This window comes from Paenibacillus tarimensis (genome assembly GCF_021532315.1).
Classification (GTDB): Bacteria; Bacillota; Bacilli; order Paenibacillales; family Paenibacillaceae; genus Paenibacillus_I; species Paenibacillus_I tarimensis.
The window spans coordinates 57672-115342 of record NZ_JAKGAO010000009.1 but is presented as its reverse complement, the minus strand read 5'-3'; the positions used below and the strand labels follow the sequence as shown (position 1 = coordinate 115342).

The 57671-nt window shown below is 52.7% G+C and carries 58 protein-coding genes and 2 riboswitches (2 of these 60 cut by a window edge); of the genes, 16 read left to right on the top strand and 42 right to left on the bottom strand.

The genetic code is table 11. The features are described 5' to 3' along the window. From L1N82_RS09380 to metA, 11 genes are all read right to left on the bottom strand, one after another. Positions 1-424, bottom strand: the 5' portion of a protein-coding gene (locus tag L1N82_RS09380; RefSeq protein WP_235287119.1) for a response regulator. 242 nt of this gene lie to the left of the window's left edge; the window shows 424 of its 666 coding nt (coding positions 1-424); it begins with the start codon at positions 422-424; its stop codon lies beyond the left edge, outside the window. Further along, positions 408-1457 carry a HAMP domain-containing sensor histidine kinase gene (locus tag L1N82_RS09375; RefSeq protein ID WP_235287118.1) on the bottom strand — a complete coding sequence of 350 codons (1050 nt, stop codon included), beginning with the start codon at positions 1455-1457 and terminating at the stop codon, positions 408-410. Before L1N82_RS09375 ends, L1N82_RS09380 begins: the two co-directional genes overlap by 17 nt. 7 nt (positions 1458-1464) lie before the next feature. Next, positions 1465-2487 (bottom strand): cell wall-active antibiotics response protein LiaF, encoded by a 1023-nt coding sequence (gene liaF / locus L1N82_RS09370; protein ID WP_235287117.1) that lies wholly within the window; start codon positions 2485-2487, stop codon positions 1465-1467. A gap of 270 nt (positions 2488-2757) precedes the next feature. Further along, on the bottom strand, positions 2758-3285 hold the full coding sequence (locus L1N82_RS09365; RefSeq protein ID WP_235287116.1) for an RNA polymerase sigma factor: 528 nt from the start codon (positions 3283-3285) through the stop codon (positions 2758-2760). Between the two features lie 122 nt (positions 3286-3407). Further along, positions 3408-3920: a 3D domain-containing protein gene (locus tag L1N82_RS09360; RefSeq protein WP_235287356.1), complete on the bottom strand. Its 513-nt coding sequence runs from the start codon at positions 3918-3920 to the stop codon at positions 3408-3410. 379 nt (positions 3921-4299) lie between these two features. Then, positions 4300-6240, bottom strand: coding sequence for a threonine--tRNA ligase (thrS, locus tag L1N82_RS09355; protein WP_235287115.1), 1941 nt, complete (start codon positions 6238-6240; stop codon positions 4300-4302). A 355-nt stretch (positions 6241-6595) separates the two neighbouring features. Further along, positions 6596-7540, bottom strand: a complete 945-nt coding sequence (gene ytxC / locus L1N82_RS09350) for a putative sporulation protein YtxC (RefSeq protein WP_235287114.1) — start codon at positions 7538-7540, stop codon at positions 6596-6598. Between the two features lie 275 nt (positions 7541-7815). After that, positions 7816-8952, bottom strand: a complete 1137-nt coding sequence (gene mqnC, locus L1N82_RS09345; protein WP_235287113.1) for a cyclic dehypoxanthinyl futalosine synthase — start codon at positions 8950-8952, stop codon at positions 7816-7818. A gap of 166 nt (positions 8953-9118) precedes the next feature. Continuing rightward, complete coding sequence (locus L1N82_RS09340; RefSeq protein ID WP_235287112.1) at positions 9119-10309, bottom strand: trans-sulfuration enzyme family protein; 1191 nt, start codon at positions 10307-10309, stop codon at positions 9119-9121. 7 nt (positions 10310-10316) lie between these two features. Beyond that, positions 10317-11474 carry a PLP-dependent transferase gene (locus L1N82_RS09335; RefSeq protein ID WP_235287111.1) on the bottom strand — a complete coding sequence of 386 codons (1158 nt, stop codon included), beginning with the start codon at positions 11472-11474 and terminating at the stop codon, positions 10317-10319. Positions 11475-11514: 40 nt separating this feature from the next. Beyond that, entirely contained in the window at positions 11515-12432 is a 918-nt protein-coding gene (gene metA, locus L1N82_RS09330) for a homoserine O-acetyltransferase MetA (RefSeq protein ID WP_235287110.1), read from the bottom strand. Between the two features lie 116 nt (positions 12433-12548). After that, positions 12549-12652: riboswitch (SAM riboswitch) on the bottom strand. 457 nt (positions 12653-13109) lie between these two features. On the opposite strand from metA, the gene corA reads away from it, so the two are divergent. After that, the gene (gene corA / locus L1N82_RS09325) at positions 13110-14045 is read left to right on the top strand and encodes a magnesium/cobalt transporter CorA (protein ID WP_235287109.1); all 936 of its coding nucleotides are present in this window, start codon (positions 13110-13112) and stop codon (positions 14043-14045) included. 105 nt (positions 14046-14150) lie between these two features. Here the strand turns inward: corA and L1N82_RS09320 are convergent, their stop codons facing one another. Continuing rightward, positions 14151-15422: an MFS transporter gene (locus tag L1N82_RS09320; protein ID WP_235287108.1), complete on the bottom strand. Its 1272-nt coding sequence runs from the start codon at positions 15420-15422 to the stop codon at positions 14151-14153. Positions 15423-15708: 286 nt separating this feature from the next. On the opposite strand from L1N82_RS09320, the gene L1N82_RS09315 reads away from it, so the two are divergent. The 4 genes from L1N82_RS09315 to L1N82_RS09300 all read left to right on the top strand — a co-directional run bounded on the left by L1N82_RS09315 (position 15709) and on the right by L1N82_RS09300 (position 19946). Then, complete coding sequence (locus tag L1N82_RS09315; RefSeq protein WP_235287107.1) at positions 15709-16824, top strand: sugar-transfer associated ATP-grasp domain-containing protein; 1116 nt, start codon at positions 15709-15711, stop codon at positions 16822-16824. 167 nt (positions 16825-16991) lie between these two features. Beyond that, the gene (locus L1N82_RS09310) at positions 16992-17894 is read left to right on the top strand and encodes a LysR family transcriptional regulator (RefSeq protein WP_235287106.1); all 903 of its coding nucleotides are present in this window, start codon (positions 16992-16994) and stop codon (positions 17892-17894) included. Between the two features lie 76 nt (positions 17895-17970). Beyond that, positions 17971-18780: a histidinol-phosphatase gene (locus L1N82_RS09305; RefSeq protein ID WP_235287105.1), complete on the top strand. Its 810-nt coding sequence runs from the start codon at positions 17971-17973 to the stop codon at positions 18778-18780. A 275-nt stretch (positions 18781-19055) separates the two neighbouring features. Further along, positions 19056-19946: a DMT family transporter gene (locus tag L1N82_RS09300; protein WP_235287104.1), complete on the top strand. Its 891-nt coding sequence runs from the start codon at positions 19056-19058 to the stop codon at positions 19944-19946. 103 nt (positions 19947-20049) lie between these two features. Here the strand turns inward: L1N82_RS09300 and L1N82_RS09295 are convergent, their stop codons facing one another. Continuing rightward, a complete protein-coding gene (locus L1N82_RS09295) occupies positions 20050-20448 on the bottom strand; it encodes a DoxX family protein (protein ID WP_235287103.1) in 399 nt (132 codons plus the stop codon). 179 nt (positions 20449-20627) lie between these two features. Here L1N82_RS09295 and L1N82_RS09290 point away from each other — a divergent pair, with 179 nt between their 5' ends. Further along, complete coding sequence (locus L1N82_RS09290) at positions 20628-20936, top strand: winged helix-turn-helix transcriptional regulator (RefSeq protein ID WP_111148105.1); 309 nt, start codon at positions 20628-20630, stop codon at positions 20934-20936. A 183-nt stretch (positions 20937-21119) separates the two neighbouring features. Here the strand turns inward: L1N82_RS09290 and sdhB are convergent, their stop codons facing one another. From sdhB to L1N82_RS09275, 3 genes are read right to left on the bottom strand one after another with little or no spacing between them, the layout of a single operon-like run. Next, the gene (sdhB, locus tag L1N82_RS09285; RefSeq protein ID WP_235287102.1) at positions 21120-21884 is read right to left on the bottom strand and encodes a succinate dehydrogenase iron-sulfur subunit; all 765 of its coding nucleotides are present in this window, start codon (positions 21882-21884) and stop codon (positions 21120-21122) included. A 2-nt stretch (positions 21885-21886) separates the two neighbouring features. Beyond that, positions 21887-23644, bottom strand: coding sequence for a succinate dehydrogenase flavoprotein subunit (gene sdhA / locus L1N82_RS09280; protein ID WP_235287101.1), 1758 nt, complete (start codon positions 23642-23644; stop codon positions 21887-21889). Between the two features lie 24 nt (positions 23645-23668). After that, complete coding sequence (locus L1N82_RS09275) at positions 23669-24349, bottom strand: succinate dehydrogenase cytochrome b558 subunit (RefSeq protein WP_111148108.1); 681 nt, start codon at positions 24347-24349, stop codon at positions 23669-23671. Positions 24350-24544: 195 nt separating this feature from the next. On the opposite strand from L1N82_RS09275, the gene L1N82_RS09270 reads away from it, so the two are divergent. Continuing rightward, on the top strand, positions 24545-25462 hold the full coding sequence (locus tag L1N82_RS09270; protein WP_235287100.1) for a LysR family transcriptional regulator: 918 nt from the start codon (positions 24545-24547) through the stop codon (positions 25460-25462). An 85-nt stretch (positions 25463-25547) separates the two neighbouring features. On the opposite strand, the gene L1N82_RS09265 is transcribed toward L1N82_RS09270, so the two are convergent. Then, positions 25548-26210 (bottom strand): potassium channel family protein, encoded by a 663-nt coding sequence (locus tag L1N82_RS09265; RefSeq protein WP_235287099.1) that lies wholly within the window; start codon positions 26208-26210, stop codon positions 25548-25550. Between the two features lie 135 nt (positions 26211-26345). Continuing rightward, a riboswitch (cyclic di-AMP (ydaO/yuaA leader) is annotated at positions 26346-26533 on the bottom strand. Between the two features lie 240 nt (positions 26534-26773). Between L1N82_RS09265 and L1N82_RS09260 the strand changes: the two genes are divergently transcribed. Beyond that, a complete protein-coding gene (locus tag L1N82_RS09260) occupies positions 26774-28465 on the top strand; it encodes a CPBP family intramembrane glutamic endopeptidase (protein WP_235287098.1) in 1692 nt (563 codons plus the stop codon). Here L1N82_RS09260 and uvrC read toward each other — a convergent pair. After that, positions 28437-30473 (bottom strand): excinuclease ABC subunit UvrC, encoded by a 2037-nt coding sequence (uvrC, locus tag L1N82_RS09255; protein ID WP_407946739.1) that lies wholly within the window; start codon positions 30471-30473, stop codon positions 28437-28439. The genes L1N82_RS09260 and uvrC overlap by 29 nt on opposite strands. Before the next feature lie 191 nt (positions 30474-30664). Between uvrC and L1N82_RS09250 the strand changes: the two genes are divergently transcribed. Continuing rightward, complete coding sequence (locus L1N82_RS09250) at positions 30665-30811, top strand: YqzM family protein (RefSeq protein ID WP_235287097.1); 147 nt, start codon at positions 30665-30667, stop codon at positions 30809-30811. A gap of 125 nt (positions 30812-30936) precedes the next feature. Here L1N82_RS09250 and dnaI read toward each other — a convergent pair whose 3' ends face one another. The 4 genes from dnaI to L1N82_RS09230 form a co-directional block, all read right to left on the bottom strand. Continuing rightward, positions 30937-31893 (bottom strand): primosomal protein DnaI, encoded by a 957-nt coding sequence (gene dnaI, locus L1N82_RS09245; RefSeq protein ID WP_235287096.1) that lies wholly within the window; start codon positions 31891-31893, stop codon positions 30937-30939. Positions 31894-31904: 11 nt separating this feature from the next. Then, a complete protein-coding gene (locus L1N82_RS09240) occupies positions 31905-33434 on the bottom strand; it encodes a replication initiation and membrane attachment family protein (RefSeq protein WP_235287095.1) in 1530 nt (509 codons plus the stop codon). A gap of 240 nt (positions 33435-33674) precedes the next feature. Next, positions 33675-34544: an alpha/beta fold hydrolase gene (locus L1N82_RS09235; RefSeq protein ID WP_235287094.1), complete on the bottom strand. Its 870-nt coding sequence runs from the start codon at positions 34542-34544 to the stop codon at positions 33675-33677. Positions 34545-34609: 65 nt separating this feature from the next. Further along, a complete protein-coding gene (locus L1N82_RS09230) occupies positions 34610-34897 on the bottom strand; it encodes a YuiB family protein (protein ID WP_111148115.1) in 288 nt (95 codons plus the stop codon). A 202-nt stretch (positions 34898-35099) separates the two neighbouring features. Here L1N82_RS09230 and hemQ point away from each other — a divergent pair, with 202 nt between their 5' ends. Next, positions 35100-35846, top strand: coding sequence for a hydrogen peroxide-dependent heme synthase (gene hemQ, locus L1N82_RS09225; protein WP_235287093.1), 747 nt, complete (start codon positions 35100-35102; stop codon positions 35844-35846). 71 nt (positions 35847-35917) lie between these two features. Here hemQ and L1N82_RS09220 read toward each other — a convergent pair whose 3' ends face one another. Beyond that, on the bottom strand, positions 35918-36187 hold the full coding sequence (locus L1N82_RS09220) for a hypothetical protein (RefSeq protein ID WP_235287092.1): 270 nt from the start codon (positions 36185-36187) through the stop codon (positions 35918-35920). Beyond that, the gene (locus L1N82_RS09215; protein WP_235287091.1) at positions 36187-37380 is read right to left on the bottom strand and encodes an NAD(P)/FAD-dependent oxidoreductase; all 1194 of its coding nucleotides are present in this window, start codon (positions 37378-37380) and stop codon (positions 36187-36189) included. The genes L1N82_RS09220 and L1N82_RS09215 overlap by 1 nt, the downstream gene beginning before the upstream one ends. A 301-nt stretch (positions 37381-37681) precedes the next feature. On the opposite strand from L1N82_RS09215, the gene L1N82_RS09210 reads away from it, so the two are divergent. Continuing rightward, positions 37682-38680, top strand: coding sequence for an NAD(P)/FAD-dependent oxidoreductase (locus L1N82_RS09210; protein ID WP_235287090.1), 999 nt, complete (start codon positions 37682-37684; stop codon positions 38678-38680). A 408-nt stretch (positions 38681-39088) separates the two neighbouring features. On the opposite strand, the gene sda is transcribed toward L1N82_RS09210, so the two are convergent. Together sda and L1N82_RS09200 are read right to left on the bottom strand one after the other, a co-directional pair. After that, the gene (gene sda, locus L1N82_RS09205; protein WP_111148120.1) at positions 39089-39232 is read right to left on the bottom strand and encodes a sporulation histidine kinase inhibitor Sda; all 144 of its coding nucleotides are present in this window, start codon (positions 39230-39232) and stop codon (positions 39089-39091) included. Positions 39233-39465: 233 nt separating this feature from the next. Then, the gene (locus L1N82_RS09200; protein WP_235287089.1) at positions 39466-40137 is read right to left on the bottom strand and encodes a YheC/YheD family protein; all 672 of its coding nucleotides are present in this window, start codon (positions 40135-40137) and stop codon (positions 39466-39468) included. Positions 40138-40369: 232 nt separating this feature from the next. On the opposite strand from L1N82_RS09200, the gene L1N82_RS09195 reads away from it, so the two are divergent. Beyond that, positions 40370-40630: a hypothetical protein gene (locus L1N82_RS09195; protein WP_235287088.1), complete on the top strand. Its 261-nt coding sequence runs from the start codon at positions 40370-40372 to the stop codon at positions 40628-40630. A 59-nt stretch (positions 40631-40689) separates the two neighbouring features. Here L1N82_RS09195 and L1N82_RS09190 read toward each other — a convergent pair whose 3' ends face one another. Further along, positions 40690-40833, bottom strand: a complete 144-nt coding sequence (locus L1N82_RS09190) for a hypothetical protein (protein WP_235287087.1) — start codon at positions 40831-40833, stop codon at positions 40690-40692. Between the two features lie 184 nt (positions 40834-41017). Here L1N82_RS09190 and L1N82_RS09185 point away from each other — a divergent pair, with 184 nt between their 5' ends. Then, a complete protein-coding gene (locus L1N82_RS09185; RefSeq protein WP_235287086.1) occupies positions 41018-41452 on the top strand; it encodes a hypothetical protein in 435 nt (144 codons plus the stop codon). 89 nt (positions 41453-41541) lie between these two features. Here the strand turns inward: L1N82_RS09185 and erpA are convergent, their stop codons facing one another. Beyond that, positions 41542-41901, bottom strand: coding sequence for an iron-sulfur cluster insertion protein ErpA (gene erpA / locus L1N82_RS09180; RefSeq protein ID WP_235287085.1), 360 nt, complete (start codon positions 41899-41901; stop codon positions 41542-41544). 339 nt (positions 41902-42240) lie between these two features. Between erpA and mqnE the strand changes: the two genes are divergently transcribed. Beyond that, on the top strand, positions 42241-43344 hold the full coding sequence (mqnE, locus tag L1N82_RS09175) for an aminofutalosine synthase MqnE (RefSeq protein ID WP_235287084.1): 1104 nt from the start codon (positions 42241-42243) through the stop codon (positions 43342-43344). Positions 43345-43545: 201 nt separating this feature from the next. Then, entirely contained in the window at positions 43546-44607 is a 1062-nt protein-coding gene (locus L1N82_RS09170; protein ID WP_235287083.1) for an NAD(P)/FAD-dependent oxidoreductase, read from the top strand. A 36-nt stretch (positions 44608-44643) separates the two neighbouring features. Here the strand turns inward: L1N82_RS09170 and L1N82_RS09165 are convergent, their stop codons facing one another. Continuing rightward, entirely contained in the window at positions 44644-44913 is a 270-nt protein-coding gene (locus tag L1N82_RS09165; protein WP_235287082.1) for a YuzB family protein, read from the bottom strand. A gap of 89 nt (positions 44914-45002) precedes the next feature. Here L1N82_RS09165 and L1N82_RS09160 point away from each other — a divergent pair, with 89 nt between their 5' ends. Then, complete coding sequence (locus L1N82_RS09160; RefSeq protein ID WP_111148128.1) at positions 45003-45248, top strand: NifU family protein; 246 nt, start codon at positions 45003-45005, stop codon at positions 45246-45248. A gap of 178 nt (positions 45249-45426) precedes the next feature. Here L1N82_RS09160 and L1N82_RS09155 read toward each other — a convergent pair whose 3' ends face one another. The 13 genes from L1N82_RS09155 to L1N82_RS09095 form a co-directional block, all read right to left on the bottom strand. Continuing rightward, positions 45427-46194 carry an SDR family oxidoreductase gene (locus L1N82_RS09155; protein ID WP_235287354.1) on the bottom strand — a complete coding sequence of 256 codons (768 nt, stop codon included), beginning with the start codon at positions 46192-46194 and terminating at the stop codon, positions 45427-45429. A 113-nt stretch (positions 46195-46307) separates the two neighbouring features. After that, positions 46308-47009, bottom strand: a complete 702-nt coding sequence (locus L1N82_RS09150) for a Cthe_2314 family HEPN domain-containing protein (protein WP_235287081.1) — start codon at positions 47007-47009, stop codon at positions 46308-46310. A 177-nt stretch (positions 47010-47186) separates the two neighbouring features. Then, the gene (locus L1N82_RS09145) at positions 47187-48104 is read right to left on the bottom strand and encodes a COX15/CtaA family protein (RefSeq protein WP_235287353.1); all 918 of its coding nucleotides are present in this window, start codon (positions 48102-48104) and stop codon (positions 47187-47189) included. A 151-nt stretch (positions 48105-48255) separates the two neighbouring features. Further along, the gene (locus L1N82_RS09140; RefSeq protein WP_235287080.1) at positions 48256-48600 is read right to left on the bottom strand and encodes a thioredoxin family protein; all 345 of its coding nucleotides are present in this window, start codon (positions 48598-48600) and stop codon (positions 48256-48258) included. Positions 48601-48740: 140 nt separating this feature from the next. Further along, positions 48741-50465 carry a copper amine oxidase N-terminal domain-containing protein gene (locus L1N82_RS09135; protein WP_235287079.1) on the bottom strand — a complete coding sequence of 575 codons (1725 nt, stop codon included), beginning with the start codon at positions 50463-50465 and terminating at the stop codon, positions 48741-48743. A gap of 91 nt (positions 50466-50556) precedes the next feature. Then, the gene (locus tag L1N82_RS09130; RefSeq protein WP_235287078.1) at positions 50557-52239 is read right to left on the bottom strand and encodes a putative polysaccharide biosynthesis protein; all 1683 of its coding nucleotides are present in this window, start codon (positions 52237-52239) and stop codon (positions 50557-50559) included. Between the two features lie 23 nt (positions 52240-52262). Then, positions 52263-52988 carry a ThuA domain-containing protein gene (locus L1N82_RS09125; RefSeq protein WP_235287077.1) on the bottom strand — a complete coding sequence of 242 codons (726 nt, stop codon included), beginning with the start codon at positions 52986-52988 and terminating at the stop codon, positions 52263-52265. Between the two features lie 49 nt (positions 52989-53037). Next, complete coding sequence (locus tag L1N82_RS09120) at positions 53038-53520, bottom strand: DUF456 domain-containing protein (RefSeq protein WP_235287076.1); 483 nt, start codon at positions 53518-53520, stop codon at positions 53038-53040. 6 nt (positions 53521-53526) lie between these two features. Next, positions 53527-54276 carry a Cof-type HAD-IIB family hydrolase gene (locus L1N82_RS09115; RefSeq protein ID WP_235287352.1) on the bottom strand — a complete coding sequence of 250 codons (750 nt, stop codon included), beginning with the start codon at positions 54274-54276 and terminating at the stop codon, positions 53527-53529. Between the two features lie 224 nt (positions 54277-54500). Further along, positions 54501-55388 carry a metal ABC transporter permease gene (locus L1N82_RS09110; protein ID WP_235287075.1) on the bottom strand — a complete coding sequence of 296 codons (888 nt, stop codon included), beginning with the start codon at positions 55386-55388 and terminating at the stop codon, positions 54501-54503. Next, a complete protein-coding gene (locus tag L1N82_RS09105; protein ID WP_235287074.1) occupies positions 55385-56323 on the bottom strand; it encodes a metal ABC transporter permease in 939 nt (312 codons plus the stop codon). Before L1N82_RS09105 ends, L1N82_RS09110 begins: the two co-directional genes overlap by 4 nt. A gap of 5 nt (positions 56324-56328) precedes the next feature. Next, the gene (locus tag L1N82_RS09100; RefSeq protein WP_235287073.1) at positions 56329-57093 is read right to left on the bottom strand and encodes a metal ABC transporter ATP-binding protein; all 765 of its coding nucleotides are present in this window, start codon (positions 57091-57093) and stop codon (positions 56329-56331) included. Positions 57094-57126: 33 nt separating this feature from the next. Then, positions 57127-57671: the 3' portion of a metal ABC transporter solute-binding protein, Zn/Mn family gene (locus L1N82_RS09095; RefSeq protein ID WP_407946737.1), read on the bottom strand. It continues 409 nt past the right edge of the window; only the last 545 of its 954 coding nucleotides appear in the window; its start codon lies off the right edge, out of view; it ends in the stop codon at positions 57127-57129.

Here is a 57671-nt window from a genome sequence, read left to right as displayed (position 1 = left end):
ACGCCTGCGACACATCACCGGTCATGACCGGCATCCCCCTAACCGCACCGTTTAGGGCGTAGATAAGCTCCTCTGCAGACACCGTCTTCAGACAATAGCTGACCGCACCGGCTTCAATTGCAGCCACCACCTTCTCATCCTCCAGGAAGGAGGTCAGCAGAACGATCTTAATACCAGGGTAAATTTCGAGTACCTTACGTGTTGTCTCCACGCCATCCATTCCCGGCATCATTAAATCCATCAGAATAATATCCGGTTTGTCTCCGTCAGCCAAGCCCGCCAGGACCTTGACGGCATCCTCGCCGCTTCCCGCCTCGGCGACCACCTCAAATTTAGGCTCTAGCATCAGATAAGTCCGGAGACCAGCCCTTACCATATCATGGTCATCTACAATCATCAGCTTCCACTTAACCGCTTCGCTCATCGCCGTCCTGCTCCTCTTGTTCATATTTCGGGATGGTCACCTTGATCCGCGTGCCCGCACCGGGCTTGCTGAGAATCTCGGTATCGCCGCCGAGCTTCTGTGAACGCTCTCTCATCGTAGAGAGCCCGTAAGAACCCGTCTTCACTTGGTCTGCTCGAAAGCCGGCTCCATCATCCTGCAGCGTCATCACATAGTTCCGCTCATACTCAACCAGGTTGAGGGTTACCTTACGGGCATCGGCATGCTTCACTACGTTGGCCATCGCCTCTTGAATGATCAGGAACAGCTGATGCTCCTTAGCCTCCGATAGCTCCCCTGTAACCCGGCATCCCAGCTCCCCCTGCAGCCTGTTCTGACGGCAGTAATCCGGAAACCACTTATCAAGCGCCTGTTGCAGCGATCTCCCCTCCAGCTCAAGAGGACGCAGCTGCGCGATAAACCCTCTCATCTGCCGCTGTGCCATTGATGACATATCAATCAGCTGCTGCATCACGCTGTCAGCCCTGGCACGATCCAGCTCCAGCAGCTTAGGCATCGAGGATGCGGCCATGTGGATGGCGAACAGCTGCTGACTCACCGTATCATGCAAGTCCCGGGCAAGGCGCTTGCGCTCCTCGAGTATGGCCGCCTCGTTAGAGGCCTCCTCCCGCATAACCTGCTGCTCACCCTCCCGCTGCAGCCACTTCATCTTCCGCTCCAGAGCAGCTGCCATCTCATTGAATTCCCGGAAGGCTGCCGTGAATGACCGGGCTCCGCCTTCAGGAAGCCGGACAGCCAGATTACCGCTGGACACCTGCTTGACCGCCAGATGAATTGAATCAATTCCGCGCTGCATACGCCGGCCCGCCCAGTAACCGAAAGCCGCATTAATAACGACAAAAGCAGCCGCAACGGCGAGCCATTTTTCGGTCAGCGGCGTCCCTGGCGGAATATAGTACAGGCCTGCGCCGCAAACTCCCAGAGACAGGATTGAGGAGCTCATCATGAGCAAAATGAGCTCCCATTTGCTGCTTCTCCATAATCTAACGATCAAATCTTCTTCACCCTACCTTAGTGACACGTACATCCCCGATAAATGAGCTGACGACGAGACGGATTCTCTTGTCACATTCATGATAGTAAGGCGTCTCAATATTCATATGACTGAATATGCCGCCTTCCTTGCGGTCTAGAACCTTCGCATCTCCGATGAATGCGCTGGATACCACCTGAAATCCTACCTCATAATCATTCGGGATAAACACCTTTACATCACCGATAAAGGAAGAAACCGTAATCTTCGTCTCACCCGGGGCAATCTGTGCTTTGGTAAGATCAATCACCGTATCCCCAATGAAATGTGAGATATTTAGCGGCTTCAGTTCCCAGTAATCCTGCCCAAGATGGATATCGCCGATAAAGCTGGACCGTGTTTGGGTCTTGGGATTGGAATCCCACCACTCCACACGTTCATTCGCATGACGCTGATTTCGCTGATTACTGCCCATCCCACGCTGCTGGCCATGCTCGCCATAGCCTGCATCCCCGCTGTTGCCATACTGCCCGTTCATCTCTTCCGGGCGGGGAGGAACTGCCCTGCCATATCCGTAACCATGGCTTTCCTCTTCGGTATCCCTCTTGGCTAACGGATCGGGATGAAGGGGCGGTGCCGGCGGAACCGGCCTTTCGGGCTTTTGATCCGGGTAGGCTTTCCACTCCTCATCCGAGCTGTCCCGGCTTCCTCTGCCAGGCCTGAATATCATATTGATCCCGATAATAATCAGCACGACCGGCCACCCTACGCGTATAAGATCACCCAGAGACAAGCTGATCAGACCGAGGTTACGCACGAGAAAATAACAGCCCAGCAGCAGCAGAACGCTGCCCCACCATCCGCCTCCGTACTTTCGTTCGACGATAATGCTCTGCAAGCCTAATAAGATTAGTATGCACGGCCAGAATTTCGCAAGTAGAGCACCAAGCGCCAAACCAGGAAAAAAACCTGTCTGCTGAAGCAGAAACAATACACCGAGACCTGCGATAAACAGACCCCAAAACAACCGGTTAACAACGTTTCTATTCATTCGCCATCACCCTTACGCTTCATTGTAAACTCAGTATAGCCGACACGCCTGTACCCGCAAAGGGTCGGGCGATTGAATAGGAGCTCGGTCCCGAGACCGAGATCAGGCTGTTCATCCGGCCGCCAAGCCTTCACTGCCTGTGTGAAGGGGCAGCAGCACTTGGAGCACAACACAAAGAAGGGGCTCCTGTGAACCAGCACAGGAAAGCCCCTTGCACATCGTGATGATACCCGATCCGACTGCCGCGCCTCCTGCAGCGGATCCTTATTTCTACATATTGGGCGCAATATCCGTCCTCTTCAGCCGTTCCCTGGTGCGGTGAATTTTCGCCTTGACGGTACCGACAGGCATCTTCATCACATCTGCGATTTCCTGGTCCTTGAACCCGTAATAGAACTTGTACAAAATCAACGTTCTCGTCGTTGGGTCCAGAGCGCCGAGCAGCTCGGATATCTCCATCATCAGCTCAGCTTCCGTCAGTGCAGCCGAATGATCGACTACAGAGGGCCATTCCTCGCAGGGCTGGATGCGTCCCGCCGTCTTGTTGACGTTAAGGGCCACATTCTTGGTAATCGCCTTGGCCCAAGCTGTTAGCTTGCTCTCCTCGCGAAGGGTCGCGTGGTTGGAGAGCATCTTGACCCATGCATCCTGAACGACATCGTGTGCATCGGACTTATTCCGTACCTTCGAATAGGCCACTCGAATCATGTGGTTGTACAGTTCCCGAAGCACAGCTTCCTGCTTGGACGACTCTGCGCTCAAAGGCGGCAAATGGCCGTCCGGTAACCAGTTGGACATTGGTTGATCGCCCCGCTATGATAACGTTTACAAAACTGGTAAATACAATGTTATCATACCATGTATACCGGAAAAAGAAAATTCGTCCTGCCAATTTCCTGGCAGGACGAAAGACTTATTTTTCACGAGGCAATAAACTCGGATGGGATTGTTTTTTCGGCAGAAACTGCGCGGTTTATTTCCTTCAGCCAATCCTCATCCAGCTTGCCGTCTCCCACCTTAATCACATCCACATGAACCTTGCGCTTGCCCCACTGTTTAAAAACCTGCTTGGTAGTTTCAAAGTATAGATCAATCTTGCGGCCTTTAATGGCGGATCCTGTGTCTGCTACGACACCATAGCCGTATCCCGGTATATATAACAGTGTTCCAATTGGAAACACCTTCGGGTCGGCAGCGATCGTCGACACATGATCCCTCCTCACCTTAACGCCCGAGTATGTAATGCCGTACCCCCGCATGCCCGGCTTCTTCCCGGTTGATTCAACACCTGCTGTATAGCCGGTTGCGGTTACTTGCACGGTGTCTACTGCCTTATGTGTTAGAATAGCAACTGCCCCGGTAGTCTTGTCCAGTGTACGCGCATCAGCTATTCCATCTGCTGCTGCCTTGCCCACGGGCGAACTTTCCTTGATGCGGCTGCCCTTCCTGTCGGCCGAACGGCTCCCATTATCACGGGTACTGCTGTTATTACGAGTGGCTTCGTCCAAGCCGGGATTAGCCGCAGCGAGATTGTTTACAGTCTCGAAGTTAAGCTGTAAATCCGCTTTCTTATAACTACTCTGCTCCTCCACTGCGATGCCGGAAGCTGACAGCTGAGCTCTTGAGATGGCGATTGTCCGTATGGTCCCATAGGCCACCACAACCGTCAAGAGTATCAACAGCGCGTTCACCCATCGTGCGGAAAGCTTAAAGCTTGTTAACATCTGGATGATCTCCCCCTCTTATCGAAGGTTACCCAATGTCAACAAGCTTTATTCAGTTTACGCTATTTTTTTTGCTAGAATGCTAGATTCACACCTGTTTTGATATAATTTCTTCCAGAAGGAGCTTGCTTGTCTCCTCGATTGTCTTGGCTCCGATGTCACCCTCACCGCGCTTGCGGATCGATACCGTGCCGCTGCCGGCTTCATTCTCGCCTACAATCAGCATGTACGGAATCTTCTCCAGCTGTGCCTCGCGGATCTTGTAGCCAAGCTTCTCATTGCGCAGATCAGACTCTGCACGAATGCCTGCCTCGATCAGCTGCTCCTGAACGTTCTTCGCGTACTCCTCGTACACGGTTGAAACCGGAATAACACGTGCCTGAACAGGAGACAGCCAGAGCGGCAGTGCGCCCGCAAAATTCTCCAGCAGGAACGCTGTCATGCGCTCCATCGTGCTGATAATGCCGCGGTGAATAACGACTGGGCGGTGCTTCTTCCCGTCATCACCGACATACTCAAGCTCGAAGCGTTCAGGCAGGAGGAAATCCAGCTGTGCAGTCGACAGTGTTTCTTCCTTGCCAAGCGCCGTCTTGATCTGCACATCCAGCTTAGGTCCGTAGAATGCCGCCTCGCCTTCTGCCTCGAAGAACGGCAGATCGAGCTCTTCCACCACTTCCTTCAGCATGCGCTGGGACATTTCCCACATCTCATCATTCTGGAAATACTTCTCCGTATCCTGCGGATCACGATAGGACAAGCGGAAGCGGTAATCCTTGATGCCAAAATCTTCATAAACCTTGCGGATAAGATTTACAACGCGCGCAAACTCTTCCTTGATCTGGTCCGGGCGGCAGAAGATATGCGCGTCATTGAGCGTCATCGCCCGTACGCGGTGAAGGCCGGTCAGCGCACCCGACATCTCATAACGGTGCATGGTTCCAAGCTCGGCAATCCGCACCGGCAGATCCCGGTAGCTGCGCATTCCACTCTTATATACCATCATATGATGAGGACAGTTCATCGGGCGAAGCACAAGCTCCTCATTATCCATCTGCATCGGCGGGAACATATCCTCTTGGTAATGCTCCCAATGTCCGGATATTTTGTACAGCTCTACACTGCCCATAACCGGCGTGTAGACATGCTCATAACCAAGACGTTCTTCAAGATCAACAATATAGCGTTCCAGTGTCCGGCGCACCTTCGAGCCGTTCGGGAGCCATATCGGCAAACCTTGTCCGACCTCCTTGGCAAAGGTGAACATTCCGAGCTCCTTGCCGAGCTTCCGGTGATCGCGTTTCTTGGCTTCTTCCAGAAGGTGCAGGTGCTCATCAAGCTGTGCTTTCTTCGGGAAGGCCGTGCCGTAAATACGCTGCAGCATCTTGTTCTTGGAATCACCGCGCCAGTATGCACCTGCAACAGACAGCAGCTTGAATGCTTTGATTTTGCCTGTTGACGGCAGATGCGGACCCCGGCAGAGATCAAAGAATTCGCCCTGATCATAAATCGTAATGGTGGAATCCTCCGGCAGATCGCGGATCAGCTCAAGCTTGAGGTTATCCCCCAGCTCGTTATAGATGCTGATTGCTTCCTCCCGGCTAACCTCCCGGCGGCGGATCGGCAGATCCTCCTGAACGATCTTCGCCATCTCCTTCTCAATCTTGACCAGGTCCTCAGGCGTAAGTGACTGATCCATGTCAATGTCATAGTAGAAGCCATCTTCAATAACAGGACCGATACCAAGCTTGATATTCGCTTCCTTGCCATAAAGCCGCTTAATAGCCTGCGCCATTAAATGCGCGGTACTGTGACGGTATACCTCCAGGCCATCCGGCGAATCAACTGTAACAATTTCAATGGAGGCATTCTCACGGATTGGCGTGTACACATCAACCACCTTGCCGTTCAGCTTGCCTGCGATCGCATTCTTGCGTAGACCAGGGCTGATCGACCCCGCTACTTCCTCAATAGTCGTTCCCTGCTCAAACTGCTTGACTGCACCATCCGGAAACGTAACGTTCACTGACATACCCATTCAACCTCCAACTGTAAATAAATGCAAAAAAAGCACACATCCCGATAGGGACGAGTGCTTGTATACCCGTGGTTCCACCCTGATTCGACAACGCACGGCCCTCCAACTGCTGACCGTCGTGCATTATCCTTCATTGAACATCTCGTAACGGGGATGAACCGGTAAAGCTTACGCACCGGACGAAGCCGGCTTCAGCCGTACAGCTCCAAAGGGGTATCTCGCGCTTCGGTTACGGGAGGAAATTGCAGCCTGGTTTCCTCTCTCTGGGCCGTACCTTGTAAGCCGAAACATGTCTTTGTCGTTGCTGATGTCACAAATTATACCTGTTAAAGGCAGGCGCGGTCAAGGGTCAGGTCAGCCTTTGATCACGCGGCTGGACATGCCCGTCGAATGCCGGGCGGCATGTCCGGCAGCTGGTGCAGATCGTGACCCGGCTGTCAAAAATCGACTCAATAGTCCGAATTACCTGCTGCCCAGGCTCACGCGTATGGATGATAATCTCCTGGGGAGACATGGAAATCAGGTTGCTGACCACCATATCCTCCACATTCATTTCAGCTTCAAGCATATCCGCGACAATCCGGTCAACCTGTCTGTGCTCGATCGGCTCGTACTGCGCATCATAAAAGGCAAAATCATTGTCATTGCGGTGTATCACATGCAGCAGCTCCACCTTCGGCTCCTGCAGGCAAACGAAATATCGCAGCAGTGAGATAAATTCTTGATACTGTTTGTCCATGACGAATTCATCAACCGCATATTCAACCACTTCCCTCAGCTCCTGCCAATAGGAGGCCAGGCGAAAGGTGACGAAGCCATCCAGATGGACGCTCAGCTGCTCAGCAAGAAACTGCTCCAGCTCTTCCGCAATAAGACTTTTGCGGCGGGCCCTCGCCTCCGGGTCCCAGAGCATATCCACATCGCCGTCTGATACTACATCAGGTCCATCCAGCTGCTGACGGCAGTGCCATAATATCCGGTCCAAGTCTTCATCCTGCTCATATCGGAACTGTTTGCGGGCAATCGTACGAAGAAGTAACGGTTCCGTCTCCGTCATAATATAAGACGCCATCCCGCTGGCTGCCAGGGAATGAACCAGTTTGCGGTTGTTATCCGTCGCGGCGGCGGGTGTCCGGCTTATAAACGCAAGTCTTCCGTGATCCGCGTCCACTTCCCAGTAACCAATATCGGCTGTCTCACGATGCAGATCTGCGAAGGCGTCCGATAAACACCGGGTTAAACAGGAGAGCTTCTCTTCAGACACGGCTCCCAGGGTAACCGCAAATAACTCCATACGCTCACTCCTTTCCGTTACAGTATATGGTCCCTGATGGGCGGATATACAATGAAGGGTGTGGAATGGCTGAAAAGGTTTGTCAGTTTACGAACACTGTTCCAACTGCATTCAGCTTATATCCTCTTTAACCACAAGTGCACGCTGTTCAATAACCGGGGTTTATAGATGTACGCCAAAAAGCGCCAGTGAGGCCTACCGGAAAGGGAGGTCTGACTGGCGCTGGTCAAGTCCGCCCCCTGCGGTCAATCAGAAAAACAGGGGGATGAAGGAAGCTAATTTTGCATAATAAAGTCCGTGCTTGCTGCTTCGGATTCGTGGTACGTCTTCAAAATTTCATAACGCGTGTTGCGCTGTGCAGGGATCTTGCCGCATTCACGGATCAGCTGAAGGATCAGCTGAATGTTGACCTTATGAGTCGTGCCTGCCGCCGAAACCACGTTCTCCTCAATCATCGTACTGCCAAAATCATTGCAGCCATAGCTTAGCGACAGCTTGCCGATCTCCGGACCCATCGTTACCCACGATGATTGGAAATTGTCGATGTTGTCCAGTGTAAGCCGGCTGATTGCCAGTGTCTTCAAATATTCCTCCGGTGATGCCTTCTCACGCTTCATGTTCGTGTTATCCGGCTGGAATGTCCAGGGAATGAAGGCCAGAAAGCCCTTGGAATCATAACCGTTCTGAATACACTGATCCTGCGCGTCGCGTACCCGGTGGAGATGAAGGCCTCTCTCCTCCATTGACTCGCCGAAGCCAATCACCATCGTGGCGGTCGTATTCATTCCGATCCGGTGTGCAGTCGTCATGACCTCCATCCAGTCCTCCCAGGTACCCTTAAGCCGGCTGATCTTCTTGCGCGTGCGGTTGTCCAGAATCTCCGCACCGCCGCCGGGCAGGGAATCCAGGCCCGCTTCATGCAGCTGGCGGACGACCTCTTCGAGGGACAGCCCCTCAGACACATCCTTCATCTTGCGGATCTCTGCAGGCGAGAAGGAATGCATGGTGATGCCGGGGAACCGCTGCTTAATCCCCCGCAGCAGGTTCGTGTAATACGAGAACGGGAGGTCCGGATTCGTCCCGCCCTGCATCAGAATTTCCGTTCCGCCAACCTCAATGGTCTCCTGGATCTTCTGAAATATCACCTCATCCGGCAATACATAGCCTTCATCCGAGCCGGGCTTCCGGTAGAATGCGCAAAACCGGCAGTATACATCGCATACATTCGTGTAATTGACATTACGCCCCACAACGAAGGTTGTGACAGGCTCCGGGTGCTTGCGCAGCATAATCTGATTGGCCGCGTGGCCCATCTTCTCGATCTCATCCGATTCAAACAGCGTAATCGTATCTTCCAAGCTGAGACGTTCCCCGTTCAGCGCTTTATTCAAAATGCGGTCTACCTGGTGCATGCCGCTGCCTCCTTACCTCATCCCGCCTATCCGGCGGAACCGCTTAATAAGGCCGATGCGCATCGTAATCCGCACGGCCAATCCTGTTACATACTACTGATGGTAACACAAACGGTGACCCCCGTCATCTACCCGGGAATCACCGCTTGTTCACCATTATGAGCAATCAGGAACGCAGCGCCTGCTCCAGGTCTGCGATCAGATCGTCGATATCCTCCAGGCCCACCGAATAGCGGAGCAGCCCGTCCGTTATTCCACGCTCGTGGCGGACCTGCTGCGGCATCGCCGCGTGCGACATCATGGCCGGATAAGAGAGGATGCTCTCCACTGCCCCAAGGCTGACGGCTACCAGCGGCAGCCGCACCCTGCTCAGTAGCGTCTTGGCCCGGTCTCCGCTGCCGACATCAAATGAGACGACAGCGCCATAGCCCTTCGACTGCTTCTCATGCACCTCGCGACGCGGATGACCGTCAAGGCCCGGGTAATAGACCGCACTGACCTCCGGCTGCGCAGACAGCCATTCAGCCAGCTTGCGAGCCCCGCGCTCACTGTGCTCCATCCGTGCCTGCAGCGTCTTCATGCCGCGCATTAAGAGCCAGCTCTCCTGTGCGCCAAGCACCGTGCCAAGTCCGTTCTGAAGCTGCTTGAGCCGGCGTCCAAGACTGTCGGTAGCCGCAACAGCCAGGCCTGCAAGAACATCACTGTGCCCGCCGAGAAACTTGGTTGCACTGTGCAGCACAATATCGACGCCAAGCTCGATCGGCCGCTGATGGTATGGCGTCATGAACGTGTTATCCAGCAAGGTCAGCAGTTCATTTTCCTTTGCCCATGCAGCAATCTCTGCTATATCAGTTATTTTCAGCGTAGGGTTGGACGGCGTTTCCATGAAGACAGCCTTCGTATTATCTTTGCGGGCAGCCTTGACAGCTTCGAAGTCCGTCATGTCGACGAATGTCGCCTCAATGCCAAGCCTGCTGAGAATGGACGTCAAGAGCCGATATGTACCCCCGTATACGTCCTCTGTCACGATCATATGATCCCCGGCTGACAGCATCAGGCAGGCTGTCGATATAGCTGACATTCCCGATGAGAATGCAAAGCCTCGCGCCCCGCCTTCAAGCTGCGCAATATAATCTTCCAGCGCCTGCCGTGTCGGATTGCCCGACCGGCTGTAATCATACTCCGGCGGATTAAAGATATCATGATGGTGAAAGGTAGATGCCTGATAGATCGGAACGCTTGATGCGCCCGTTGCCTTATCAATTTCTCCGCCAAAATGGATCAGTCTGGTCGCAAACTTCCTGTTCGCGCCTTCGCTTCCTGCACCGCCTTGTCCGTTAACTGGCTGCTCTCCCACTTCGCTATCACTCCCCGATTTCCGATTGTGCAGCTTCCAAAGCCTGTCTTAAGTCCTCTATTAAATCATCTGCATGCTCAATTCCAACTGAGAAACGGAGCAGGCGGTCATCTACGCCAACACGGCGGCGGATCTCCTCTGGAATATCCGCATGGGTCTGAACAGCCGGATAAGTCATCAGTGACTCCACGCCGCCAAGGCTTTCCGCAAAAGCGATCAGCCTAATATGCCGAAGAATCGGCTCTACATAGCGCGCATCCTTAACACGGAAGGAGAATATGCCGGTATTGCCCGAAGACTGCCGGTTCTGAATTTCATGTCCGGGATGCTGCGGCAGCGCCGGATAGAACACCTCCGCGATGGCCGGATGCTCGAGCAGATAATTCGCAATTCGTGTGGCATTATACTGGTGGCGCTCCATCCGCAGGGCCAGTGTCTTCATGCCGCGCATCAGCAGCCAGGAGTCCTGTGCGCCCAGCACAGCACCAATGGAATTATGCAGGATAAACATCTGCTCGGACAGCTCTTTGCCCTTGGTTACAATCAATCCTGCCAACACATCATTGTGTCCGCCCAGATATTTGGTCGCGCTGTGAACGACGATGTCTGCCCCGAGCTCAATCGGACGCTGGAAGAACGGTGTCAGAAGCGTATTGTCAACAATAACCAGAAGGTTCTTGCTCTTCGCCCATTCGCTGACACGGGCCACATCAGTAATCATCATTAGCGGGTTCGTCGGCGTTTCAATCAGAACCGCCTTCGTATTCGGATTCCGCTGCGACTCAAGTGCATCGATATCATTCGTATCCACATAAGAAGCCGTTACGCCGAAGCGGGACATTATCTGCTCAAGCAGGCGATAGGTACCGCCGTAGAGATCCAGAGACACGAGCAGGTGGTCGCCTTGGCTGAACAGCGCAAATACGGTCTGCAGTGCTGCCATACCTGAGCTGCACGCAAAGCCCGCATCACCGCTCTCAAGCTCAGCGGCTGCATCCTCAAGCACCTTCCGTGTCGGGCTCTTCGTACGGGCGTAATCAAAGCCTGTGCTTTCACCAAGCCTTGGATGGCGGAATGCGGTTGCCGGGTAGATCGGGAAGCTTACAGCACCTGTAACAGGTTCCTGTACGGAGCCGATTTGAGCCAGACGGCTTTCGATTTTCATAGTCGGATAACTCCTTCTCTTCTATATGGATTAGCGCAAGCTAGATGCCTGCACCGAGATCATATGGGGTTTGCTGGTAGACATAGTAATTCAACCAGTTGGAGAACAGCAGGTTGGCATGCGCCCGCCAGGATGACAGCGGCACACAGGTAGGGTCGTCGCCTGGAAAATAGTTCTTAGGAAGGCTGACGCGCAGCCCCTTTGCCTTGTCGCGGTCATACTCCCACTTCAGCGTATACGGATCATATTCGGAATGCCCGGTTACAAAAATCTGCTTGCCGTCCTTCGTCGCCGCAATATAGACGCCGGCATCATCAGACTCAGACCAGATCTCCAGTTCCGGATGCGCTTCGATGTCTTCGCGTCTGACATCCGTGTGCCTGGACTGCGGTACATAGAACTGCTCGTCGAAGCCCCGAAGGAGCGGCACGTTGCGTTTGGTAATCGTGTGCGGGAAGACACCGAAGATCTTCTCATCGAGGTTATATTTCGGCACGCCGAAGTGATGATACAGGCCCGCCTGCGATCCCCAGCATATATGGAACGTTGAGGTAACATGGCGGCGTGTCCAGTCCATAATATCCTTCAGCTCTTCCCAGTACGTAACCTCCTCGAACGGCAGATGCTCAACTGGAGCACCCGTAATGATGAAGCCGTCAAAATATTGATGAGCGATTTCATCGAAGGTTTTATAAAACGATTCGAGATGCTCAGAGGATGTATTCTTCGATGTATGAGTTTTCGGATGGATGAGCACGGCCTCAACCTGGAGCGGCGTGTTGCCGATCAGCCTCAGCAGCTGGGTCTCGGTCGTCTCCTTGGTTGGCATAAGGTTCAATATTCCTATACGCAATGGACGGATATCCTGATGATAGGCGATTGTCTCATCCATGACGAAGATATTCTCGTTCATGAGTATTTCTTTGGCCGGCAAACTGTCCGGTATTTTGATGGGCATTTCTAAATCACTCCTTAGTAGTAGACTCTGTCTCTGGTACCTCAGGTCGGAGCGAAGGCATGAATTAAAGCCCTTTCTCTGCAGAGAAAGGGCTCGAATGGTTGCATCATGCGCCTCTCTCATCTCTCAGAAACCTATGTTTCCGCAAGAATTAGCACCGTGCTGTTCGCCGGTTGCCGGGCTTCATAGGGCTAGTCCCTCCGCCTGCTCTTGATAAGAAAGAAATACTATTCAATTGCGTACTTCATTAAATGTACCGCATTCCCCTCCCTCCGTCAAGAACCTGGCTGCCCCCGTATGCAAAATCGCGGATCAATACGCTTTTCGTACTGGCACAGACGGGCTAAAACCGCATACGATGGCATAAGGTCCGGAACCTTATTTTTGCTTGAATGTCAAGAGGGCTGAGAGTATACTAGACAAGGATTGACGCTTGTAACCAGGCGTCCGTACTACTACATGACAAAGGGGTGCTTGCAACATATGGAAGGCGACGGATCTGGGCCAGTTCCCACGCCAGAGTCGACGACCGGACACCGTCCGGGCTGCCGCATGCCGGCATATGCGCACCTGCCCTTTCACCCTTGTAAGCGCAGCTTCGTGTAGTGCCGTACTGCCGCCTCCTGCCGGTGTCCTCCGTTCCAATGGGAACGAGCGGATGAAAGGAGTGAGCGCGGATGAAAATCCGTCTGGTTAACAATGGTGTATTCACGGTTCTGGACGATGTCCGGACCGCAATGAAGCCGCCTGCAGAAGGCTTCTACTGGATTGATGCCGATCTGGAGGATCTTGAGGTGCTGCAGCCGATCTTCGGGCTTCATGACCTGGAGGTTGAGGACTGTCTCAACGATGAGGAGCAGCGGCCTAAGATAGAAGTTCATGAAGGCCATTACTTTATTGTTGTTAACAGCATCCGGTTTGATGACGAAGAGATTTTTCTCCGTTCATTGAACATATTCCTCGGTAAAGGTTATATTATTACGGTTACCAAGCAAAAAATAAATGAGCTGCGCTCCCTGAAGCCACTGCTGCTAGAAGAGAGGGTCAGCAGTCCCGACCGGTTCCTGTATTATCTCACCGACCTTGTCGTTGATAACTACTTTATAGTAGGCGACCGGATCGAAGACCGGATCGAGAAGCTTGAGGAGGATATCCTCATGCATACGAAGAAATCGCATCTGACCGAAATCATCGGTCTGCGAAGTGAGATCCTGTGGCTGAAGCGGGTCCTCGGCCCGCAGCGGGAAGTAATCGGCACCCTCAACAAACGGGAGCTCAAGCTGATCGACCCCGAGCTGCAAAAATATTTTCGCGATATCTACGAGAATGCCGTCAAGGTCAGCGAGACCTTCGACACCTACCGTGATCTGATGGCCAACTTAAGGGAAGCGTACCAGTCCAGCATCGCCGGACGGGCCAATGAAATTATGCGCGTCTTCACCGCACTGACCACAATCTTCATGCCGCTGACCTTCATCACCGGTATATACGGCATGAATTTCGACTACATTCCAGGGTTGCATACGAAGGGCGGCTCTCTTATACTGCTGACCTTCATGGTTGTCGTCGGATTCGGGATGTTCTATATCTTCCGCAAGAAAGACTGGCTGTAGCCGGTGTTGCGGCAGCTGCTGCAGCTTGTGCGAATCATTTATAAATAGAAAGAAGGGCGGTCCAGCCGGACCGTCCTTCTTTCTATTTATAAGGAGGTTACTGCTTCAACGCGGTTCCTCTGCGAGCGCCTCAATACGCCCCCTGGTGAAATCGACCCTCGCAAGCAGCAGCATTCCGATGAGAAAGAACGCGAGGAGCGAAATGATGGCCAGCCTGCTCGATCCGGTAATGGTGCCTGTTACTGAGAATACGAACGGACCGGCAACAGAAGAGAATTTGCTGGAGAGACTGAGAAAGCCAAAAAACTCCGCCGACCGCGATGGCGGCACAAGATTTGCGTACAGCGACCGTGCAAGCGCCTGGCTCCCCCCCTGAACCAGACCGACCAGCGTAGCCAAAATGTAAAAGTGAACGGCTGAGGTCATAAAATATCCGAGAATGACAATAACGACGTAGACCGAGAGCGAGGTATACAGCGCCCGCTTGGCACCGGAGCGAACGGCAAATTTTCCGAACAGCAGCGTGCTTGGAAACCCGACAAACTGTGTAATTAGAAGCGCCAGGATTAGATCGCTGGTTCCAATGCCGATTCCGCTTCCGTAGATGGTCGCCATAATAATGATTGTGTTAATGCCGTCATTGAAGAACCAGTAAGACAGCATATATTTCAGCAGCTGCGGATACCGGCGGATGCCGCGGAAGGTTCTTCCCATATTGGAGAAGCTGGTGCCGACAATTGCGGACAGTTTCATATTCGCCCCGCGCGGCCGGTCCTTCACATGACGGAACAAAGGTATGGAAAACAGTATCCACCATATACCCACGGTAACAAATACTGCCCGCGTTGCTTCGGTTTCTCCAGGGAAGCCAAAGAGTGACGGATTGTTAATCATCAGCAGGTTGAGCGCCAGCAGCACCCCGCCCCCGATGTACCCCATTGCGTAGCCCTGCGAGCTCACATAATCTCTCTTCTCCAGCGGAACCAGGTCTGTCAGAAGAGCATCATAAAACGTGTTGCCTACGGAAAAACCGATTGTGCCGAGCACAACCAGGATGGATGCAAGCTGCCACCCTCCCTCTCCTACAAGGCCCATAGCCGATGCGGAAATTGCACCAAGTATGGTGAAGCCTGCCAGGAACCTAACTTTCAAACCGCTGTGATCTGACATGGCACCGAGAACCGGTGACAGCAGTGCAACGAACAGCATAGCAATGGTCTGGGTGAAGCCCCAGTAATTTTGAGGCATATTGCCCGGCAGCGTCGAGGCTGCGACCTTCTCGTAGTAGATGGGCATGACGGCCGCGATCATCGTGGTCGCATAAGCCGAGTTTGCCCAGTCATACATAATCCAGGAACGTACCGCCTGTTTATTCACTTCTATTAAGTCCCTCCTATTCGTCTTGCAGCCGCCCTGCGGGCAGCTGTCTGTCTGCAAGCGGTAATTTGACATTTCGACGGCTTTTCCTGCAATCCTTTTTATCTATTTTGTAAAACAGGTTGATTCGACCAGCTTCTGCAAAAGAAGTGTGGTATCGACAAAATAGGACCCTTGTTCATTAAAAATGGCGCCACTATAATATATCTGACCAAAAAATGGGACAAAACACTACAAATACTCATCTTTTTCCACCAAATCAGGTCCATACGGGAGGAGCACAACCATGATTGCACAAACCGTCATGCGGACAGTACGCAGAAGCGGAAAGACGATTCGGACCGCCATGAAACGCGCCAAATACAAGAATAAAATTGCATCCATTTGCCGTTCCAACGGGAACGTCGGCACGATGCAGCAGGAGTACAGCCAGCGTATTGACCAATACTGGGAATCGCATTATGGAAGCAAAATCAATAAAGCATGGCACCAGGCTTATGCCAGTGTTAACGGCGTGTTCGACGAACGGTATATTCCCGAGGATATCTATTATATTGAGATCGAGCCCAAACTCAACAGGCGTGAGCTCTTCAAGGCGTACGTAGATAAGAACAGCTATGGACGGATATTGAGCGGCTACCTTTCACCCGAGACGATTCTTAAGAACAGAAACGGTTATTACTCGGACGGCGCAGATACCCCGCTTACCTTTGGCGATGCGGAGAAACATCTGCTGGCACGGAGCGGGATGTTCTTCATCAAGCCGAGTATTGAAAGCGGCGGGGGCAAGGGTGTGGAGGCCCTCTACATCGAGCAGGGCCGTATCCGCTTCCGGGACATGCCGGCTTCATTCCAGCAGGTGGCCGACTATTATGGCAAAGACTTTATCGTTCAAGACAAGCTGGAGCAGCATGAAGTGCTGAACGGAATCTACCCGAATGCCGTTAATACGCTCCGCATCCTGACTCTCCGGCTGGGCGGGCGTATTCACCTGCTCTCCACCCTGGCGCGCTTCGGCAATCAAGGAAGTGTCGTCGACAACCAGGCTGCAGGCGGCGTCTCATGCAGCGTTCGCCCGGATGGCCGGCTGAACACCTTCGCCATTGACAAGTACGGACACAAGCACCATGCCCATCCCTACACAGGTGCCGTATTCGGCAATACGGTTATACCGCAATATGAACAGGCCGTTCAGCATGTCTTTGACCTTCATGAACAGCTTCCATATTTTGACCTTGTCTCCTGGGACATTGCCATTGATCCAGAAGCAAGGCCGGTTCTGGTGGAGCTGAATCTGATCGGCCAGGAAATCAACTTTCATCAATTTAACAATGGACCGCTGTTCGGCGATCTTACAGATGACATTCTCCGTCTTCTGAAGGAAGCTAAGGGATTGAAGTAGCTATGGGCGGCACATGACGAGCAGGCAGCCTGCAAACCGGTTTGGGAGCAGGCAGCCTGCTCGTGCTTTTTTCTCACGAAATTGCCGCAGCAAACAGAATGAAATATAATAGAAGAAGTATGCCGATCGGAGCGAATACCGCACTGCGGACCGAAGGAGGGGTGTACATGAATATCAGCCAATTGGAAACGCTTCTAACGATCTCGAAGACGATGAGCTTCCGTAAGGCGGGGGAGCTGCTTAATCTTACACAGCCCGCTGTCTCAGCCCAGATCAAGAGTCTTGAGGATGAATTCAAGACGGTTCTCATTGACCGGAACCAACCGGTGACCTTAACGGACAGAGGGCAGGTTTTTCTGGAGCATGCCGAGCGCATTCTAGCTATTGTCGAAGAGCTCAAGCAGAAGCTTTCAGATCTGAATGATACACCGCAGGGCCATATCGTTCTCGGTACCACTTCATCCATCGCTATTCAAATCCTGCCTCGGGTATTATCGTACTTCCAGGATCAATTTCCAATGATTAAGACAACTATCCATACCATGCCGTCTTCACAGGTTATGGCGAGTGTAGAGAGCGGTTCACTGGACATAGGGATCACCTACTTATCTGAGCGCAATCCAAACCTGCTCACTTCTGTGCTCTACTACGATACATTCGAGCTCGTTGTTGCACCCGACCATCCGCTCAGCGGACTGAAACATATCACCGTGGATAAACTAAAGGACATTCCGTTCATTATGCTCTCCCCCGATACACTCGGCAGACGATTCGTGGACCGGCTGTTCAAGCAGTATGGCATCGAGCCCAACATCGTGATGGAGCTCTCGAGCAGCGAGGAGGTCAAGCGAATGGCGGAAATCAACCTCGGGGCAGCTATTGTCTCCAAGCAGTCCATCGCCAATGAGCTCCGGCTCGGCACGCTGCGGATGATCAAGGTCAATGAGCTGGAGCTCAGTCATCCGGTCGGTGTAGTATACAAATCAGGGCGTTACCTCAACTCTGCCATGCAGCAGTTTCTGAGCGACTTGAAAGGCATGCCGGAGGACCATTTTATAAGCAGCGAATAGCGCAAGCTTACCCTCCCGACCTGCTGTGGGAGGGTAAGCTGCCGTATGACTACATATTCAAGGAGGCGCGATGAACATGAAATTTGATCTGCATACCCACCATCTCCGCTGCGGTCATGCCGAGGGCACCATTGAAGATTATGTTCAAGCGGCAATTAAGGCCGGGCTGCAGGTAATTGGAATATCGGATCACTCGCCGTACTTCGCCCACAAGGATGATCGCCCTCAACCGGGAATCGCGATGGCGCGCAGTGAATTCCCCCGCTATGTAGAAGAAGTGCTTCGCCTTAAGGAGCAGTACAGGGACAGGATCGAAATCTTGCTCGGCGTGGAGTCCGACTTTTTCCCCGATCAGGTAGATGCTTATAAGGAAGCCTATGCACGTTATCCCTTCGACTATATTATCGGCTCTGTACACCAGACCCGCGGGGTAAGCATCTTCAACCGCAACCGTTGGAAGAAGCTTACGGATGCAGAGCAAATCGAGGAGAAGAAGCATTACTATGACTTAATCGCTCAATCTGCACGCAGCGGCATGTTCCAGGTGCTCGGGCATATTGATGCCATGAAGGGATATTATCCGGCCTTTTCCTTTATTAAGGCAGATGAGGCCGTCGATAATGCTCTGCGGACCATCGGCGAGTGCGGTATAGCTATTGAAATTAACACATCGGGCAAGACGAAGGATGTCGGCGGCTGGTATCCATCCGATGATATGCTGGAGAGAGCCCTTCACTTTGGTGTTCAAGTCACCTTCGGTTCAGACGCCCACATTCCAGAACGCGTTGGGGACGAGTGGGAGCTTGTTCGCAGCAGACTGAAGGAAATCGGGTTTACCCAGTGGGTATTCTACCGTGGCAAGCAGCCCGTTATTGTCCCGCTGTGATCCTCTGTTAACTCTCCTATACTCATACACAAAAAAAGTGGACCCTGCCGCATCGGCCGGGTCCCAAGTGTCTTATATAAAAAAGGGGGTCTTGTTTATTATAATAGCCCACCTGTGTGAAATGCGGGTAACAGGAACATTTCAATTGTGTTACATAGCTATACAAGTATTACCATATTAATCAACGGCAGCATATTCTGCCGGTTACCCCCGGGAGGCACTTTATTTATGCACGGAAACCATTATTTATATCGCACGAAGGAACTATCGACAGCATGTGGATTCTAACAGCCGCAGGCAGCGCCATTCTGTTTGGCTTTGCAGGGCTTGGGATGAAGCTGAGCCAGACGATGAGAGGATCGATGAACCAGCTGCTGCTCGGTCTATATTTATCCGGCACACTGGGCTTTGCCCTGCATATGGCCGTTACGGGCGGGCCAGTATTCTCGGACGATTGGCGGTTCTGGGCCGCCTCGCTAATCATTGGCGCCGGCTCCGCATGGGGAAATCTGGTGTTTATGAAGGCGCTTGAATATGGCCCTGCTAGCTTGACTGCCCCGCTAACCAACATGAACATCGCGGTGGTTGTACTATTCTCCACTTTCTATTATCGTGAGCCGCTTGGACCTGGAGAGCTTTGCGGTATTATACTGCTGCTTGCCGCTGTCGTCCTGCTCTCAGTGAGACGGAGAGAGAAGCTGACATTATCAGACAAGCGGTGGTTCTTCTATGTCGCTGCAGGCATCGTCCTGTTCACCCTGCGCAACGGCGGCCTGAAGGTTACAGAGGAGATGGGCCTAAACAGCACGCCGATCCTGCTGGTCGGCTATGCGCTGTCAGCGTTGTGGTTCCTCCCTTATGTCATACGGGAACACCGGGCGGTGCCCGAGGCAGCCGCTGCACAAAATCTTAGGACAGGCCGCCGGTGGACCGGCATGTACTGGGGGCTTGCAAGCGGCATCTTCTCCTATGCCGGACTGCAGCTGTATGCGAATGCTCTGGCGACAGGCAAAGCCAATATAGCAGCACCCATCTTTGCCACCAACAGCCTGGTCGTCGCTCTTGGAGCCATAGTGCTGCTTCGCGAACGGCTGACTGCTCTCCAAACCGCAGCGCTCTGCTTCACGATGGCTGGCATTTTACTTATCCGCATATTCCAGAGCTGACAGGTATGACTTATACAGCCAACCTAACAAGAAAACGCAAACCCCCTTGCACCTTTCGCATATCATGCGTGAGGAGCAAGGGGGTTGACTGTATGGCTAATTGTTAACGAAGCACCGCATCCAGAGCCAGATCACCTGCACCGGTCAAAGCCAAACCAACCACAACAGCCAGAAGTACCAGATTGTACTCATAACCATTCTGAGTTGCCCAGAGACCGTTAGGACCGTGGACCTTAGCAATGGAGACAACCATGGCTCCGCCAATCAGAACGGCAGCTACCGGCATCAACCATCCAAATCCGAACAGCAGCCCGCCAATCAGCTCAGACAGGCCAGCCGCTACTGCCATGGCCGCTCCCGGCTTCATGCCGATGGATTCAAACCATCCGCCGGTGCCTTTAATGCCATAGCCGCCAAACCAGCCGAACAGCTTCTGCGCACCATGACCCACAAATAATAAACCGATAATAACCCGAATAATCAACAACCCTGTATCCATCATACCCAATCTCTCCCTCACTAATTTGTTTTGTTCCCTTTTGGATAATCACATCATACTTTAGTCACTTACTTAAGTCAAGTATATAGTTTATATTTAGTTAAGTAAAATTTGTTAACTGCACTCTTACCTTTTAGCAGCCATCGTGGTACAATAGAACATATAAAGTGGGGTGAGAATCTGTGGACTACTCAAGAATGTGCCCAAAATACGAATCCGCAGCCGAACTGCTCGGGAAAAAGTGGACGGGTCTTATCATCCGTGTTCTACTCGGCGGACCTAAGCGGTTCAAGGAAATAAAGGAACAGATTCCGGAGATGAGCGACAAGATGCTGACCGACCGTATGAAGGAGCTTGAATTGCTAGGTATCGTCAAACGGAACGTATACCCTGAAATGCCGGTTCGAATTGAATACGAGCTGACTGAGAAGGGACGCGGCCTTGAACCCGTTATTCAGTCTATTCAACAATGGGGCGAGCAATGGATGTAAGCGTCTCATTCCCTTCTCCCTACAGCCTGTGTCAATAAGAAGACTGCCTGTACACCTGAGTGTGCTTGGGCGGTCTTCTTCTGTGTTCAGACATTCATGACTCGCTGTGATAGCTTGATTACCGCAGCAAAAGCAAGAGGCGCCCGGAAATCCGGGCGCCTCTTGCTTTAACCTGTTATGATTTTACATGCCTAACCATTTCTTAAACATATGCTTGCTTGTATCTTTATTCAGCGCTGCGATGGAGGTTGTAAGCGGGATACCCTTCGGGCATGCGCGAACACAGTTCTGCGAGTTGCCGCAGCCTTCAATGCCGCCGTCATCCATCAAGGTTTCCAGACGCTCTTCCTTGTTCATCTCACCTGTCGGATGAGCGTTGAACAGACGTACCTGCGACAATGCCGCCGGACCGATGAAGCTGTTCCGGTCATTCACATTCGGGCACGATTCAAGGCATACACCGCATGTCATACATTTGGATAGCTCATACGCCCACTGACGTTTGGTCTCAGCCATACGCGGGCCTGGTCCAAGATCGTAGGTACCGTCGATTGGAATCCATGCTTTTACCCGCTTCAAAGCGGTGAACATGCGCTCACGGTTAATGACCAGGTCACGTACAACCGGGAATGTTCGCATTGGCTCCAGCCGGATCGGCTGCTCCAGCTTATCAACCAGGGCCGTGCAGGCCTGACGGGGCTTGCCGTTAATGTTCATCGAACAGGCGCCGCATACTTCTTCCAGACAATTCGATTCCCAGCATACCGGAGAGGTTTCCTTGCCTTCCGCGTTCTTCGGGGTCCGCTGGATTTCCATTAACGCGCTGATAACGTTCATATTCGGACGGTACGGAATCTCGAAGGTTTCTTCATATGGCTTGGTTTCCGGTGAATCCTGACGCGTGACTACCAGCTTGATTGTCTTTGCTGCTGTTGTTGTTTGCGCCATCGTTATTCTCCTTTCTTCTTGTCTGTCGAGTAATCGCGTTTACGCGGCGGAATAAGCGACGCATCAATATCTTCATACGAAATTTGCGGGCCGTCAGGCGTCCATTTCGCTTTGGTTGTCTTCATGAAATTCTCGTCATCACGCTCTGGGAAGTCCGGCTTGTAATGCGCACCGCGGCTTTCATTCCGCAGCAGAGCGCCCAGCGTCATCGCTTCCGCAAGCTCCAGCATGTTCCACAGCTGACGGGTAAAGGCCACGCCTGCGTTGTTCCAGCGGGATGTATCGTGAATATTGATATTCTGGTAACGCTGCTTCAATTCCTTGATCTTGCCGATCGTCTCTTCCAGCTTGTCATTGTAACGGACAACCGTCATATTGTTCGTCATCCATTCGCCAAGCTCCTTGTGAAGCACATAAGCGTTCTCTGTTCCGTCCATCTTGAGCAGGGACTCATAGTTTGCGGACAGGCGCTTCTGCTCACGGTCATAGACCGAAGAGGAGACATCTTCAACTGTCTTATCCAGCCCGCGGATGTACTCAACAGCCTTAGGACCGGCCAACATCCCGCCGTAGATAGCGGAGACCAGTGAGTTCGCGCCAAGACGGTTGGCACCATGGAACTGGTACTCGCACTCTCCTGCTGCGAACAGTCCCGGGATGTTAGTCATCTGATTATAATCGACCCACATGCCGCCCATCGAATAGTGGACTGCCGGGAAAATCTTCATCGGAATTTTACGCGGATCGTCACCCATGAATTTCTCATAAATCTCGATGATGCCCCCGAGCTTAATATCAAGCTCCTTGGGATCTTTATGCGACAGGTCCAGATAAACCATATTCTCGCCGTTAATGCCAAGCTTCTGATTAACGCACACATCAAAAATTTCACGTGTTGCGATATCACGCGGCACCAGGTTTCCGTATGCCGGATATTTCTCTTCGAGGAAATACCATGGCTTGCCGTCCTTATACGTCCATACCCGGCCGCCCTCACCGCGAGCCGACTCGGACATCAGGCGCAGCTTGTCGTCGCCCGGTATCGCGGTCGGATGAATCTGGATGAACTCGCCATTCGCATAATAGACGCCCTGCTGATATACAGCACTTGCTGCTGTACCTGTATTAATGACTGAGTTAGTCGATTTACCGAAAATAATACCAGGCCCGCCTGTTGCCAGAATAACCGCGTCAGCTGCAATCGTGTGAATTTCCATTGAGCGCAGATCCTGGCCTGTAATCCCGCGGCATATACCTTCATCGTCAATCACGGCGCCGAGGAATTCCCAGTGCTCATACTTCTTCACTAGTCCCGCTGTCTCCCAGCGGCGAACCTGCTCGTCCAGAGCGTACAGCAGCTGCTGCCCTGTTGTCGCGCCGGCAAACGCCGTACGGTGATGCTTCGTGCCGCCGAAACGGCGGAAATCGAGCAGTCCTTCCGGTGTCCGGTTAAACATAACCCCCATCCGGTCCATCAGGTGGATAATGCCCGGCGCAGCTTCACACATCGCCTTGACCGGCGGCTGGTTCGCGAGGAAGTCGCCTCCGTAAACTGTATCATCAAAGTGCTCCCAAGGGGAGTCACCCTCACCTTTCGTATTAACCGCTCCATTGATGCCGCCTTGTGCGCATACCGAGTGGGAACGCTTCACAGGCACCAGGGAGAACAAATCGACGTGCATGCCGGCTTCGGCCGCCTTGATGGTTGCCATCAGGCCGGCCAGCCCGCCGCCTACGACGATGATTTTGTTTTTAGCCATTTCGATTCGCTCCTTGTTCTCAGACTAACCGATATTCACAAGCGAACGCACTGCGTCGATTGCTGCGCTCGCTTCCTTAAATTCATCTCCGCGGAATGCAGCCAGCGATGCCAGGAACATAGCCGTTACAATAACAAATACACCCATCCATATATAGGAGGAAACACGCTGTGCTCTCGGTCCAACCGTAATTCCCCAGCTTACGAGGAAAGCCCACATCCCGTTGGCAAAGTGGAACGTTGCAGCCACTACCCCGACTACGTAGAAGGCAAAGAAAAACGGATTATTGGCAATGTCATGCATGGATGAGCCGAGCTGTTCATGCGTGACATTCCCCACAGCCACCTGGAAACGGGTCTGATAGACATGCCATACAACGAAGATAAAGGTGATCACACCTGAAATCCGCTGCAAAGCAAACGCCCAGTTGCGGCCATATTGAAATTGTCCGGTATTAATATTGGATTGATAAGCAATATACAAGCCATATACCCCGTGGAACAGCAGCGGCAGCCATATGCCGAACAGTTCGAGGAAAAACACAAGCGGCAAACCGTTCAAAAATGCCACCGCATCTTTAAAACCTTGAGGTCCCCCCTCAACGGCCGCAAAATTCGTCAGCATATGTTCAACGATGAACAAGCTGAGCGGAATCACCCCTAAAAGTGAGTGAAGCCTGCGCGAGTAATACGAATTTCCTTTCATACGTAAGCGTTCTCCTTTCCGGACTGGACATGCTTGTAAAGCCATTTACCATTGTACCTTTCACTTATGAGAGCGTCAACAAATGACCGGACACAGAATAGCCACAGTTCCCATGCTACTCCTTTTTCGCTTATAATGGAACTGCCGATATGGTATATCGGCTTATAACCAATAGACATATATGGGGAGGGTCCCATGCTCGAAGAACTTCATATATTCGCCGTTGTTGTCGAACAATCCAGTCTGAACAAGGCTTCCGTGCAATTAAATTTATCACAGCCTGCTCTCTCCCGAAAAATCGCAAAGCTGGAGGAAGAGCTTGGCGTCGAGCTGTTCAGGCGGGTAGGCAAGCGTCTGGAGCTGACCAAGCTAGGGCAGCTGACCTATGATTATGCGCTTGAAATGAGGCAGCGCCATTTTCGCTTCCTGCAATCCCTGTCGGAGTTCGGCTATGCCGCCAAAACATCCCTGATGATCGGCGCCAGCCTGACAACGCTGCAGACGACGCTGCCCGACCTCATTCAGGTCCTGCACGAGGCTCATCCCGAAGTGGATATTAAAGCGGTAACTGGCAAGACGCATGAAATCGTCTCACTGGTGCGCGAGAACAAAGCAGACATGGGTCTTGTTGCCTCGTCCATCGACGATCCGGCGCTGCACTGCGTGCCGCTCTTCGACGATCATCTGGAGCTCGTCATGCCCAAATGTCATTACATCGCAGACGCAAGCGGCATCAGCATGCGGATCACGGACCTGAATGGACTGCCCATGATTTTATTTGCCAAGGGAACCTGGTACCGGATCATGACGGATGAGCTGTTCGCCAAATATGAGCTGAAGCCGGATGTGCGCATGGAGATTGATTCCTTCGAAGCCATACTCCGCCTGATGCACACGTGCAGAGCCGCCACTCTGCTGCCCAAATCCTATATCAGAGAGCGCATGCTGGCCGATAACGATCTGACCGTTATCCCGGTAAAGGAGCTGCTCGGAACCAAGCGCACAACCTCGCTCATCCATCACGGCAGCGAAGAGATAGACCCTGCAGTGCGGCTCTGGATTGATGAGATCGCCGCCTATTTTGCCCGTCGCTCCATGAACCAGCCTGTATAGCCCGCGGCTTGAGCGAATACCAAATACGCCGCTGCAGCCCTTATCCGGACCCAGCGGCGCATTATTTGCAAGAGGCAGCCCGCACCTAGCGCACGATTGCTTCCTCAAAATCCTCTATCTGCTCATTCGTGCCAATCACGACCAGCACATCCTTCTCCGCAAGCACATCCTCAGCAGTCGGCGCAATGATAATGCCTTCCGGCTTGTTGATCGCCACAATACTGCAGCCGAACTTGGCCCGCGGGTTCAGGTCATGCAGCGATACGCCGCACAGACACTTAGGCACTGCGAGCTCGGCAATCGTATAGTCCTTGGAGAGCTCAATATAATCCAGCAGGTTCGGAGATACCAGCTGGTGAGCCACCCGTATACCCATATCGCGTTCCGGATAGACAACCCGGTCCACCCCGATCTTCTCCAGCACTCTGCCATGCAGTTCACCCACAGCCTTGGCTACAACCTTCTTCACACCCAGATCCTTAAGGAGAATTGTCGTCAGTATGCTTGCCTGGATATCATCCCCGATTGCGACCACACCGCAATCAAAGTTGCGGACACCCAAGGAGCGGAGAACATCCTCATCCGTTGAATCCGCAACGACGGCATGCGTAAGAACACTGCTCATCTCATCGACCATCTCTTCATCCTTATCAATGCCGAGCACCTCATAGCCCAGCTCAATAAGCTCACTGCCAATCCCCGATCCGAAGCGCCCTAGCCCGATGATGACAAACTGATTTTTCCTCATAGCTTCGTACTGTCTCCAATCTATCCCAATAATGGCCTATCTCTCTCTGATTACCACAACCGAACATCCTTATATACACCCGAAGACCGTTTTTTGGCATCAAAAAAAGCACTGGAACTCCAATGCTTTACGCGCGAGTCCTGTTCGGACAGCCTACGAGGTTAGCTGACGGATTCGGGCACGAACAGATGCCCTATCCGGTACTACTCGGCTGTGCAGCTCGCCAGCTACCGGAATTCACCCCGTACCGCCTGGATCCTGTGCATCCCTGACGGCAATTATGGTTCCCCCGTTTTCAACATGAAATTCGGCTGTATATTTGGTTTGACGATTGTATATCTCTCAATAATGCTCTACTAACCATTCCGATTATAGCGGCAGCCCAAGAGAAAACACAAAACGTATTTTGGCTTAATCCCGGTCATAGAACAGGATATATCGGCTTTTTTGCGATAAAAACCAGCTCTATCTTGTATTATTCACCGATTATCTCGCCCAAGGTTGAAGTAATGAAAGTAAGCGATTGGAAAATATAATAAAGGGTATGTTATCGTAGTGTATAAATGAAATTCAAAAAAAGAAGAGGTGTAGGCATGCAGCAGCTGCATCAGGAGCCCCAATGGAAACCACTATACATCTGGGGTTCAATTTGTTTAGCCATTTTTATTATTTTTCAAATTTTACCGACGGCAGACAGTTCATTCTTCGGCAGCGAGGGCAAGCCTATGATCGCCGAAGACAAGGCAGAGCAGAATGCTGCCGAATTCGTTCGCGAGCATTTTGGCGCTGATGTAAAGTCCGCGTCTGCTGTCTATCAGGCGGACCGTGATCTGTACGGCTACCTCGCCAAGGAGAAGCTGACCAAGAACTTTGACGAGCAGTACAGCAGCCGTTTCCCGACTGAAACCTACCAGGTGAATGTCCGCTCGCTCATTCCTCCCGGTTCGAAGCAGCGCTCCATCTTCGTCCAGGTCAACATGGAGAGCGGGGAAATCGTCGGCTGGAACGCTACCCCACAGGGTGCTCCGTCTGCCTGGACCAGAGCGGACAGCGAAGCAGCCGATTTGGCAGCCCGTTCATTCCTGCACGAACACGGCTTCCGTGATGAAGAGCTGAAGCTGATGCCAGCCCCCGCTGAAGACGGCTCACTTGTGTATCAGGCATCCGGCTACACAGTCGGAGATGCGAAGCTCTATCTACATATAGATGCAAGGCTGGGTGAAGGCCAATCCGTCCTTATTACGCTTTATAAGCCGCAATTCAAGCCGCCCGAGGGCTATACAAGCTATGTAGAACAGCAGGACCAGATCTCCAGCCTGCTGACATTGACCGGATATATTGGTATGAGCGTCGTTCTGTTCATTCTTGCAATCATCTATGCTATCCTGTACCGCAGACATACCTCATTCGCACGCGGCTGGCTGCTCGCAGTTATCTTTTTCCTGTTCTATACCGCTAATAATATCAACATGCTGGACGGTATAGAGGCTACGCTCGGAGAGGTCGAGAATGCGGCACAGATGGCCTGGCTCGGCACGATCGTGACCACATTCATAATGGGCATTATGGCCGCAAGCGTCTATATCTCCCTCGTTGCAGGCGACGGGCTGTGGCGCGGGATGGGCCGCAACCTATGGCCGCGCTGGGGCGAGACCGGATATGGCGACCATGTTTGGACATCGATGAAGATCGGCTACTGGATCGCCTTCATCTTCCTTGGGCTGCAGACGCTTATCTTTATCTTTCTGGAGATGGGCACAGGCGCCTGGGCCACAACCGACGTGTCTCAATCGCCAATCAATTTTGCTTATCCATGGCTGTTCCCGATACTGGCATGGTGTGCGGCCATATCCGAGGAAGCCATCTACAGGCTGTTCGGCATTGCCGTCTTCAAGCGCTGGTTCCGCAGCACCTATGCCGCCGTAATTATTCCAACGATCGTATGGGCGCTAGGCCATGTCGCTTATCCGATTTATCCATGGACCACAAGGCTTGTGGAGTTAACGCTGCTTGGCCTGCTCTTCTGCTTCGTGATGCTGCGTTACGGCTTTACAGCCGCCCTGTTCGCCCATGCCGTCATTGATCTGGTGCTAATGGCCGTGTCGCTGGTGATGATGGGCTCGTCTGAGAATATGATCGCAGCAGTCTTCTATATTCTGCATCCGATTGCTCTGGCATGGCTGATCCGCTATATGCATAACAAAAGAAAGCCGCGACCCGGCAGGGTCACGGCTCCTCACGAAGCGATTCAATAATTTGGGCGGCGAGCTTGTCGCCGATCGAGAGAGGCCGGAAGTCTTCGACTGAGGCCTCTCTTATTTTCTTAATTGAGCCAAAGTGCTTCAGCAGGAGCTTCCGCCGCTTCTCCCCAATCCCGGGTATCGCATCCAGCCTGGAGGCGATCATCGACTTCGCTCTCGTATCCCGGTGGAACGTTATCGCAAAGCGGTGGACCTCATCCTGAATGCGCTGCAGCAGGTAAAACTCCTGGCTGTCCCGGCGCAGCGGTACAATGGCCGGCGGATCACCCGTCATCAGCTGGGCTGTCTTGTGCTTGGCATCCTTCACCAGTCCACAGACCGGAATGAAGAGTCCGAGCTCATTCTCCAGCACATCCACCGCCGCACTGATCTGCCCCTTGCCGCCATCCACGACGATCAGATCAGGAGGCTCCAGCGATTCCTTCAGCACCCGCTCGTACCGCCTGCGGATTACTTCACGCATCGTTTCATAATCATCTGGCCCCTGAACAGTCCGAACCTTATACTTCCGATATTCCTTCTTATCCGGCTTGCCGTCTGTGAAGACGACCATTGCCGATACCGGATCGGTACCCTGGATATTCGAATTATCGAACGCTTCAATCCGGCGTACAGAATCCAGTCCCAGGTAACCGGCAAGCCCTTCGGCCGCTTTCACACTGCGTTCTTCATCCCGCTCAATCAAGCGGAATTTCTCATCCAGCGTGACCTTCGCATTATTCATCGCCATAGCGACAACTTCCTTCTTGCGGCCGCGCTGCGGCAGGACAACCTTGACGCGCAGCCACTTCTGCAGGGCGCTGCGGGCATCCTCTTCTCCCTCGTTCAGCTCCCCGCCATCCGCAAGCTCCGCCTCCTCATCAAGCTTACCGACTGCTTCGGAGAGGCTTTCTGTGTTATGGTGCCCCTCACTATGGCTGCTTCCTTCAACAGCTGAGTCTCCTGAAGCTTCCGCTTCGTCTGCTGGAGGTGTATCCTTATCCGGCATGCCCGGCAGGAAAATCTCCTTCGGCAGTGCAGGATTATCACTGTAGTACTGCGATACGAACGACATAAAATCGTCATACGGCTCGCCGTAATACGGGAAGGTGGACGCCCGCCGCTCGATCAGCTTGCCTTGGCGCATGTACAAAATCTGTACGCACATCCAGCCTTTGTCGGTTGCGAAGCCGAAGATGTCACGGTCCATCGCATCAGCAAGCGTAATCTTCTGCTTCTCCATAATGGCATCGATTGAGGCGATCTGATCGCGGTATTCCTTGGCCCTCTCGAACTCCAGAGCTTCAGCCGCCGCTTCCATCTTGCCCTTCAGCAGCTCTCTGACATCAGCATGGCCGCCGTTAAGAAATTTCGTGATTTCCTGCACCATATCCTCATAGACCTTCTTATCCACCTCAAACTCGCAGGGTGCGACACATTGGCCCATGTGGTAGTACAGGCAGACCTTATCCGGCAGTGTCTTGCATTTGCGCAGCGGATACAGCCGGTCCAGGAGCTTCTTCGTTTCCTGGGCTGCATAAGCGTTCGGATAAGGGCCGAAATATTTGCCTTTGTCCTTTACGACCCGGCGGGTCACTTCCAGCTTCGGATGCACTTCATGCGTAATTTTGATATACGGGAACGTCTTGTCGTCCTTAAGCAGCACATTATACCGCGGATGATACTGCTTAATCAGGTTGCACTCCAGAATGAGCGCCTCCATATTGCTAGAAGTTACGATATATTCAAAATCGCGAATCTCCGACACCAGCTTCTGGGTCTTCGCGTTATGGCTTCCTGTAAAATAAGAGCGGACGCGGTTCTTGAGCACCTTGGCTTTACCAACGTAGATGACAGTGCCTTCCGCATTCTTCATCAGGTAACAGCCGGGCTGGTCTGGCAGAAGCGCAAGCTTGTTGTGAATCGTCTCCGATACACGCCGAGTGCCTCTGCCTGTTTCCCCGGCCGGTCTGTCGTTCTTGTTCACGGCTTTCTCCCCTTTTCCCCCTGACCTGTCTCCCATCCTTAATTGTACCACAGCGAGGGAGGTAATGAATGAATTCACACCCGCTTCCAACTTTTCATAAACGCCTTCTTTACAAGTTATCGTCCCGTTGGGTATACTAGTAAGAGTTGTTAACCGGGCTGATAGCTGTATCGCTCCCGGACATTTCCAGGCAGCGGACACTGTCTTATATGAAGGAGGATATGCAGATGGAGAATGTACAAGATCCGCGCGAGCATATTAACGAAGAACCAAGACACGATTTCGCGGACGTTGCGAATGGCTTCGCAGGCATGTTTGGCTTCATGTTCGTCGTGTTTGCCGCAGCCGTTGTCATCAAGTATCTGATCTCTTAATCTAACACAACAATATGCCCCGTTGCGGCTTACCAGGCCGGACGGGGCTTTTTCATGCAGAATGGGAGGGTGGCGCCTGAAGGCCCCACCCTCTATTGCTTATGTGCTGGCGATGATGGTTCTGATCAGTACAGCCCCCGCTTGTTCTCCCCGTTCACCCAGACCTTGTCTACGTACGGTCGAATGCGGTCCATCAGGCGCTGCCCCTTGTGTGCTTCATCCCCATCCTTGTTCGTGAAGGAAAAATGCCGCTCTAATGCGTCCAAATCATGGTTAGAGGTATAGAATGTAGGCTTCCGGTTCATCCGGTAGTTCAAAATAGCTCCCATTACATGGTCCCTGGCCCATGGATTTAGGTTCTCCGCACCAATATCGTCAAAGACAAGCAGGTCGGTCTCCTTCATAATCTCAACCGTCTCCCGCAGCTTGGCCGGCTCATCCAGCATCGATTTCAAATCTTCCACAAACTCGGGCATATAAACGATGACACCGGAATAGCCCACCTTCGCAAGCTCATGCAGCATATAGCACATCAGGAAGGTCTTGCCCGTGCCGAAATGGCCTACGAGGTAAAGTCCCTTGGGCTGGAGCCCCCGTTCCTTGGTCTGCTTGATGTAGGAGAAGGTGCGTCCCACAGCCAGCATCCGCTCCGGATCGGCGTTCATGATTTCATCTGCCGAATATCCGCGGTGCAGCGATGCTTCATCCACATAAAAGCTGCGCACCTTGCGCTTGATGGTCTGCTCATTCTGACGGGCAATCAGCTTGCTGCACGGGGCCTTGCGATCAATCAGCTGCAAGCCGCCCCCGCTGTCCACACATTCGAGCATTGTATAGTGGCCCTCAAAATCATTCGGACAGCGGTCAAGGCCCGGACACTCCGCGCAAGCCCGCTGCTCCTTCACATAATGATAAACCCGATTCAGGTTGATCCGGTACTCCCGGGTGTCCAGCTCAGGATGTCTGCTCCTGAACTGTCTGACGAGCGGCTCAGCCATCAGCTCTGTATAGAGCCGGTCTGCATCCGCCTGCATATTGCGGCCACCAGGCCACTGCTTGAGCACTTCTCCGAGCGATTCCATTGCTGTCCCCCCTAGCCTTGTCCATCAAGCTCTTTGGCCAGCCGTCTGATCTCCTCAAGCTCCTCCTGGGAGAGCTTCTGACCGGTCGTTCGTTTCTCCACAATCGGAATAGCGGGCTTCCTGCTCCCCCTGTTTCCGCTTCCTCTTCCTCCGCCATACGTGCGTGCAGGTGCCGGGCCTGCACCGCCTGCTTCAGCTTCCTGCTTCCTCCGCAGCTCGATCTTCCCCTGCTCACGCACATAGACGACCGCCTTCTCAAAGGTGTCTATCTGCTTAACCAGCATGTTCGACACCACAGCCTCGATGAAGGTCTTCGTTACCCGCTGGGATTCGTTCGTACCAATCACATAATGGATCAGCACATTAATAACGGCGCCAGGCAGCTTGTAGCTGAGATCAATCCGTTCAAATAGCCTGTCGATCCATTCGGGCACTGCCCCCGGGAAAAACCGCTGCAGAAAGCGGGTGTACGGCTCATTACGCATCAGCATGTTATACTGCGGGATGTCGCACCGGCCGCTCAGCTGCTCCGGCACAGGCAGATGGAACTCTTCCGTCACTCCATGCTCCTCGGGGGCATCCTGACTGGCAGCTTCCCCCTGCTGAGAGACATAGCCGGCTCTTGATGCCGCAACACGCCTTTGTTCTTCCCGCTTCCGGTCCTGCCGGTACATCTGGGACGCCTTCTGCTGCAGCTCATCAAACATCAGGCTGCCTGAAGACGAGAAGACGCCGTCCTCATCCAGAAGACGCGATATGTCAGTGGCGTTCAGTTCATATTTGTAGGCAACGTAATTGACCATTGCCATCGTATCCTCATCGCTCCGCAGACGCTCCACAAATTGACGGTTAGCCGAATTGCGCGGGAACCGCATAATAATTTCACCATAGCGTATGCCAGCCGTTGCGGTTGACGGTATCGCTGGCATCGCAGCCTGGCGTGCCGGTGCCACCTCCGATAGTGCCTGCTCCAGCTCTCCGTCGATGACATGGGCATTCAGCCGGAACAGCTCATCAAAGCGGACGGAAATATTCTCCTTGCTAAGCTCAGCCTCAGCAAGCTCGTCAGGCTCAGGCGAATAGAACTGCTCCCGCAGCGCAATGACTGCATACTTGCCAATCTTGTCCCGAAGAAACAGTGTCAAATGCTGATTAAGGAAAAATTCTGACGGAGCCAGCGGCTGCAGCAGCTCATACTCGTACAGCACATCTTCACTGCCTGGAACATGCAGCCTGGATGTCTGCAGCAGTCCTACCGCCTCCAGCTTTGACGCTTCATCTGCCAGCTTGCGTCTTCCTGTATCATTCATCTCCAGCCCAAGACTAAGAAACAGCTTGCGCTGCGGCTCAAGCTGCGAGTATCCGGTCCGGCTCTCCGGAACCTGGTGATAGAGCAGCTGATACAAGCCCGCAGCAACTGCACCGACCATCGGCTGATAAATTTGGCTTATCACCTTGAAGTCAAGAACGCTTAGCGAAAAATCGCGAAAGGTGTAAAACCTATGATGTTCTGTATACTGGTGTACGTGATCAATTCGCATCGTTTAACTCCATCCGTATTCGGGCCTGTCCAGCCGAAGAGCAGCTTTCCGGGGAACGCTCCTCCCCTCATCCGGACAAGGCATCTAGCATACTTTCTATCATTCTAACATAAAAACGAGAGCTGTTGGATGAGAAAACAATGAAAGCGGCGTTCCGCCGTAACGGACGCCGCTGCTGTATGACAATCGCCTGCAAATGTTGAGTTTAGTCGAAAAATAACACGAGAGCCAGCAGCTATGTTAGCGCATAGCCAGCTCATTCTCGGTAATAATCCCCTGCTCGATAAGCTCCATATTCAGCGCTTCCCGTTCCGCGTACGTATCGGCCAGTTCAAGATCTTCATGCTTGGCGATCCATTGGCGGATCGTAAAGCATACCTTGTCGGGCACATGCGTGGGAAGCTGATGATCCGCCCCCTTAATGGCATACAGCTCTGAAACTGCCAGCAGCTCATCCATTTCACGGGCGTATTTAATGAAGGTCTCATCCTTCTCCCCGCACACAAGCAGCAAAGGACTAGCAATAGCTCTCAGCCTGCTCTTGCAGGAGTAGTCCAGACACACATTCGCATATTCACGGAAGCTTACATTGTTTCCGGACATCCCTTCCTTATGCAGCACATGGAAGGTTGTCCGGCTGTCGGCATTGCCCAAGGCCAGCGGCACAACAATCGCTTCCTTCGCCTTCAACCGGCTGCTGAGATCGGCGGCTCTCATGATTCTGCGGTTGCGGCGGTCACGGATCTCCGGTGTGCCGGAGAGCAGAATGCCGCCCTTGAACCTGTCCGGATGAGTGATCAGCGCCTCCAGCACCGGCATTGACCCCATCGAGTAGCCGCAGATATAAGCTTCATCGATCTCCAGATTATCCATAACCTGCTTGATGTCCTCGACAATAAGCGGCATCGTCAGCTTCACGTTGCCTGGCTCGCTATGGCCATGGCCCCTAACATCAATTGTCACCACCCGGTGGTCGTTGGCCAAATTGTTGCGGACGTAATTAAAGATTCGCCCGCCCAGGAAAGGCGGATGGATCAGCACGACGGCCGGACCGTCATCGCCATCGACATGATAATGAATATGGGTTCCATTGACATGAAAATGCGGCATCGCACAACACCTCGGCAGTCGTATTTATTCCGCCTTAGTATGGCCATCCCGCGTGAGAACAACTATTAGAACATTTTGTAACCGCCGCGCCGCAGCGACCGGATCGCTGTGCCGCTTATATACGCACCAGCCAGGGCCGTAATGGCAGGCAGATAATCGACAATTGTGTAAGCACCCATGTTCTGGGCAAAGTTCATGCTGTCATCCCAGGTATAATAGATACCAAGCGGCAGCAGGACAATCAAATAAAGATAAATCGGAAACCACGTCGTCTTCATCAGCATGTTAAGAATGAATCCGATTCCGAACATCATGACAAAGAACAGCATCATGGCCACAATAATCTGAAGCATTGCAAGTAAACCCCTTTCCCCTCAAGGAAGCAAATCATACTTTTAGTTTAGTAGAAGGCCAAGCGGAAGTCAATTTCGTTATGCTCCTTAGGCTCATTTTGGTAACTGTCACAAGCCGTACATTTGCTACGTGTATAGCAGTAAGGTACAATAATAGCAGCCAAAATAAGCAATAAAATTTACATATAAGGAGCGATTATAGATGAGTGAAGCAGCACAGACTCTGGAAGGCTGGTTCTCCCTGCATGATTTCCGCACCATCGACTGGGAAGCATGGAAGCAGGCCGACGAAGCGACACGCCGCCAGGCGGAGGAGGACCTTCAAGGCTTCCTGAAGCATTGGACCTCCCTTGAAGCGGACAAGAAGGGAAGCACGGCCGTATACAGCATCGTAGGACAGAAGGCAGACTTCATGTTCATGCATCTGCGTGAGACACTGGAAGAGCTGAATGAAATTGAGACAGCCTTTAATAAATCGGCATTTGCCCAATTCACTTACCCTGCGCATTCCTACGTCAGCGTAGTGGAGCTGAGCAATTATATGGGCCAGCCGGGCAGCGACCCAATGGAGAATCCTGAAGTTGTCGCCCGCCTCAAGCCTATCCTGCCCAAAGCGGCCCACATCTGCTTCTACCCGATGAACAAGCGCCGTGTCGGCAGCGACAACTGGTACATGCTGAGCATGGAAGACCGCCGCAGCATGATGCGCAGCCACGGCATGATTGGCCGCCAGTATGCCGGCAAGGTGAAACAAATTATTACCGGATCGGTAGGCTTCGACAACTGGGAATGGGGCGTTACACTGTTCGCAGATGACGCGCTTCAATTCAAGAAGCTGGTGTATGAGATGCGCTTCGATGAAGTCAGCGCTCGCTATGGCGACTTCGGCGACTTTTATATCGGAAATCTGCTGACAGCAGACAAATTCTCTTCCATGCTGCAGCTGTAGGTGAACCACTCGTCAGACATTAAACGGGCCGATCAGATTTATATCTGGTCGGCCCGTCATATTTCATACAATTATTCGTCCTCGTCCTCGTCAGCCGCGTCTACCGCTGCCTGGCGTTTGGAGGCCAGATACTCTTCAGTCGCTCGGTCACGAGCCCGGCCCTTATCCTTAAGCCGTTCAATTGCCGGCTGGATGAGCAGATCTACTTCCCTCTGCACCGTATAAGCCAGGTCATAGCGGCTCTGCGACTCCAGGAACGAACCTACCTCCATCAAGGCGTTATACCGGTCCAGCTCATCCCGGGTCAGCAGGCCGCGAACCTGCACGCTGCAGTGGCGCATTAGAATATTTTTCCTTTGCGCAGAACGAGCGGAATACCGCCGATGATAAACAGGTAACGCAGGTCGATCAACTTTTTGAGCCAAGCGGCTACACGGCCCTTATACTTCTTGCCGAATGCAATTCCGATTGCTTCGCCTTTACCGAGCGATGCCACTGTACCTTTATTGCTGAATTCGAATTTCTTCAGCGGCTGATTGCGGATTGACCCCACCAGGTTTTGCGCGCAGACAACACCCTGCTGCATGGCAATCTGGGCAGTCGGCGGATAAGGACGGCCTTCCTCATTGAACATCAGAGAATTGTCGCCGATTACATAGATGTTCTCATGACCCGGTGCGCGCAGGAACTCATCTACCTTCACGCGTCCGCGCATCGTTTCGAAGCCAGCCTCCTCGATGAGTCGGTTACCGCGGATACCGCCAGTCCAAATCACTGTCTTCGACTTGATCTCTTCGCCATCACCTACGATAACACCGTCAGCCGTACATTCCTTGATTGCTGTTCCAATACGGAAGGTCACGCCTTTGTTCTTGAGTACGTCCATTGCGTATTCAACCAGCTCCGGATCAAAGCCTGGAAGTGCTGTTGGAGCCGCTTCAACGTTGTAGATCTTGACAAGCTGCGGATCCACATCATATTCCTTGCAGAGTTCTGGGATACGGTCAGCAAGCTCTCCGATAAATTCAATACCGGTAAAGCCCGCGCCTCCAACGACGAATGTCAGGTAATCCGTACGGTGAGGTTCACGCTTGTACTTCGCGAACTGATAATGGATATGCTCACGGATAAGCCGGACAGAGTTAATGCTGCGGATATTCATGGCATGCTCGACCATGCCCGGAATGCCAAATGTCTCCGGCTCGCCGCCCACGCCAATAACCAGATAGTCGTAAGACAGTGTTCCGTCTTCGAGGATAACTTTCTTGTCTTGCGGACGGATTTGGACGACAGTCGATTTAACAAAATCAATCTTGAATTCATCAATCAGCTTCGAAATGCTGACACGCGCGTTCTCCGGGCTGTCTGTTCCGGCAGCCGGCATGTGCAGATGGGTGGTAATGTAATGGTAGTCATGTTTATTGACCAACGTTACGTCAGCTTCATTATAATTCAACTGCTTCTGCAAACGCAGCGCAGTCAAAACGCCCCCGTACCCTGCGCCAAGAATGACGATCTTAGGTATATTGCTCATTTTGGTATCCCTTCCAATCCTTTTCTGTTTGTTTGTGAAAAATTACACAAACTAAGCTAAAAAATAGTATTAGTCTTAGATTGCGCCGTTCGCCTTCGCTTTATGAATGGCCTCCACCAGAGGTGATGAACATCATAGCTCACGAAATATACATTGAAAATGATATAAGTTTTTCACAAAAAGTTCAAGAGCAAAATCTACGAAAATCTTTAGGATTCCGTACAAAAGTGCTATTTCAAAGTCTTTTCCATGATGGGTATAATAAGAAGGATTGTTAATCTGTAGTTGGAGGTGCACGAAGATGAACAGCACATCAGAACAGCAGGTCACAGATATTGTCATCATCGGCGGCGGGCCTGCGGGCATGTTCGCCGCATTTTACGGCGGAATGCGCCAGGCTTCGGTCAAGATTATTGAGAGCATGCCACAGCTCGGAGGACAGCTCGCCGCTTTGTATCCGGAGAAGTATATCTATGATGTCGCCGGTTTTCCCAAGGTGACGGCACAGGAGCTTGTCAACCAGCTGCATGCGCAGATGGATCACTTCAAGCCTGAAGTTTGCCTCGAGGAGAAGGTTATCGATGTAATCAAGAAGGATGAACGGCTCTTCGAGATTGTTACAGACAAGTCCGTACATATGGCTAAGGCCGTTATTATTACCGCAGGTGTAGGAGCGTTCGAGCCCCGCCGGCTGGAACTGCCCGAAGCGGCTGATTACGAGAAGACGAACCTCTATTATTTTGTCAGCGATCTGCAGCAGTTCAAAGGCCAGCGCGTGCTGATCAGCGGCGGCGGGGATTCGGCAGTTGACTGGGCCCTTATGCTCGAACCGATTGCCGCAAGCGTCACGCTGATCCACCGGCGGGATAAATTCAGAGCACATGAACACAGCGTGGAAAACTTGATGAATTCTTCCGTTAAGGTGATAACGCCTACCGAAATCATTAAGCTTGAGGGCAGTGAGCAAATCAGCCAGGTCGTAATCCAAGACGTGAAGACGAAGGAAACGTCAACAATTGATGTGGATGCTGTTATTGTCAATTTTGGTTTTGTCTCGTCGCTCGGTCCGATTGCCGACTGGGGTATCGAGATAGAGGGCGGCTCCATCGTGGTGGATTCGCGCATGGAGACCACTGTTCCCGGTATCTTTGCAGCAGGCGATATTACGACCTACCCCGGAAAATTAAAGCTGATTGCCGTAGGCTTCGGTGAAGCACCGACGGCCATTAACAATGCCAAGGTATACATTGATCCTAGCGCTAAGCTTTCACCGGGACACAGCAGCAATATGAAGCTGTAGTATGCAAGCTGCTGCGGCTTTTAAAGCAACAATATTTTTATGAAATAAAGGGTATCCTAGCTTTGGCTATTGCAATTCAGGCAGCGTACGATCGTGGTGACACGAAAGCCGCTCCCGGCCAAAGGAGGGTACCCTTGTCATGTTGATGTGTCCCGTCTGTAACGGCTTGCGCTCTATAGCAACCAGCTGCCCAAACGGCCACGGTTCGCTTGATGACGCCGGCAGGCCGTCTGATTGGTCAGGACCTTATGCGCCATATGTGCCGGACCGTTACGAAGCTTGGAATAACAGAGATCTAGACAACGCCTCTCATACGGTCTGTGTTCACATCGCTCAGTGCAACAAATGCGGCTACATGTGTCAAGTCGCGGTGTCAGAGTGGAACTGTTAATCGAATTGTGATCCGTTTCAGGCTCCCATTCGCAGGGCGTCCGGCTTAACGCCGCGGCGGACAAGCTCAACTGCCAGCAAACGAATGAAATCAGGGTCCAGCTTGAGTTTGACGGCTGTATGGTAAGCTTCCAGCAATAACTCGTCCGACATGATATCCATCGATGCACACCCTTTCCTTTTTCTTCCTTACCCATATTAGCATGTCCCCAAAGCCGGAACAAGCGTTCCTGTTATCCACAATTCCATGTGGATACCCTGTGCACAACATGTGAGTAATAGTAACAAAATGAAGCACGCCAATGGGGATGATGTGGATAGGGTTATACACAGCCTTGTTCCGCCCCATTCCCATAAAAAAAATAAATGCATAATATTTCCCTTATCAAGGAATTTTATTGTGGCCGTGTATTGACCTCGAAGATCCAGATCTTTCCGCCGCGGTCAATCCCATAGTCAAATCCCAGCTGTCCGATGCCCGGAAACCTGTTTTCCAGTACCCCAGTCCCCAACCGGGTGAGCTCCCGCATCTCCCGCTTCTTGCGGCTGACAAGCTTTGGGCTAATGGAGCGGCTGATTCCCCTGGCAGCCGTCATAATCGAGCCTCCACGGCATAAATTCGTCACGAACAACCCCCTTCTGGCGAGCCTTCCGACCATTGCACGGATGTGCCATGAAGCTCCCTCCTTTACATACTTGACCCGGTAATCGATAGGCTTTCCGCCAATAGTGGCAAGCCTTATTCCTTTTTGTATGATATATGGCCTTCCGCGGGTAAGTGTTCGCAACCCCTTTACTAGACCATCAAGCGTATTGAACCGTCTCACAGCCGTATAATAAGTGTAGCTGTACCTGCCGCGCTCTCGTGCAACCTTGATAACCCCACGGCCTCCAGCACCCCGCACAGGTTTCATGACGACCATACCGTGCGTTCTAAGCATTGCTGCAAGATTGCCGCGGCTGTAAATCCGTGTTGGTGGAATATGAGGGGCCAGCCTTGGATGCGCCCGCAATGCCGCTGTTTTCGCCAACTTGCTGGCCAGCTGCCTGCCTTCTCCCGCATGCATAGATCCCGCCTCCTTGAACAGTTATGTAGTACAGCATATGTACGGGAGACGGCTGTCTCTTGGATGAATGCAGGAGGCGAGGCGCCTGTTTATGAGAGCGTTCGTACCTTTATTTCCCCATCATAAGGTCAGACATTAGGTTCATACTAATTGACAAGTCGTTGGGAAAGTTTTATTCTAACAAGAAGTTACAGCTGTACAAAAATACTTATAAATAGGCGGATTGATAAAGATGGCGTTTAATCCTGTTATATTTGACCTTCAGCCCTCCGACAAGAATGAGAAGGAAGGCCTTTACCAGTACATCGCTACATTCTCCGACCAGTCCAAATGCCGGTTGTTCCTGACCAAGAACCCAAACTGGAAGCTGGCGCATGTGAACCGTCTGCTTAATATCCCGTGCCCGATGTGCCGCAAGGACTACTATTGCAACTGCATGGAGAAGCATCTGCCAGCTATTGAAGCTGAGTTTCTTCAGAAGATTGAAGAATAAGGTGCGGCAGCATCAAGAGCCGATTCCGTTTACGGAATCGGCTCTTGTACTGCTATGCGTTAAATGGAAGGACGGTTAGGCTCATGCTTATCGGCATGGATCGTCGGCTTCGTGTATCCTACAGTACTCTCTTCAGCCTGTCTGGATTCTGCCTGCATCGACTGCATCTTCTGCTGCAGGTTGCGGTTGCTCTTCTTGGCCATTCCTGCTCCCCCCTTAACCCTGAACTCGTAAACGCTGTTAGTATTCCGCAAGAAACCAGCCTTATGTCTGGGAACTACTGAGGAGAAAGGGAACTATCCGCATGAGCGGCAGGCATAATTCAGGCTCCTTCTCCCCATTCTAAAAGGGTCTCCACCACCCACTTATAAGAGGAGGTTGTTCTACATGTCGCAGCAAACCAAGCCAGGCCAGCAAAACCCTCAAGCCGTCCAGCAGCATGCTAAGCAGGTTGTTCAACAGGCTCAGCAGGTAACTCAGCAGGTATCCCAGAAAGCAACACAAGCATTCCAGCAGGCCACTCAAGCACAGCAGCTCCAGCAGCAGGCTCAAACCCTGACTCAACAGGCCCAGCAGGTTCAGTCGGCCAGCACGCAGCAGCTGCAGCAGGCTGAACAGCAGGTGCAGCAAGCAGAGCAAACACTGAGCTCCTCCGCTCAACAGCCTGCCCAAGCCTCTGCCCAGCAGCAGCTGCAGCAAGTACAGCAGCAGGCTCAGCAGGCTCAGCAGCAAGCACAGCAAGCACAGCAGCTGGCACAACAAGCACAGCAGCAAGCACAACAAGCAAGCAGTTCAACATCCCCTACAAGCACGATGCAGTAATAGCTTATACACCTCTACATGTTGCACAACAAAAGGGGCTGCCGTTATTGGCAGCCCTTTTGTTGTGTAGGCACAAGTATATATACTATTTAACAAGCGTCCGGGTCCGGCTTGCCAGCTGCTGTTGCTGTGCGGAACGACGAGCCGCAGCCGCATGTTGCGGTAGCGTTCGGGTTCTCGATGGTGAACCCACCGCCCAATGTCGATTCCTTAAAATCAATAACAAGGCCGTTAAGATACTTCAGGCTCTCTTCATCAACCACAACCTCGAGACCATGTACAGACATCTTATGATCTCCGTCATGGAACTCATCGTCGAAGCCCATACCGTAGGAGAAGCCGCTGCAGCCGCCTTCCTTCACTCCAATGCGCAGGAACAAGTTCGGTGTTTCCTCCTGTGCAAGCATTTCCTTGATTTTATCCGAAGCAGATTCGCTTATGGTAATCATCTATATCCCTCCTGCCAGCGTTCTTATAGCATCATTCTTACTTATCTATAGTATACCCTACTGCGCTCTTCTCCTCAACTTATTCAGCGGCAGTTCTTTAGGGAATGGCCGGAATTCCGGCGCGTATTGGGAGTTGCTGCACTCAGGAAGGAGGTTTATAATGGGGACAGACGTCACTCAGGTGGCTTTTTGTTATTTTTTTCACATAATCATATTCCATTGAATCGGCACATCCCACTATCCGGACATGCCGCTGCTTACGAAAGAAGGTGGAAGCATGGGTTCCGTTATAACTCATAGCTCGATGATCACATGCAATAACATAAAGGAGGACTTAGTATGAACGTCGTCATACCGACCGATGAGAAACGGATGCAGAGCATCAGGGAGAAGGTAAGCCGCGGCGAGCGCCTTACCGCTGAGGACGGCGTTTTTCTGTATCAGTCCGAGGACCTGCTGTCGATTGGCCAGATGGCCAACGAAGTCAATATGCGCAAGAACGGCAAGAAGGTTTATTTTATTGAGAACATGAGCCTGTACTTCACGAATGTCTGTGAAGCGCACTGCGCCTTCTGTAATTTTCGCAAGGATGAAGGCCAGGAAGGCTCGTACACGCTGACAGGCGAGCAGATGATTGAATATGTAGACCAGCATTTTCATCCGGGCGTCCGTGAATTCCACATCGTCGGCGGCCACAACCCGAATGTACCGTTCCAATATTATGTTGACTCATTGAAGGCGCTTCGTGACCGTTATCCGGATGTCACTCTGAAGGCATACACCGCTGCGGAAATTGACTTCTTCTCCAGGATCAGCGGACTGTCCTACAGAGAAGTGCTAGAGGAGCTTATCAAAGCGGGCCTTGGCACATTGACGGGCGGCGGCGCGGAGATTTTGTCCGATCAATACCGCAAGAAGATGCGTGTTGACAAGGCTGATGTAAGCCAGTACCTCGACGTTCACCGCAATGCCCACCAGCTAGGTCTGCGCACCCATACCACCATGCTTTACGGCTCCATTGAGACGCATGAGCAGCGAATCGATCACATGGTCAAAGTACGTGAGCTGCAGGATGAGACGGGCGGCTTCATGGTCTTCATCCCGCTATCCATGCAGCCGATCAGTCCGCGAGCTGGCATCCGCCGCCGCAACTCGGCATACGAGGATCTGAAGACCATTGCAATCAGCCGCTTGATGCTGGACAATTTTCAGCATATCAAGGCTTACTTCATTAATATCGGCGTGCAGCTGACTCAGGTCTCTCTTACGATGGGGGCATCCGATGTACACGGTACGCTTGTCAAAGAACGGATCAGCCATTCTGCCGGCGCATTGACTCCAGAAGGCATCACACGGGAAGACCTGATTTGGCTCGTTAAAGGTGCCGGACGTATCCCCATCGAACGCGACACCTTCTACAACGAGATTAAAGTTTATTCCTGATCTTCACAGCTGCAAGAGATTTCTGTATTGCGCATACTAACGATACCGGTCCCCGGCCTTGCTGTTATCTGCTCGTACTCGATGAGCACCCTTGATTCTCTCCTTAAGAGGTTAGGGGGGGCCGGATATCGGGTAACAGTAATCAGATACTCAATTGTCAGTTATTCGAGTATGCGACACGAATAAGAAGGTTGTGGCATTATGAAACGATTTATTATTTTGGGTGGCGGTTATGCAGGAAACATGATCGCCCAAGAGCTTCTGGAGAAGCGCATTCCACGTGATACGGAAGTCGTTCTGGTTGATCGTATGGCCTTTCAGGGTTTAAAGACCGAGTATTATGCCCTTGCTGCCGGTACAGTGGCTGATATTGATTTACGGGTAGAATTCCGTGAGGATGAGCGTCTCAAGCTGGCCTTCGGTGAAGTAACCCGCGTCGATCTGGAACGCAAGCTGGTGTACCTCGAAGGTCAGGAGCCTCTGTCATATGACTGGCTTGCTATTGCGCTTGGCTGCACGGATAAGTATCATGGTATTCCCGGAGCTGAAGAATACTCCACCAGTATTCAGTCGTTCTCATGCGCGCGGAAGACCTATCAGCTGATCGGTGACGTGAAGCCCTATGGCCAGGTAACCATTGTCGGCGGAGGTTTAAGCGGTGTTGAGGTAGCATCCGAGCTTAGGGAAAGCAGGGCAGATCTGAATATTCAGATCATGGATCGCGGACCCAGCGTTCTCTCCGGTTTTCCGAAGCGTCTGCAGAAGTATGTAGCCGAGTGGTTTACAGAGCATGATGTGGTTATGCTTGGGAACACAGCGATCTCCCGCCTCGAGCCCGGAGTTGTGTATGACCGGACGGAGCCGATTCCGACAGATGTGACTATATGGACTGCCGGCATCCAGCCTGTGCCTCTGGTTCAGCGGATGAACCTTCCCAAGGATGGGGGAGGACGCCTCGTCATTAACGAGTATCATCAGCTGCCGGACTACCCGGGCGTGTTCATAGTCGGAGACTGTGCCAGCCTTCCCTTCTCGCCTAGTGCCCAGGCTGCTGGCGCACAGGGCAAGCAGGTAGCTGAGGTGATGCAGGCCATTTGGGCGGGTGAAACACCAAGGCTCGACAAGATCAAGCTTCGCGGCGTGCTGGGGTCATTAGGCAAAAAAGCCGGCTTCGGTGTCATGGGGAAAACTCCGCTGTTCGGGAGAGTGCCCAGACTGCTCAAAACCGGCGTGCTTTGGAAATCCAAGAGACATTTTGGCTAAGGCGGATTGGCGCAGCAGTGGGCGGCAGACCGATTGCTACAGGTCATCAAGAAGCTTATCCAGCTCCTTCCGCGCCTCCTGCTGCTTGTCCACTTGCGTCATTATGGCATCATACAGGGCATCGGCCGTCTCGGCGGATACAATCTCGCCATCCACGAGAGCGTACGGAAACATATAGCACTCGCCGCAGTTTCCGAGACATCCGTATACAATAACTTCAAAGTCGGGATTCTCTTCAAGCCGCTTCATAACCTGGTCTGTGCCATGATGCATGTTGCTGGAGCAAAATTCTATGATTGGTTTCATCATGCGGTTCACCTGACCTTTTTTTTGCGGGTTCCATTTTCAATTTGGCCCGTTTTGTACTATAATAAAGAAAGAAGGGAGCGATAACAATGAGCGAACAAACACAAGACACCATGTATGATGAGGTGCTCGACGTTCTAGATAAGCTTCGTCCGTTTCTGCAGCGTGACGGCGGTGACGTGGAACTGGTCGATGTCGAAGACGGTATCGTCAAGCTGAGACTGATGGGTGCATGCGGCAGCTGCCCAAGCTCCACCATCACGTTGAAGGCCGGTATCGAGCGTGCTCTGCTGGAAGAAGTAGAGGGCGTGCAAGAAGTCGTACAGGTATTCTAAGTTTAATTACAGCAGCACATTATATGTTCAAAAAGCAAGCAGGCCTCCTTACGGACGTGCCTGCTTGCCGCTATAAGAGTCCGGCCGGTGAACAACTTTCTGTTCTCCTGCAGGGCTCTTTTTTTATCCATAACCTATACGCCAAAACTACATACGGGGATCCCCATACCAATGACTATCACCTGATTGTGTTCTTGATGGGATCAAAGCCCCCGGTTACATCCAGCAGATTACCGGTTATAAAATCCGACATGGGGTGGCACAGAAATTCGATTGCTCTTGCAACATCTTCGCCGGTGCCCGGACGTCCCCGCGGCGATTCACCGTCCGTCTGTCCTGCCACATCCGCAATCGCCTTCTCCTTGTTCGCCCCGCGGATATCACCCGGACAGATCATATTCACTGTAATCCCATAGGATGCTTCTTCCACCGCCAGTGATTTGGTAAAGGATACCAGGGCCGTCTTCGCAGCAGCGTATACGGCTCTCTGCGGCCAGGCACGGGATTCCCCCGCATGACCAAAGCCATAATGGATGATTCGCCCCCAGCCGCGTGCACGCATTCCTGGAAGCAGATAATGATCGAGCAGCATGACGCCGAGCAGATTACCATTCACTAGCCCCGATATCTCCTCATGCGTATAATCGGAAAAGAGCCTCCGTTCCCGTATGAATGGTCCTGCGTTATTAATAAGGATATCAACTGCGCCGAACATCTCTTCCGCCTTTATCGCCAGCTCCCCGACCTGCTTGGGATCGGCGATGTCTGCCCGGATTGCGACGGCTTCAACGCCGAGCGATTCGATATCTGCCTTCAGTGCTTCGGCCTCCGCCTCACTATGAACATAATTAATTACAATACGGCATCCCTGACTCGCGAGCTGTAATGCGGTTCGTTTGCCAAGACCTTTCGCGCTGCCGGTAATTAAGGCCGTTTTGCCCTTCAGCTCCACGGTTGTCCTCCCCCTGCTCATCATGAACCGGCTGTCAGCCTAAGTAAATATGCAAGCAGCTGCGGTTATGACAGTCTTCTTAACACGAGTATATCATATGTTCGCGCTTAGCTCATCCTCTGACAGGCATATCGGAATACGAGCAGCAGCGTCTCGGTGACAAACTCAAAGGCCTCATCCAGATCAGCCATCTGAGCACGGATATTCTCCAGTGCCGCTTCCCTGCCATAAGACTGATGACTTTGCTGAAGATCATCCGTCAGCTCTGAATTCATGTAATGGATTTCGATATTCCTCCTCTTGCGAAGGCGGGACATAGCTCTTTGATGCCGGTCCTTCACTTCCCCAAGGGCCATTGCAAGTGCAGGGTGATGCCGGTTCTCCCTCATGCCGCGGAGCACGGTGAAATAAGAGAAGTGCGTTTTAATCTTCTCGGTCTGCAGCCCGAAGAGATCATTCATCAGCGTTCCCAACTTGTCAAGCACGGCGAAGACACGGATGAACGCATTCTTGTCAAAATAAACATGCCGGTAGTAATTATACAGCTCTTCATCCGACATTTGGCTCAGCGAATTTTTTGTAATCCGTTCAGCATAACGCTTCGCCGCATAACAGCTTTGTTCCAACTCATTCAGGGACGCCATCAATCCCTTGGCCCAGATTTCCTGCGTGCGAAGACGATGATCCCCGTCTTGGCCTGCTGCCGCCCTGCTTCCCACTATCTTCACGAACTGCTCCATCTGACGAAAGGTCTCGCCGAGCTTACCTTCATTGCTTCTTGGGTTCTCGTTAAACAGGATCCTCAGCACATGACCCCTCCTCTACTAGTATGCTCTTCATTGCTGCACCATGTGCGGTTTTCATGTAACAGACTGCCTGCACTAAACGCCGCCGCATACTTCCGCTTATGAAAAAAGCGGCCCCGTCAAATGACGCGCGGGCCGTCTCTCTTGTTCATAAGCTTGTCTTATTACAGAAGTCCTTACTCACTGCTTTCGCTCCCGAAGTAACCACGAGCGGATAGCCATGTCCGACAGGATTCCAAACAGGCCGCAGATAATCAGATTATGGAGAAGGCTTGTAAAAATATAGACCTCCTCATTGCCGATTGTAACGGTCAGCAGCGCTCCGCTGAGCACTTGGGTAACAACAAGAATGACACTCCAGGCGCTCGCCCGGACCAGCCCGCTCTCAGGCGCTGTAGTGCGTTTGATGAAATAATACATCGCTACGAGAATGATGAACATAATAATTGCCACAACACGATGGATAAAGACAATTCCTGTGGCTCCCGTAAGCTCCGGCACGACTTCACCATTGCAGAGCGGCCAACCAAGGCAGCCGCCGGATGAATCTGTATGCCGGATATATGCTCCGATATAGACGATACCAATACAATACAGAAGCGCAAACCAGGTCAACGGGTAGACACTGCGCGGTACTCTCGCCGGCTTCACCGGCGCTCCGTCCCGGTGCCGGTACGCCCATATAACAAGCAGCAGCGTACACGCGAAGGCCAGCAGCGAAATGCCAAAATGCAGGGCCATAACTTCAGACGACTGCGGCCATTTGACAGCTGCCGCCCCCATCAACGCCTGCAGAACCGTAAAGAACAAGATGCCGCTTGCGTAGAACACCGCCTCCCCGGATTTCCGGTGAGAGCGCCTTGTCGCGATGAAGAGCAGGACAACAATCAATCCGACCACCCCTGTTACAAGGCGGTGGGAATATTCAATCAACGATTCCAGCGTGTAGGCAGGAACGAACTTGCCGTTACAGAGCGGCCAGTCATCCCCACAGCCCCTGCCGGATTCCGTATTCGTCACTAGGGCACCTGCCAGCAAAACAATCAGCATGCCGATGCACACTGCGATAGCTAGCCTGCGATAGCGGCTGGACACCATAGTTATCACCACTTTTCCGGTTATTAAATCAGCTTCATTATAGCGATAATAACCGGCAAAATCCATGTTGAAAATGTGACAATCATCACAAAGTCTAGGTTGTTCGGTAAATGTTCAAAACCTCTAGTTATGGCCGCACGGATGGATCTCATTAACGCGGCAGCGCATCTCCAACCTGGATCGCACGATCGAGGAACTGTTCGATTTCCGCCCGGTCCTTCCGCAGCTTGCTGACAAAACGAATCAACTCGGTTCCCGCACGGAACGCAATAAAGCTTGGAATGCCAAGAATATTAAGCTCCGAGCACAGCTCAGGCAGGTCATCACGGTCGACCTCAATAAACGTAATCTTATCCGCATAGGCCCGCTCGACCTCTGGCATAAACGGATCAATGTAATGGCAATCCTTGCACCAAGTCGTCTTGAATACCGCCACAGTCAGCTTGTTCTCTGCAATGCTTGAGCGAAAATCCGTTTCATTCGTCACTTTGTTCACGGCCGCCACTCCTTCGTGTAATTAGTAGATTGAATGTAGTGTACCACAAGTCAGCCACGGTGAAAAACAAGAGGCCGCCCGCCGGCAGTAACCGGTGGCAGCCTCTTCAAGCTCATGCAATATGCAAGTCGCCGTCAGGATTAAGCGATGTCACGCTCTATAACGAGGATCTTCTCTTCGTCGTACAAGGTTTCCCAGTACAGCGTGCCCTTAAGAGCCTTGGTCAGGTCTCTGGCTGGCACATACAGTGTTCCCTTCACGGATGTAACCGGGAAGCTCCACTGTACCGACTTGCCGTTGATAACAGCCGTCTTGCTGCCCTTCTTCAGCACAATCTCCGTTCCGGTTGCTTCATCCAGAATGGTTGCACTCTTCGTCTTGCCATTATATTTTACTTCCGCGCCAAATGCCTCGGCGGTCGTCCGAAGCGGCACCAGCGTCCTGCCATCAGGCGTTACAATCGGCGGATGCTGGCTGTATTCGGGATCGAGCACTACCTGCTGATGTCCAACACCAAAGGTATTCTTAAGCAGATCGTACATCACGGAATTAGAGTTGAATTCACGAAGGAACTGATAGCCCTGCATCCCGGACAGCTCCTCCATGCCGAGAGCGTCCGCACCTGCTGCCGGCTTCTCAGCTGCAACCTCGCCATTGACATTCCACTGCTCACTGGAAGAGGAAATACGGATCCCTTCGATGAAGGACATAGCGGAAGCCGCACCGCCAAGACCCCCGTAGAAGCCTTCCTCGTACATATCTTCCTCATACATTTCCTCGTCTAGCATCTCTTCATACGCTGCTTCATCATCCAGAACCTCTTCCTCCGTCTCAGCCGGAGCGGCTGGGAACTTCGGCTTGATCATAAGCTCTGTTTCCGTCTTGCGGATATCCAGCTTGCTGTCTACATAGACATTCGTTTTGAGGTAAGTCTGATCGTTGAATACCGTCTCTATCGACTCAGGCGACTCTGCTGCCGCCTGCTCCATATTAGCCTTCAGATCCTTCAGCAGCGATGTCAGCTGAGCCGCCAACTCCTTCAGCTGCTTCTCGTCACTGGCACCCACAGGAAGAGACTCTTCCGGGAACGGAGCTCCAAGCGATGCGAACAGATCTTTATTGTCCTTCATCAGATCATTAACCGCGATCATAACTTGGGTCAGCCCTTCTTCGTCCTGAATAAGAGCATCAAGATAAGTAATAATCCACTGCCAGATCTGCTTGCCATTCAGCTCCACCTGAACCTGCATCAGATTCAGCTCTTCGCCGCCGACCGTTGCTACAACAGGCTTGACGCTCAGGCTTTCCGGATTTGGCATGTTGTCAATGGCATAGCCTCCAACAAGGTCAATAACTCTTTTGCCAATCTCTGTAAGCTGATCTTCCGCTGCCTTATCCACTTCCGGTGCAGAAGCACCAGGAGCTCCCGGCATCAGTATGCCATTCAGCGCCTCCTCAGACAGATCAAGCAGGATTGGACGCTTCGCGCCTTCCAGCTGAATCTCCAGCGTCTCGCCAGCCAACTTGAGACCGAACCCGATGCTCACATCCCCAAGCGAAAGCTTGCCCTTCATAGAAGCATGATTCGCATCGCTTACTTTGATATCAGACATCTCAAGCTTCACGTGGGACAGCATGGCCAGCGCCTCGGAGCCCGGGCCTCCGGCTTCCTGCAGCTCCTCCAGCTGCTCCTTGTTAATCAGCAGTTCAAACTCCAGCGTCTGACTGCCCTCATAAGATGTAGTAATCAATGATTGCTTTAATACTTTGTTAAGATCAACGCCTGCGACAGCTTGACAGCCTGCCACGAATACCATGGTCAGCGACAACAGCAGCACGGCCAATTTGCTCTTCATAGAATTCATGAACAAAAAACTCCTCTCGTATGTAGTGTATGACTTCTGTAATGTCATTCTACCATTATGAGAGGAGTTCGAATATACTCTTCATGAAAATCTATGCATCTTTCTTGGTATACCTTTTCGAGCCTAACAAACGGAGCAGAATCCCGAACACCTTACGCAGCGGTTTCGGGAAGGACGCGGCTTCCGTTGGTGTCACCACGCGCAGGACGACCAGCAGAACGAGATAGAGTCCGCCCATTACAGACCCTGAGACAGCAGCAGTCAGGAAGCATGCCAGTTTGTACCAAATACCCTGCAGCATATACAGCCCAGCCGCATCTAAGCCCCAGCCTGCGCCTGCCGTTACGGCGATAACGGTCAGGTAAAGGACCCAGCGCTTGCCCAGCACCTCGAATTCAACTTCTCTGCGGATAGCCGAGTTGTTCATCATGGAGATTAACAGGAAGGCGGCCGTAGAAGCAATGATTAAGCCATAGACCCCGAGGAACGGAGCCAGCGCAACGCTTCCCGCTGCTTTCAACGCCATTCCGATCAACGTGTGGCGCATGGCAAGTCGCGGCTTGCTCAGACCGAACAGAATCGAATTGGACGTCATCATCGTAATCTGGAATATCGTCCCTGCTGTAAGGGCCGCGACAACGCCGCTCCCCCCCGGCTCAAACAGAAGGCCGGTAATAGACGGCGATGCAACGGTCAGGACGAGCGCTGCCGGGACGCCGGTATACACAACGATCCGCATGACAAGCGAAACCTGCCGCTGCACCTCATCAAGCTTGCGCACGGCGTAAGCCGATGAGATGACCGGAATAATAGAGGTGCTCAGTGCAATAGCCAGAATCGGCGGTATGCCCGCAATGGACTGCGCCTTGATGGTCAGCGCATTCAGAGCGGATTCCGCAGCCTCCTTCGTATAATAAGCGCTTGTCAACCGCATGAACAGGGTAGCGTCAAAGGCGTAGAACAAGTTCACCGTAATCGCTGTCAGTACAATCGGGATCGATATCTTGAAGATATCCCGGTAAATTTCGGAAGCCCTCAGCTTTTTGCTTGTCTCCGGCTTCCTTACCGACATAATACCTGCAGCATCCAGCGAAGCCCTGCGGCTCCGTTTGGTCTCCGCTTCCTCTGCATCATGACGCCGGAGCTTGGCCGCATACCAGATCATGACCGCGAGCGCGCCAATCCCTCCCAGCACGCTGCCGAAGGTAGCCGCTGCCGCAATCCACTCATCACTGTATCCGATACTCAGGACAATGAAAGCAAGACCCACGCCAACGACAACCCGCAGGATCTGCTCAATAATCTGCGAGATGCCGCCGGCGGCCATCAGCTGCCGGCCCTGAAAATACCCCCGCATCATCGCAATGATAGGGAAGAACAGAAGTGCTGGAGCAATGGCCCTTATGGCTAGCGCAGCTCCCGGATTAGCTGAAATGCTGGTCGCAATGAAGGGGGCCAGCAGGAAGAGCATAGTGGACATCAGGATGCCTGCCATGATCCCGAAGAGAAGAGCAGCCCTGTAGATCTGCTTAGCCTCCGATATCTTCCCCTGCGCGTAGCGCTCGGAGATCATTTTGCTGACCGTGCTGGGTATACCCGCCGTGGCGACGGTAAGCAGCAGCAGATAAATCGTGTTGGCAGTACCAAAGTAGGTACCGCCTTCCTCGGTCAGCATGTAATCGAGCGGCACCCGCTGAAATATGCCGAGGAAACGAGCGACGAGCGCTGCCGCCGCCAATATGATGGTGCCTTTAATAAGCGAATCCTTCTTCATAATTCGGATCTGTTAGCCGCCTTTCACTGCTGTGCTTTGATCGGTTCGAGCGGCTCGTAGTTGCCTCTTACCGGAGCAGCCGCTCCCGATGGGGCTGCCCACCGGATTCCGTTCTTAATGACCTGCAGCACGTCTTGATTATAGTAAGTCGGGTACGTCTCGTGGCCCGGACGGAAGTAGAAGATTTTGCCCTGTCCGCGGTAGAAGGTGCAGCCGCTGCGGAATACTTCGCCGCCTTCGAACCAGCTGAGGAAGATCAGCTCATCCGGCGCGGGAATATCGAAGTGCTCGCCATACATTTCCTCATGCTCAATCGTAATATATTCAGGGATTCCAGCCGCAATGGGATGGGCAGGGTTGACGGTCCAGATTCGCTCCTTCTCGCCGACCTCACGCCATTTCAGATCGCAGCCGGTACCCATGAGTCTCTTGAAGATTTTCGAGAAGTGGCCAGAATGGAGGACAATGAGTCCCATCCCATTCATGACGCGCTGATGCACGCGCTCAACTACATGGTCATCTACCTGATCATGGCCCATGTGACCCCACCAGATCAGCACATCCGTGCTCTCCAGCACCTCTTCCGTCAAGCCATGCTCCGGCTGCTCCAGCGTTGCCGTCCGCAGCTCAAGCCCCTGCTCGGCAAGGCCCTTCGCAAGCGCCTCATGAATGCCGTCGGGATAGACCTTCGTCACTTCCTCATGGATCTTCTCATGCAGGAACTCATTCCATATTGTCACTCGTACCATAGGCCCATTCCTCCTTATTATTTGTATCATTCTTATTAACCTGTTTCACCTAGAAAATAAGCCATAATGCAAAAAGGATGATCATGATAACCTGAAGTGCAATTTTCACTACTATGCTGGAGAAGAGCCCGACAACCGATCCGATTCCCACCTTAATCGAACGTTCAACATTCGATCCGGCCGTCAGCTCGCCGACTACCGCACCAATGAACGGGCCGAGAATAAGACCGAATGCCGGAATGACGAACGGGCCGATCAGGACACCGATCGTGCTGCCGATGACGGAGGCTCTGGAGCCGCCGAAGCGCTTGACCCCCCAGGCATTCACCGCGTAATCAGCCACGAAGAGAACAGCCACAATGAGTGTCTGCAGCGTCCAGAATATCCAGCCGAACGGCTCAAAGGAAATGAAGAACCCATAAACGAAGAACGCCGCATAAATGGCCAAAGCACCAGGAAGGATGGGGTATACCGCCCCTGCAAGACCAACCAGGAAGAGCACAATAACGAGAATCCAGCCAATGATCTCCACTAGACCTCACCCTTTCATGACAATATGCTCTATAGCATGAGCGACACCATGCTCATCATTGGTCAGCGTCACGAAGTCCGCCTCAGCCTTGACTGTATCCTGTGCATTGCCCATGGCTACACCTAAGCCTGCAGCCCGGATCATAGCCAAATCATTCAAGCTATCGCCCATCGTCACAACCTGCTCCATCGTGATGCCGAGCAGAGTGCAGAGCTCCTCAAGCGCCGCAGCCTTGGACACACCCGCAGGGTTAAGCTCAATGTTCCATGGGGAAGAATTCGTAATTTCCAGACCGCCCCACTGGCTGATCACGGCCAGGATGCTTTCACGAAGCGCATCATTTTCCGTATAATAGCCAAACTTCAGCCAGTGCTGCCCTTCATAGTTATCCGCCGGCTCAATCCATCTCTCCCGGTTATACAGACCCTCGACCGCATAAGCCCAGAACCATACATCCGACTGCATCGCCAGCTCATGCAAACGCTTGATCATGGAAGCGTTCATTAGCGTCCGTTGATGCAGTACATGAGGCCGGTGCCAGATCTCGCTGCCGTTTACCGTAATCATCGGCGTCTCCAGTCCAAGCTGTTCCGCGTAGGGCAATGCGCTCTCAAAGCCGCGCCCTGTTGAGAAGCAGACGGTTATGCCCGCTTCCATTGCCTTATGTATCCATTCCGCATTTTCCTTGCTGATTTCCTGCCTGTCATTAAGAACCGTCCCGTCCATATCCAACGCAATTAATCGATAGTTCCCCATGTCCGCCTCCTTCTCTATACCTTCTGCCATTCTATCACATCTTGCTCCTGTAGGAAAAAGAGATACGGATGTCCTTGCCGCGGGCACTTCCCTGCTATTATCTCAACCAGCCGGCGACCGCCCGCAATGCCCAAATCACGAGCAGCCCAGCCTAAAAGAGAAAACGCCGCAGCCTGCCAGTTATAATCCGGCGGTGCGGCGTCTGCTGCATATGCAGCATACATTTATGAGGCGGTATGCCGGAGCGCCGCCTTGCGGCGGCTGACATATCGCGCAATAACTCCCTGTGATGGCGAGAACAAAAACGCGAGAACGAACAGGGCCAGTGCTGCCGTAACCATGCATCCCGCTATGGAGGCGTCGAGCACGACAGCGGCATAGTAACCGATAAAGGTGCTGACAATCCCGGTGACAACGCTCAGGCCGATCATGACACCCAGCTTTTCGGTGAGCAGATAAGCAGTCGCCGGGGGAATGATCAACATTCCAACCACCAGTATGGCGCCTACACTCTCGAAGGAGCTGACCGTTGCCATAGAGACCAGCCCCATCAGTAGATAATGAAACAGTGCCACGGGAATGCCCACTGCCGCCGCAAGCGCCGGGTCGAATGCGCAGAGCTTGAACTGCTTGTAGAACAGGAAGATCACAGCTGTGATCAGAAGCAGCGTGAAGCCCAGCATCCACACTGCCTTCGGAATGGTATCAATGCCCAGCAGGCTGATGGTATTCCAGTGGGTATAAGCAATTTCCCCGTACAGTACGCAGTCCAAATCCAAGTCTACCTGACGTGCGTTAAGGCTGATCAGGATAACCCCGACCGCAAACAAAGCGGTAAACACAATACCAATCGACGCATCCGACTGCACGCCGCTCTGGTGAAACAGCTGAATCAGGAAGACGGTGACAAGCCCCAGCACCGCTGCGCCGATCAGCATGAATGCTGAATCCCGGGTGCCGCTGAGCAGGAAGGCAATGGCTATGCCCGGCAGCACCGAGTGGCTGATGGCGTCTCCGACGAGAGCCATTTTCCTCAGGACCAGAAAAACGCCCAGTATCGCGCAGCAGGCGGCTACCAGGGACCCGGTCAGCAAAATCCAGAAGTCGGTCATCCCCTCACCTCCCTGCTGGGCGCCGCCCCTGCCCGCCGTTCCGCCAGATGCTCGCGCCGGGCTCTTAGATGCTGCAGGCGCTTGGCTATAAGACCCTTGCTCGGACCCGCCAGCAGTGAAATGCTGAAGAGCAGCGCAGCAGCCAGCACAGTCAACGGGCCTGTTGGCATATTGGGAGCCGAAGCACTAAGCAGCGTTCCGACCGCACCGCTAAGAGCTCCGAATACACCTGCCAATACAAGCATAACCCCAAGCCGGTCGGTCCAATATCTGGCCGACACGGCCGGCGTGATCAGCAGTGCCGCTACCAGAACAACACCTACTGCCTGAATGCCGATTACAACGGCAATTACCATGAAGAACATCAGCAGCTGATCGAGGAACACGACCGGGTACCCAAGCCCGCGGGCGAAGCCCGGGTCGAACGAAACCAGCTTCAGCTCCTTGAACAGCAGCCAGCAGGCCAGTGTCAGGAATAGGCTGACAATCAGCATCGTCCTGACATCCGAGCCGATCATGGAGGCCGCCTGCCCGAACAGAAACTTGTCGAGCCCGCTCTGATTGCCGCTTCCGCTGTGCTGGATCTGAGTCAGCAGCACGATGCCAATGCCGAAGAAGCCGGTCAGCACGATACCCATGGCCGCATCGCTCTTCAGCTTGGAATACCTTGTAATCCAGCTGATGCCGAACGTTGCTGCGATGCCGGCCAGTCCCGCCCCGACCATGAACAGGAGAATAGACTTCGCGCCCGTGAGCATAAAGGCAATGCAGATACCGGGCAGTGCGGCATGAGCGAGCGTGTCACCCATCAGGCTCTGCTTGCGCAGATAAGCGAAGCAGCCGATCATTCCGCTGCTGAGTCCGAGCAGCATACAGCCGATCATAATCCACTGCGCATTCGGGTCACGCAAGATGGCTAGAAAATCGTTTAGCATGCCCGTCACCTGCCTTCTGCGGAGAACGGGTCCATATGGCCTAATCTCTCAAGGAAGCCCAGACGTCCGCCATAGGTCCGGTTAAGATTCGCAGCTGTGAAGACGGTCTCTGTTGGTCCGTATGCCTGCAGGGTCACATTAAGCAGTAGTACCGAATCGAAGTATTCCTTAACGGTGGACAGATCATGATGAACAACAATCACTGTCTTTTCCTGTTTCTTAAGCTCCTGCAGCAGCGTTATGATCGCCTTCTCCGTCGCCGCATCCACCCCGGCAAACGGCTCATCCATCAGGTACAGTCTGGCGTCCTGGGCGAGAGCCCTTGCCAGGAATACACGCTGCTGCTGGCCGCCGGACAGCTGGCTGATCTGCCTGCCGGCATAATCGGCCATCCCCACCTTAGCCAAACATTCCATCGCAAGCCGCTTATCATCCAGTCCAGGACGGCGGAACCAGCCGAGCCGGCCATAACGGCCCATCAGCACGACATCCAGCGCATTGGTCGGAAAATCCCAATCGACCGATTCCCGCTGCGGCACATAGCCGATCAGTTTGCGCTGCGAGCTGTATGGCTTTCCGAACACCGTCACCTCACCCGAGAGACGCGGGATTAGACCGAGTATCGTCTTAATCAAGGTTGATTTGCCCGCCCCGTTCGGACCGATAATGCCGATTAATTCACCCCCGTTAACCTGAAAGCTGACATTATCGAGTACCGGCTTCTTCTGATAAGCAGCGCTTAAGCCGTTTACAGTCAAAGGATTATGCATGATTCCATCACCTTCATTTCTATCGAAGCCCCTCTATTGAAGCGCCTCAACGATTGTATCCACATTATGCCGGACCATGCCGATATACGTACCGGCTTCGGTCCCTTCTTCTCCCATTGCATCCGAGTACAGCTCGCCGCCGATCTTGACCTCATGGCCCAGCTTGCGAGCACCCTCAATGACAGCCTCAATTGCCCGTTTCGGAACGCTTGACTCGACGAATACCGCTTTTATCTTATGCTCAACGAGGTAGTCCCGCAAATTAGAAACGTCCTTGGAGCCATATTCCGATGCCGTGCTTATGCCCTGCAGACCCATAACCTCCATATCATAGGCCCTCCCAAAATAGCCGAATGCGTCGTGAGCCGTCACGAGCACTCTTCCGGATTCGGGAATGGCAGCGATCTGCTCTACTGCGTACCGGTCCAGCTCCTCCAGCCGTTTAATGTAGTCATCTGCCCTTGAGTCATAACTGTCTGCATGGGCGGCATCCGCTTCCTTCAGCGTGTCCCTGACTACCTCGGCAGCCGAGATCCAGTTCTTCACATCAAACCAGACATGCGGATCATACGCCTGCC

Bases quoted from the DNA above. Each gene is read 5' to 3' on its own strand.
- liaF (WP_235287117.1), bottom strand. From the start codon at position 2,487: ATGAATAGAAACGTTGTTAACCGGTTGTTTTGGGGTCTGTTTATCGCA.
- L1N82_RS09365 (WP_235287116.1), bottom strand. From the start codon at position 3,285: ATGTCCAACTGGTTACCGGACGGCCATTTGCCGCCTTTGAGCGCAGAG.
- thrS (WP_235287115.1), bottom strand. From the start codon at position 6,240: ATGTCAGTGAACGTTACGTTTCCGGATGGTGCAGTCAAGCAGTTTGAG.
- ytxC (WP_235287114.1), bottom strand. From the start codon at position 7,540: ATGGAGTTATTTGCGGTTACCCTGGGAGCCGTGTCTGAAGAGAAGCTC.
- mqnC (WP_235287113.1), bottom strand. From the start codon at position 8,952: ATGCACCAGGTAGACCGCATTTTGAATAAAGCGCTGAACGGGGAACGT.
- L1N82_RS09335 (WP_235287111.1), bottom strand. From the start codon at position 11,474: ATGAAAATCGAAAGCCGTCTGGCTCAAATCGGCTCCGTACAGGAACCT.
- metA (WP_235287110.1), bottom strand. From the start codon at position 12,432: ATGCCCATCAAAATACCGGACAGTTTGCCGGCCAAAGAAATACTCATG.
- corA (WP_235287109.1), top strand. From the start codon at position 13,110: ATGAAAATCCGTCTGGTTAACAATGGTGTATTCACGGTTCTGGACGAT.
- L1N82_RS09315 (WP_235287107.1), top strand. From the start codon at position 15,709: ATGATTGCACAAACCGTCATGCGGACAGTACGCAGAAGCGGAAAGACG.
- L1N82_RS09310 (WP_235287106.1), top strand. From the start codon at position 16,992: ATGAATATCAGCCAATTGGAAACGCTTCTAACGATCTCGAAGACGATG.
- L1N82_RS09305 (WP_235287105.1), top strand. From the start codon at position 17,971: ATGAAATTTGATCTGCATACCCACCATCTCCGCTGCGGTCATGCCGAG.
- L1N82_RS09300 (WP_235287104.1), top strand. From the start codon at position 19,056: ATGTGGATTCTAACAGCCGCAGGCAGCGCCATTCTGTTTGGCTTTGCA.
- L1N82_RS09295 (WP_235287103.1), bottom strand. From the start codon at position 20,448: ATGATGGATACAGGGTTGTTGATTATTCGGGTTATTATCGGTTTATTA.
- sdhB (WP_235287102.1), bottom strand. From the start codon at position 21,884: ATGGCGCAAACAACAACAGCAGCAAAGACAATCAAGCTGGTAGTCACG.
- sdhA (WP_235287101.1), bottom strand. From the start codon at position 23,644: ATGGCTAAAAACAAAATCATCGTCGTAGGCGGCGGGCTGGCCGGCCTG.
- L1N82_RS09275 (WP_111148108.1), bottom strand. From the start codon at position 24,349: ATGAAAGGAAATTCGTATTACTCGCGCAGGCTTCACTCACTTTTAGGG.
- L1N82_RS09270 (WP_235287100.1), top strand. From the start codon at position 24,545: ATGCTCGAAGAACTTCATATATTCGCCGTTGTTGTCGAACAATCCAGT.
- L1N82_RS09265 (WP_235287099.1), bottom strand. From the start codon at position 26,210: ATGAGGAAAAATCAGTTTGTCATCATCGGGCTAGGGCGCTTCGGATCG.
- L1N82_RS09260 (WP_235287098.1), top strand. From the start codon at position 26,774: ATGAAATTCAAAAAAAGAAGAGGTGTAGGCATGCAGCAGCTGCATCAG.
- uvrC (WP_407946739.1), bottom strand. From the start codon at position 30,473: ATGGGAGACAGGTCAGGGGGAAAAGGGGAGAAAGCCGTGAACAAGAAC.
- L1N82_RS09250 (WP_235287097.1), top strand. From the start codon at position 30,665: ATGGAGAATGTACAAGATCCGCGCGAGCATATTAACGAAGAACCAAGA.
- dnaI (WP_235287096.1), bottom strand. From the start codon at position 31,893: ATGGAATCGCTCGGAGAAGTGCTCAAGCAGTGGCCTGGTGGCCGCAAT.
- L1N82_RS09240 (WP_235287095.1), bottom strand. From the start codon at position 33,434: ATGCGAATTGATCACGTACACCAGTATACAGAACATCATAGGTTTTAC.
- L1N82_RS09235 (WP_235287094.1), bottom strand. From the start codon at position 34,544: ATGCCGCATTTTCATGTCAATGGAACCCATATTCATTATCATGTCGAT.
- L1N82_RS09230 (WP_111148115.1), bottom strand. From the start codon at position 34,897: ATGCTTCAGATTATTGTGGCCATGATGCTGTTCTTTGTCATGATGTTC.
- hemQ (WP_235287093.1), top strand. From the start codon at position 35,100: ATGAGTGAAGCAGCACAGACTCTGGAAGGCTGGTTCTCCCTGCATGAT.
- L1N82_RS09220 (WP_235287092.1), bottom strand. From the start codon at position 36,187: ATGCGCCACTGCAGCGTGCAGGTTCGCGGCCTGCTGACCCGGGATGAG.
- L1N82_RS09215 (WP_235287091.1), bottom strand. From the start codon at position 37,380: ATGAGCAATATACCTAAGATCGTCATTCTTGGCGCAGGGTACGGGGGC.
- L1N82_RS09210 (WP_235287090.1), top strand. From the start codon at position 37,682: ATGAACAGCACATCAGAACAGCAGGTCACAGATATTGTCATCATCGGC.
- sda (WP_111148120.1), bottom strand. From the start codon at position 39,232: ATGGATATCATGTCGGACGAGTTATTGCTGGAAGCTTACCATACAGCC.
- L1N82_RS09200 (WP_235287089.1), bottom strand. From the start codon at position 40,137: ATGCATGCGGGAGAAGGCAGGCAGCTGGCCAGCAAGTTGGCGAAAACA.
- L1N82_RS09195 (WP_235287088.1), top strand. From the start codon at position 40,370: ATGGCGTTTAATCCTGTTATATTTGACCTTCAGCCCTCCGACAAGAAT.
- L1N82_RS09190 (WP_235287087.1), bottom strand. From the start codon at position 40,833: ATGGCCAAGAAGAGCAACCGCAACCTGCAGCAGAAGATGCAGTCGATG.
- L1N82_RS09185 (WP_235287086.1), top strand. From the start codon at position 41,018: ATGTCGCAGCAAACCAAGCCAGGCCAGCAAAACCCTCAAGCCGTCCAG.
- erpA (WP_235287085.1), bottom strand. From the start codon at position 41,901: ATGATTACCATAAGCGAATCTGCTTCGGATAAAATCAAGGAAATGCTT.
- mqnE (WP_235287084.1), top strand. From the start codon at position 42,241: ATGAACGTCGTCATACCGACCGATGAGAAACGGATGCAGAGCATCAGG.
- L1N82_RS09170 (WP_235287083.1), top strand. From the start codon at position 43,546: ATGAAACGATTTATTATTTTGGGTGGCGGTTATGCAGGAAACATGATC.
- L1N82_RS09165 (WP_235287082.1), bottom strand. From the start codon at position 44,913: ATGAAACCAATCATAGAATTTTGCTCCAGCAACATGCATCATGGCACA.
- L1N82_RS09160 (WP_111148128.1), top strand. From the start codon at position 45,003: ATGAGCGAACAAACACAAGACACCATGTATGATGAGGTGCTCGACGTT.
- L1N82_RS09145 (WP_235287353.1), bottom strand. From the start codon at position 48,104: ATGGTGTCCAGCCGCTATCGCAGGCTAGCTATCGCAGTGTGCATCGGC.
- L1N82_RS09135 (WP_235287079.1), bottom strand. From the start codon at position 50,465: ATGAATTCTATGAAGAGCAAATTGGCCGTGCTGCTGTTGTCGCTGACC.
- L1N82_RS09130 (WP_235287078.1), bottom strand. From the start codon at position 52,239: ATGAAGAAGGATTCGCTTATTAAAGGCACCATCATATTGGCGGCGGCA.
- L1N82_RS09125 (WP_235287077.1), bottom strand. From the start codon at position 52,988: ATGGTACGAGTGACAATATGGAATGAGTTCCTGCATGAGAAGATCCAT.
- L1N82_RS09115 (WP_235287352.1), bottom strand. From the start codon at position 54,276: ATGGGGAACTATCGATTAATTGCGTTGGATATGGACGGGACGGTTCTT.
- L1N82_RS09110 (WP_235287075.1), bottom strand. From the start codon at position 55,388: ATGACCGACTTCTGGATTTTGCTGACCGGGTCCCTGGTAGCCGCCTGC.
- L1N82_RS09105 (WP_235287074.1), bottom strand. From the start codon at position 56,323: ATGCTAAACGATTTTCTAGCCATCTTGCGTGACCCGAATGCGCAGTGG.
- L1N82_RS09100 (WP_235287073.1), bottom strand. From the start codon at position 57,093: ATGCATAATCCTTTGACTGTAAACGGCTTAAGCGCTGCTTATCAGAAG.